Genomic DNA, 57,671 nt, shown 5'->3' with positions numbered 1-57,671 from the left:
CTTTTACACATACATATGGATCATTATTAATATGTGAAGCTTCATTTCGTCCTCTATAAATTACCTGATCTGCAGTTAAAGTTGTATAGTTACTTTCTCCTGGAAGCATTAACTTTACATCGTTAAAATTCCAATTTGGTTGGTTTTCAGAGTTAATATTACTTGTTGGCTCTTTATCTGCAGCTACCCAATACAAATAAGCTCTAACAATTGAAAGACAAGACACATTAGACTGTGGATTGCTTAAATTAGCACTACTGGAGTTAAAGGTATCATCAATGTTATCATTGTTTTGATCAAAAAGACCATCTATATCTACATATACATTATTAGTAAAATTATGGTTACCATCACTACCGTTATAATTGGTAGTTGCAGTCCTGGATAGCATGTTATTTGCAATCATAGTAACATCACCATTTATAGTTCCGTTATATCTAGGAGCAAAAGTTTCCAAAACCTGTGCAGAAGCAAAGATTCCAGAAAGTAACATAAACAAGCAAATTATGTTTTTTATTTTATTATGATTAATAGACTTATTCATAAGAATCAAATTTGTTTATCAATTAGCTTCACACTAATTAAATTTTTCTGGATCTGGAATTAATGATTTTATTATAACAGAATTACTTAATGACTCTCCTGTTAGTGATTTGGCTTTTATTTCTGAACAATTCCAAGTATTGCGTTTAATATCTTTAGGTCTAGAAATTTTTACATAAAATTCTATAGATTCACCAGACTTGATACTAAATTGATTATTAACTTGACTTTTATTTTTGCTAAGTACAGATTGAATTAAATCAACTTGCTTATTATTTTCAATATATTGACATGCAGTATTGTCTATATTAATATTGAATTTTGCTGTAGAATTACCGTTATTAATTATTTCCATTAGATAAAAATGTTCAGTTTCATTTACTGTTTTATCAGTATCTATTTTTAAGTTTAATTTAAGGTATTCTTGACCAAAGAATAATTGCATGCTTAGGCATACAAATAAAATTGCAAATACAGTTTTTTTCATTTTTAGATAAATTATTAGTACAAATAATTCTACTCAAAAATTGATTTAGAAAATTTCTAAATCAATTAATTTAATGTTTGTAATAAAAATAGAGGGAAGTAAAAATTACAATAAATGATTAATAGTATGGATTAATATATTTTTGATTTGGGGTCATTTACATTAATTTTACACAAACAAAAGAACTCATAACTAAAATTTTAAACAAACATTAAAGTTTAAGCGGCAATATACTCGTTAAAACGGAGATATGAAACATTTTATCGGAAAAAATTGCATTTAATCGATTTTTTATGAAGACCATAATACTCGTAAGACACGGAAAATCATCATGGGAATATGATGTTATTGATAGGGAAAGACCATTAAAATCTAGAGGTGAAAATGATGCCGAATTGGTTGCAAATCAGTTTGTTAAAATCAATGATTTTATACCGAAAAATATATTTTCTAGTCCAGCAAATAGAGCCTTAAGTACTTGCAAAATTTTTGTAAGATTATTCGGTATATCGCAAAATTCAATAAATGTCGATGAATGTTTATATGATTTTGTAGGTGAAAATGTGATTGATTTTATTAAAAAATTACCAAATGATTATGATGATGTTATGATTTTTGGACATAATCATGCTTTCACATCTATTTCTAATATATTTGGAAGTACTTATATAGATAACCTTCCAACTAGTGGATTGGTGAAAATTAATTTTGAAATTGATAACTGGAGAGATTTAGAAAAAGGTACTACTGAATTCATAATTACCCCAAAGGAATTAAAATAATGACAAAAGACAAAAATATATATATAAACAGGGAGTTAAGTTGGTTGCAATTTAATGCTCGAGTTCTACAAGAAGCTGCTGATAAAGATGTACCTCTTATTGAGCGCTTACGCTTTTTAGGAATTTTTTCGAACAATTTAGATGAATTCTTTAAAGTAAGATATGCCACAGTAAAACGAATTTACGAAGCTGGAAAAGGCGGCAAAAGTGAATTAGGTGGTATAAAGGCTGGTGATCTTTTAGAGGAAATAACAAAAATAGTAATAGATCAACAAACAGAAAGTTTAAAAATTCTTGAAGAAATAGATAAAGAACTTGAAAATGAGAACATTTATATAATTGATGAAACAGAAATAGACGAAGATCAGCATGAATTCATCAAGAATTACTTTTATCAAGAAATAAGTCCAGCTTTAGTTGTTATAATGTTAAATGAAGATGTTGCATTACCAGAATTAATGGATATCTCAGCTTATTTAACAGTAAAAATGACCAGTGCTGAAGAGAAATCACAGGTAGCTCTAATTGAAATATCATCAACCATGGATCGCTTTGTGGTTTTACCAAGCAAAGACGACAAAAGTTCTATTATTATGATTGATGATATCCTAAGATATTGCTTAGATGATATCTTTAACATTTTTAATTATGATAGCATTAGTGCTCATATGATTAAAATTACTAGAGACGGTGAATTAGATTTTGATAGTGACTTAAGTAAAAGTTTTATAGATAAATTATCCGAAAGTGTTAAGGATAGACAAAGTGGAGATCCTGTACGATTTGTATATGATAAAAATATTGATCAAGACACCTTAGCTTTTCTTTTAGAACGCATGTCTATACATAAAAAAGAGAGTATAATTCCTGGTGGTCGTTATCATAACCGTAGAGATTACATGAACTTTCCAAGTTTAGGTAGAACAGATTTACTTTACGACAAAATTCAACCATTATCAGTAAAAGGGCTAAGTTTAGAAAATAGTATTTTTAAAACAATTGCTAAGAAGGATTATTTGGTATATACACCATATCACACATTTTCATACATAGTTAAATTTCTTAGAGAAGCAGCCTTAGATCCAAAAGTAAGAACGATTAAGATTACTATTTATAGGTTAGCTCAAATATCTCATGTTGCTAGTTCGCTAATTAATGCAGCCAAGAATGGTAAAAAAGTTATTGTTTCCATAGAGCTAAGAGCTCGTTTTGATGAAGAAGCTAATATTAATTACGCAGAGCAGATGCAAGATGAAGGTATTACTATGTTATTTGGCGTAACAGGTTTAAAAGTGCATAGTAAAATGTGCGTTATTGAACGTGAAGAAAACCAAAAACTAGTAAGATATGGCTTTATAAGTACAGGGAATTTTAATGAATCTACCGCAAAAATTTATACAGATTTTACGTTACTGACGGCCAATTCTAAAATTCTCAAAGACATTAATAAAGTGTTTAACTTCTTTGAGGTTAATTATAAAATCTATAGATACAAACATATTATTACATCACCGCATTATACAAAATCGAAACTGTTTGCATTAATAGATAATGAAATTGAAAGTGCGCAAAAAGGAAAACCAGCCTATATAAAATTGAAATTGAATAGCATTAGTAGCTATAAAATGATAGATAAATTATATGAAGCGAGTAGAGCAGGTGTAAAAATTCAAATGATTGTAAGAGGCCTTTGTTGTTTAGTGCCAGGAGTAAAGGGTATGAGCGAAAATATTGAAGTTATAAGTATTATAGATAAATTTCTAGAACATACACGTTTGTATATCTTTGCCAATAATAATGACCCAAAAATTTATATTTCATCAGCAGATTGGATGACTAGAAATATTGATAATAGAGTAGAAGTGAGTTGTCCTATTTACGATGAAGATATTAAATTAGAATTACAACATTTATATAATATATGTTGGAATGATAATGTAAAAGCACGCATTATTAATGAAACTCAGAATAATGTCTATAGAAGAAATGACAAACCTAAAGTAAGAGCTCAGTTTGATACTTATAATTATTACTTAAACAATTTAGAAGAATAACATGCTGAAGATACAGAAATATGCAGCTATAGATATTGGATCTAATGCTGTGAGGTTATTAATTTCAAACATTATAGAACAAGATGATGAGCCAGTAGTGTTTAAAAAAAACTCCTTGGTTCGTGTACCAATTAGATTAGGTGCAGATGTATTTATTAATGGTGAAATATCAGAATATAACCAAGAGCGAATGATAGATACTATGAAGGCATTTAGCCTACTCATAAAATCACATAATGTTGTTCGTTATAAAGCTTGTGCAACTTCAGCAATGCGCGAAGCAAATAATAGTGCACCTCTTTCTAAAAAAATTCTTGAAACTTGTGGAATCAATATAGATATTATTGATGGAGAAGAAGAGGCAACAATAATTGCTGCAACAGATTTAAATAATTTTATAGATCCAAATAAAACATATCTTTATGTTGATGTTGGTGGAGGAAGTACCGAATTTTCGATAATACATAATGGAGAAAAAATTCAATCTAAGTCCTTTAAAATAGGAACTGTAAGGTTGTTAAATGATATTGTTAAAAATGCAACTTGGTTAGAATTGGAGCATTGGATAAAAGAAAATACTAAAAAGTATTATAAAGTCGACCTTATTGGTTCTGGTGGTAACATTAATAAAATATTTAAGATTTCTGGAAAAGATATCGGTAAGCCTTTGACATATTTTTATTTAACAAGTTACTATAAAATGCTTCAAAATTATTCTTATGAAGAGCGTATAACTAAATTAAATCTTAATCAAGATAGAGCGGATGTTATTATTCCTGCGACACGTATATATCTTTCTGCTATGAAATGGAGTGGTGCAAAAGATATTTATGTTCCAAAAATAGGACTCTCAGATGGTATTATAAAAAGTATGTATTATGAAACTATACCAAGTGTTGTTTTATAATTGTAATATTAAAAACACCCATTTATCTAATTTTTCTCTATAAAAATCTATATATTCATTTGAATTTTAGAATTTCAATTATCTTCGCTAACTCAAATTGAAAATTATGAAAAGATATTTATTTGTTTTGTTTTTAGTTGCTTTTACAACGGTTTCTCTTTCACAAGAGGTTAGGTATGGAGTAAGAGGAGCACTTAATGTGTCTAACCTAGATTTTGACCCGAGTCCAACAATAGACAATCAGCATCGAAATGGTTTTGCTTTTGGTGGTTTTGTAGAATATGGTTTTTCTGAAGAGGTTTCTTTGTTAACCGAACTACAATGGTCTGCAGAAGGTGGAAAAGAAGAGGCAATTAGAGCAGATTATTTAAAACTGCCTGTTCAGTTAAGATTCTCAGTTTCTGAACGTTTTACTTTAGGCGCAGGACCTCAATTAGCTTTAAAAACATGGAAAGATAGTGACGGCTTTGCCACGTTTGTATTTTCTGGTGTTGCTGGTGCAGAATATATGATTACTGACGAATTGTTTGTAGATGCCAGAGTTCATTATGGTTTTAGTAACATCTTAGATGAGGATATAACTGATATTAAGGTGAAAAATCATGTTATCCAATTCGGATTTGGAATAAAAATCTAAGCTAAAAAATTATAAAACTAAAGCCTCAACTAATGTTGAGGCTTTTTTTATCCGTGTATGGTCTCTTTATTGCCAAGATCTTTCATTATCTCAGCTTCATAATCTAGTAGTTGTTGCCATTTCTCATCTACTTCTTTTCGTTCACCATATTGCCTTGCAAAGTTTAAGAACATAGTGTAATGTCCTGCTTCGCTAATCATTAATTTACGGTAAAATTTAGCTAATTTTTTGTCTTCCAATTCCTCAGAAAGTAGTCTAAAACGTTCACAGCTTCTGGCTTCAATAAGCGCTGCGTATAAAAGGCGATGCACCAATTGTGTAGTTCTGCTTCCACCTTTTGGAAAAAACTTTATAAGTGCAATAACATAGTCGTCTTTACGATCTCTACCTAACGTCCATCCATGTTCTAAAATCTTATCGTGTACCATTTTAAAATGGCTCATTTCCTCATTAGCGAGTTCTATCATTTCTTGTACAAGTTCAGTGTACTCAGGAAAACTCACAATTAGAGAAATAGCAGTACTTGCAGCTTTTTGCTCACAATAAGCGTGGTCTGTTAGTATATCTTCAATATTCTTTTCAACAATATTTACCCATCTTGGGTCCGTAGGTAGTTTTAGTCCTAGCATCATATTTTAATTATATTGAGGTAAAAATTGCTTTCCCGCTTTTATCAATCTTTAGTTTTTGCCAATCTATATAATCTTGGTTAGGAATTGCATAAGCGATATCAATAAACACAGCATCTTCAGTGCTTAATTCCTCATCTATTTGTATAGATTTTAAAACGGCATGCTTATAAAAATTATAAATTGGTGAACCTGAATTTAGGTTTGGTAAGTAACCTAGTTCTGTATTCATCTTAGATTTACTAAACTCTTGCTTATAAATTACTTTTCCTTCTTTCTCTACAAGCACATTAATTTTAAACTGTCTGTAATAAGTTTGATAGTTAATAGTGTCTTTAATTTTTGTGAATAAAACACTATTAGTCATGTCTGTATAGGCTTTAATTTTTATATGGAAGCCATTACTAAAAAGTGTATCAACCTCTTGTTCTACATATGTTTCTGGTTCGTATACATCAACTTGCAATGTTACTTTTTTATTAAACTCTTCAATACTTTCAGATAAAGCCTGGTTTTGAGTTTTTCTACCCTCACAACTTGTAAAAGCAATAACAAGAATTAATAAAAGTCCTAATATATTCCTCATAATATTAAATATCTAATCCAAATGTTTTTCGGAGAAGCTCAATATTTGGGTTTTTCTCCTTTAATTTTTCATACTTCTCTTGTGGAGTAAAAGCGTATTTCTTTGCAATTTCTTCGTTAACTGTAATGTTTAATTTTAAATCGTAGTTAAGTAGTGTTTTCTTTAAAAAGGCCATTAGAGGAAACTCTGCGCGTTCTAACTCAATTTTATTGGTGTTATTAGAATAGGTTAAATGGATGGTTGTACCTTCTAATTTTGGCTGGTCCATTTGTAAAATTGAAGCCATAATTTTCTCACCTTTTTTATCCATTTTAGCTGTATATGCTTTCCAAGCTTTGGTTAAAGCTTCTTGTGTTACAGGCTCTTTCGGTAAGTCGTCCTCATCAATAATAACATCCATTTGTCTGATAAGGTGCTCTTTTTTCTCTCTTATACTTTTTAAGGATAAACCAGAAGTAACTTTACTCGGTTTATTAATTGATATTTTAGGAATTACGGGCTCAGCAACAACTGTATTTTTTTCGGCAGTAAGGACTTCTTTTTGCTTAGTTATCTTGGTAACAGTAGCTTTTTCAGCAGTATTTGTAATGTCTACTGGTTTATTTACAGGAATTGGAGTAATGCCTTTTGCCTTAAAATAAGATGGTGGAATTATGAAGTGCTTACTATTTTTTTTTTCTCCATCAAAAGTGATAGAGGCAAGTTGCATAAGTGTAAGTTCTACAAGTAATCGTTGGTTTTTACTTGTTTTGTATTTTAAATCACAATCGTTAGCCATTTGTATGCCTTGCATTAAAAATGAATGCGATGTTTTAAGGCATTGCTCTATATATTTTTGTTTCGTGTCTTCACCAACTTCTAACAACTCAATAGTTGCCTGGTTTTTACAAACCATTAAATCTCTAAAATGTGATGCTAAACCTGCAATGTAATGATGACCATCAAAACCTTTGGATAATATAGAGTTGAATTGCACCAACAAATCCGGAATCTTGTTTTCTAAAATTAGATCGGTACTCGTAAAATAAGTTTCGTAATCTAATACATTTAAATTTTCAGTAACCGCTTGTCTGGTTAAATTTTTACCAGAAAAACTTACTACACGATCAAATATAGATAGTGCATCTCTCATAGCTCCATCTGCTTTTTGAGCTATAATATGAAGGGCATCATCTTCTGCGGTAATATCTTGTTCTTTTGCTATATATTTTAAATATTCTTTAGCATCAGTAACGGTTATACGTTTAAAATCAAAAATCTGACAACGCGATAAAATCGTTGGAATGATTTTATGCTTCTCAGTAGTTGCTAAAATAAATATACAGTGTTTAGGTGGCTCTTCTAGCGTTTTAAGAAATGCATTAAATGCTGCCTGAGATAACATATGGACCTCATCAATAATATATACTTTGTACTTACCAACTTGAGGTGGAATCCTAACCTGATCGGTTAAACTCCTAATATCATCTACGGAGTTATTAGATGCCGCATCGAGTTCAAAAATATTAAAGGCAAAATCTTCGTCTTCACTTGTGTTGCTATCACTATTTATCATTTTAGCTAAAATACGCGCACAAGTAGTTTTACCTACACCACGAGGACCTGTAAACAATAAGGCTTGAGCTAAGTGATTATTTTCAATGGCATTTAATAAAGTGTTAGTAATAGCCTGCTGCCCTACAACATCTTTAAAGGTTTGTGGTCTGTATTTACGAGCCGATACTACGAAGTGTTCCATTGAAAATTTACTGAATTACAAATTTAAAAAAAGAAGCCCAATTTAGAGTTTAAATTGAGCTTAGTTTATTTGAGTTATTAACAGAATTAATTATAACAACAATATTGTTTTAGTTCATTATTTCTACTAATTTTTTTAAATCCTTTAATTTCAGCTTTGTTTTGACTTTACGATAGTTGATACTTCTATGGGACATATCTACTTCTCCAAACCAAATCATGTCTTTACCTGAACTCGATTCTACAACTCTACCATTTTCAAGAAATGCTACATCTTTTACTTTGTCAACTATAACTATTTCAATTTCAGATTTGGTTACCAACTTATACTTATATTTATATAAATTGCCAAGGTTATTTTTAAACTTATCGTCAACAGCTTCTTCGTCAATATATAAGGTCATTTTTTTTAATTCATCCGCCATTTCACTTTGGTCTAAACCATTTTTTGTTGCTTCCTTAGAATCGTTCCAAGCTGTTTTGGGATCTAAGTCCTTCATTCCGTTTAGATGAATTTTTATCATCTGTATTTGCCTTATAAGTTCAGCAAGTGATACTTCTTTATCAAATTCAAAACCATGTTGATGTACTGGCATTTTGCTATTACAATTTCCCATATTGAAAACTTCTTTTAATTCATTTCCCAAACCAGTTGGTGATTTGTAAGTGCGATTGCCATGTGTAAAATAGGAGTAGGAGTTATCTTTTCTGAGTTTTTTAAATTCTTTTGGAGTAACATACATAATTTTATCATTTAGATCCCATTCACTTTCAAATGCTCTTTTAATGAACTCATTATACTTAGTATTCTCTTCTTTTTTTTCATCTTTTAATACAACTAAAAGTGTTCTTTTTTGAAATTCGCTAGCAGCTTCCTTCATTTTTGTCAATTGTTTTTCAAATCGTTGAGCCTGCATTGAGGAAATCGAGGTTAGGAACGCAAATAATAAAATAACTGTTTTTTTCATGGATTAAATTTTTAATTATGTATCAATAATAATAATAATAATAATAAGCTTATTCTTATAAGCCTTTTGTTTTATTACACATAAATCGGGCAATCTACATGTTATTTCGTTTTATAAACGAAGTGTATATTGTCTTTTGTAATTAGAGATTTACAATTTGTTTAATGTAAATTTGCATTAAGTAAATCGCCTTATCGATTCTAAATTTATTTAGGGTAGGAAAGTCCGAACACCATAGTGCAATCATAGTGGCTAACAGCCATCCATCGAAAGGTGAGGAAAAGTGCAACAGAAAGTATGTACAGGTAATGCTGTAGTGAAACCAGGTAAACTCTATGTGGTGCAATGTCATGTAAACTAACGTTTGAGCGTGCACGCGCGATTGTTAGAGGGTAGGCAGCTAAAGTTTGCTAGTAATAGTAAACGTAGATAAATGATAAGGGCTTTTCATTTTTAGAATTCATTTTCTAAAAAAGAAAAGTACAGAATTCGGCTTATAGATTTGCTTAAGTATAAAAGCCCTTTGCAGATTATCTGCAAAGGGCTTATTTTTTTGTTTTAGTTGGATTATTCTTTGGGTGGTGTTAGTGTGAATCCTTGACTTTGTGCAATGTTCAATATATCATAGAAATAATGCATATAGACAATTTTACCTTGTTCTATTCTAGAAACTGTATGGTACGGAACTACAATTTCCTGGCCCGATTTCTTGTTGGTAATTGTGTTTGTTCCCCAAGACAATAACCATTCTCCTTCGTTCCAATTGTTTTCTACTTTTACAGGCAAATATAAATCGCGAGTAATTGAATGTTTATATTGATTGGTGCTACTGGTGAAGTATTCTTTGTGTTCCTTTACATTTAATGAGTCTAATCCCCCTCCCAATCCGTAGATCATAGCATTTTCATGAAGCTGTGCATTCATTTTATTAATATCTCCCTTTTGCAAAGCTTCAGTATAGTTACGTAAAAGTTTCTCTGCGACTTCAGAATTTTTAAATTCGAGAGTAACTTCGGGTTCTTGAGCATTAGTAATGAAACTAATTCCTAGCACTAGCATTGCTAAGACGATAATCTTTTTTGAAATTTTCATAATTGTTTGGTTTTAATTAATAGCGTTTAACCATAACAATTGAAGAAGAAACACGTAGAAATACTAATAGAAAAATCTATTAAGGCTATTAAATGTAGTGAATATAATCGATTAGGAATTAAGCTACAAAACTGATAATCAATTTGTTTCAAAAAAGCTAAACATATTTCCACCATAACTTTTAGAATGCGAAAAATGCTCTAAATGACTTAAATCGGTATGTTTAGAATGTTCTACAATTAGCAAACCTTCTTCATTTAATAAATCATTTTTAAAAACCAATTCTGGTATTTTAGAAAATGCTTCAACATTAAAATCATAAGGAGGATCAGCAAAAATAACAGTGTGCTTTTGCTTAGATTTTTCAAGAAATTTAAATACATCACTTTTAATGGTACTAATAGACATATCAAAAGCTTCGGCAGTTTCGTTTATAAATTTTATGCAACCGTAATTATCATCAACTGCAGTGATTTGTTCAGTGCCTCTCGATGCAAATTCGTAACTGATGTTTCCTGTACCCGAAAATAAATCTAGAACCGAAATATCATCAAAATAGTACTGATTATTTAAGATGTTAAATAACGCCTCTTTTGCCATATCTGTTGTGGGTCTTACAGGTAGTTTTTTTGGCGCCGTAATGCGTCTGCCTTTATATAATCCAGAAATAATGCGCATTAAAAGGAGTTTAGGATAAGGTAATGTTGGTGTAAGTTGTCGGTTGTAATGGTATTAGAAATTTTAAATTTAAAATCTGTGCTAATCAAATCGATGTGCCGAACATATGTGTAAAGTATAGTGTATAATTCATCCTCTTTATCAATAGCTCCACTGAGTTTTACATGGGTTGTTTCTACATCTAATTTTAACTGTTCAAACACAAATAATAAATAGTAAATAAAATCCTCTTTGCTATGATACTCAAAAACATTAAATAGCTGTAATTGGCCTTTGTCTACAACCAATACTTCAATAGTATTTTTGTTACTATTTATATATACTATTGGATCTTCTGAGGTATTTTCTTTTTCTAAAATAGTGTCAATTAAAACACTAGATGCATGTTTGTATACAAACTCACCAAAAGTATCGAAAATGTAGTTATTAATATTTACATAAGGTACGTAAACATTTATGCTATCATTTGCTGTAATTTCATCTTCGGTAATAAAATCTGTTCTAAGAATTTTTGAATTAAATTTTAGATAGTCTGCTTTATTCTTTTCATCATATAATGATTTAGGGACTAATGTCGATAATTCGTTTTGATGAATTACTAATACAGCATCAAAATCTTCAGAAAACACAGTATTACTGCTAAGTTCTGCCTTTAGATGGTTAAGTACATTTGCAGGATTTAGTTTATTCGCAAACGCAATTGTTTTTAAAAATTCAATTGTGTTTGTTTCCTTATTTAGAATACAAAAAGAAAGCCCATTCAAATTGATTTGAATGGACAGTTCTTTAATATTGTTTGCGTTCAAACTATTCTTTTTTAGCGTAGCTCTTTGGCCAGTTTCCTTTAGTAAATACTTCTTCCATAGAACCTACCATTAATTTAGGTCCATTAACGCCATCTACAGACATTACTTGTTTTTCTTTTTGGATTAAGTATTTATCTAGTCCGTCTAAAACAATTGCTTTATCAACACTAGCTTCAAAAACAGGAATATTATCATCATCAAGCTTACCAGCTTTAAGATCGAATTTAGCACCTTCTTTACCAACACCAACATTCATCATTGTCTTGTAGCGCGTATCACCTTCGAAAATAGAATCCTTTACAGAATAAAAACTTAAGGTATCAATTAAGGTAAGTGTTTTAAAAGTTTCTACACCTCCAAAGGCCTTAGTTCTTTCTTCATCTAATACTAAAGTATCACGTCTTTGTGTAATAGGTACTTGACCATTCTCTGCGAAATTGATTAGTTTATCAAAGCTATCTGTGTATTCTCCATGCACTTCTTTGTAAGCTAATTCAGCATCTCTAATATCTATAAGGCGATCTACTACAACCTTAAAACGTTCTTCTTTAACCTGGTTAAATTTAATCTCGTCGTAAACAGAATTAAACGTCATATAACCAAGTACTATAATTATTGCCCAAAGTACAAGATGAATAATTGGTTTCATTTTTTTTGGAACATACTTATCGATTAACCAAACAATACCAACGGTTAATAGTATAATAACTACAATTGCAATAATTACTTTCATATATCTGTTTATTAATTAGCTCTATCGCAAATCTACAATTTTTTTTTGTTGGTAAAAATAATCTAAATAAAAATCATTAAAAATATAGAAGTAAATAATATAAGTCGCCGCAAAATATAGAATATTGCTATCTTGCTTGATATTTACTTTTTGTATGATCTCTAATGCTTCTGCATTTTATTCGCTATTAAAATCTAAGTTTCCATTTACACCAACATCTAAGCAAGATATGGTGTTAATGCAGTTATCACAATTTATTTTTGATGCGAATAAAAATTCAATTTACTTATTAAAAGGTTATGCCGGAACCGGAAAAACAAGCATTATTGGTACAATAGTTTCTAATTTATGGCAGGTTAAAAAAAGTGCTGTTTTATTAGCTCCAACTGGTAGAGCTGCTAAGGTAATTTCTAACTATTCTAAGAAGGAAGCGTTTACTATTCATAAAAAGATATACTTTCCAAAAAAAGACAAAGGTGGAGGTGTAAAGTTTGTAATGCAGCCCAATAAACATCGTAACACTATTTTTATAGTAGATGAAGCATCTATGATACCAGATACACCTTCAGATTCTAAATCTTATGATAGTGGATCGCTCTTAGACGATTTAATGCAATATGTTTATTCTGGTCATCAATGCAAATTACTACTCATTGGAGATGTGGCTCAATTACCACCTGTGAAATCAGATTTAAGTCCAGCATTAAATCCTGATAAATTAAGCTTAAATTATAATAAAGATGTTATTGGTATTGAGTTAGATGAAGTGGTAAGGCAAGAACAAGATTCTGGTATTTTAGAAAATGCCACAGAACTTAGATCTGTTTTAGAAACCAATTTTTACGATAGCTTTAAATTTAATGTAAAGCCTTATAAAGATATTGTAAGACTTATAGATGGCTACGAAATTATGGATGCTATTAATGATGCTTACAGCGCAAATGGTTATGAAGAAACTGCGATTATAGTAAGAAGTAATAAACGTGCAAATGCCTACAACCAACAAATTCGTCAGCGCATTTTATTTAATGAAACAGAACTATCTGCTGGTGATTATTTAATGGTTGTAAAGAATAATTATTTTTGGATTAAACCCACAACCGAAGCTGGTTTTATAGCTAATGGTGACATTATTGAAGTGCTCGAAATTTTCAGTATTAAAGAATTATATGGCTTTAGATTTGCTGAAGTTAAAATGAAAATGGTCGATTATCCTCGTATGCGACCTTTTGAAACCGTATTGCTTTTAGATACTATTGATGTAGAAAGTGCCTCGTTGAGTTACGACGAATCTAACCGACTATACCAAGAAGTGTCTAAAGATTATGAAAACGAAACCTCTAATTACAAGCGTTTTTTAGGAGTAAAAAACAATAAGTATTTTAATGCCTTACAGGTTAAGTTTTCTTATGCAATAACTTGTCATAAATCTCAAGGTGGACAGTGGAATACGATTTTTATTGAGCAACCTTATTTACCAGAAGGCATGAATAGAGATTACCTACGTTGGTTGTATACGGCTGTAACACGTGCCAAAGAAAAATTGTATTTAATAGGTTTTAAAGATGATATGTTTACCGAAAATGAATAACAATTCTCTATACATATGATTATAAAATCTGTATTTTTGAGTTATCATAAAATTTATAAATGAAAATAATTTCCATGATTCCTGCACGATATAGTGCATCTAGATTTCCGGGTAAATTGATGCAGAATTTAGCAGGAAAATCCGTGATTTTAAGAACCTATGAGGCAACTGTAGCTACCAAACTTTTTAGCGAAGTATATGTAGTAACGGATAGCGAAGTTATTTTTAATGAAATTGTAAATAATGGTGGAAAGGCAATAATGAGCATTAAAGAACACGAATCTGGTAGTGATAGAATAGCTGAAGCTGTTGCTAATGTAGATTGCGATATCGTTGTTAATGTGCAAGGTGATGAACCTTTTACTGAGCACGAAAGTTTATACAAAGTGCTGGAGGTTTTTAAAGATGATGTTAAAAAGGAAATTGACCTCGCATCGTTAATGGTAGAAATTACTGACGATGACGAAATTAATAATCCAAATACGGTTAAAGTCATCGTTGATCAGGATAATTTTGCATTGTACTTTTCTCGCAGTCCAATTCCATTTCCAAGAGATGAAAATGCCGGAGCACGCTATTTTAAACATAAAGGGATTTATGCATTTAGAAAAGATGCTATTTTAGACTTTGCAAAGTTACCAATGCAATTTCTTGAAGCATCAGAAAAGATTGAATGTATCCGTTATTTAGAGTATGGTAAGCGTATTAAAATGGTCGAAACCCAAATACAAGGTGTAGAAATCGATACACCAGAAGATTTAGAAAAGGCGAAGCGTTTGTGGAAATAGATTACAAAAACATAAAAGTTATTGGTTTCGATGCTGATGATACGCTTTGGGTTAATGAAACTTATTTTAGAGACGCTGAAGAAGAAGTAGGTAGATTGTTGTCTCATTACGAAACACCAAACAAAATAGACCAAGAACTCTTTAAAATGGAAATTAAAAACCTGCCAATTTATGGGTATGGTGTTAAAGGGTTTGTGTTGTCTATGGTAGAGCTAGCTATTGAGCTTTCTAACGGAAAAGTGTCTAACGAGATTATAAAAAAAATGTTAGAGATAGGAAAGGACATGATAAATAAACCCATTGAGTTATTAGATGGAGTAGAAGACGTCCTAAAAACCTTATCAAAAGATTATAGATTAATTGTAGCAACTAAAGGTGATTTATTAGACCAACAAAGAAAATTAGAAAAATCGGGATTGATAGACTATTTTCATCATATTGAAGTTTTAAGTGAAAAGCATGAAGCCGATTATTCTAAATTATTAAAGCATTTAGATATAATACCTTCAGAATTTTTAATGATAGGTAATTCATTAAAATCTGACATTTTGCCTTTAATAAATATTGGGGCAGAAGCTATACATGTGCCATTTCATACAACTTGGCTACATGAAAGAGTAACTAAAAAAGAAACAAATGGAGCAGAATTTAAAACTGTAGAAAGTTTAATTGAAATTTTAGATTTTTTCAAGCCAATTAAATAAACTAAGTTTTTATTTTTGTTAAAGATATTGAGTAAATGATATATAAGAATTATCCGATGGTTTCCCGAGTAGTTTTTGGGCGAGGAAGTTTTAATCAATTAGATGAAATTCTTTCGCCAAAACGCAAAGGGCGTAATGCACCATTTATATTTTATGTCGATGATGTGTTTAAAGGAAATCATTGGTTAACCTCTAGGATAACCTTGTCTTATAAGGATAAAATTATTTATGTACCTACAAAAGAAGAGCCAAAAACTTCGCAAATAGACCAATTGGTCGAAGATATAATTTTAGAGTATAGCGAATTGCCATCTGGTATTATTGGAATTGGTGGAGGTATTGTAATGGATATTGCTAAAGCTGTGTCTTTAATGCTTACTAATAAAGGAAACTCTAAAGATTATCAAGGTTGGGATTTAATAAAACAACCCGCTATTTATCATGTTGGTGTACCTACAATTTCGGGTACAGGTGCAGAAGTATCTCGTACTACAATCTTAACTGGCCCAGAACGAAAATTAGGCATTAATAGTGATTATACGCCTTTCGATCAAGTCATTCTCGATCCGGAGTTAACCAAAGATGTACCTAAAGATCAATGGTTTTATACTGGCATGGATTGTTTTGTTCACTGTATAGAATCACTTAATGGCACTTATTTAAATGCCTTTAGTGAGAGTTATGGTGAAAAAGCATATGAGCTTTGTAAAAAAATATTTTTAGAAGATTCATTGAGTAAAGAAGAAGCTCAAGATAAGTTGATGATGGCATCGTGGCATGGAGGTATGAGTATTGCTTATTCTCAGGTTGGTGTCGCACATGCTTTAAGTTATGGCTTAGGTTATTTATTAGGTATAAAACATGGTGTTGGTAATTGTATTGTTTTTGATCATCTAGAAGACTACTACCCAGAAGGTGTTGCACAATTCAAAAAGATGAAAGCGAAACATAATATAGAATTACCTCAAGGTATCTGTGCAGATTTAGAAGATTATCAGTTCGATACCATGATAGATGTAGCCTTGAGTTTAGAACCACTTTGGGAAAATGCTTTAGGTAAAAACTGGAAAACTATAGCTACACGAGAAAAATTGCTTTCGCTTTACAAAAAAATGTAAGATGCGCTGGTTAGCAAAATTTATTTACTTTAAATTAATGGGATGGAAGGTAGTAGGTAATACTAACTTTTCTAAAGACACCGTAAAAAAAGCCGTTATTATTGCTGTTCCGCATACAAGTTGGCACGATTTCTATTTAGGGATATTACTAAGAAAAGTAACTAATGTAAAGACTAATTTTGTAGGAAAGAAGGAGCTATTTGTTTGGCCATTTGGATATTATTTTAGATGGGTAGGAGGTAAACCTTTAGATAGAACTTCTGGGCAAAATAAGGTGGAGGCCATTGCTAAATTATTTGATGAAGCAGACGAATTTCGTTTAACCTTAGCACCAGAGGGAACCAGGAAAAAAGTAGATAATTGGAAAACAGGTTTTTACTTTATTGCAAAAGCTGCTAAAGTGCCTATAATTATGTTTACACTCGATTTTAAAAATAAACAAAATAAAATCTCTGAGCCTTTTTATCCTACAGACGATATGGAAGCCGATTTTAAGTTTATGAAAGCGTTTTATAAAGGAGTAGAAGGAAAGGTTAAGGATTACAGTTAGATTCAATCTTTAAGTCTATACATCAATTTTAATACACTTCAATCTTTATCTATTGTACAATCGGCTTGCTTTTACGCCAAATTTTTTTACTAATCGTGTATTATCAATAACCAGTATTCATTTCATCGATTTTTTTAGAGTTATAATAAATTTGGCATAAGATTTGAAGTATTTATTTTGCAATGAAACATAAAGTAAACTCTTAAGTCCCTAAAAAGAAACATTGCTACAAAAAAAGCTATCGATCCAAATCCGTTAGCTTTTTTTCTTCTATATATTTATTCAATAGGTAATTGGTTTGCGTTTTTAGTTTATTACTAAAATAACGAGTTCTACCAATGACTAAGCCTTTAAAACCCATTGCCTGTTTAGCCCAATTATATAGATTAAAAGTGTCTTTATGACTAATGATTAAGCCATCTTTAAATTCAAATTGTGCGTCAATCTTATTATGTACTTTTCGGCCTGTTTTACTAAACGTGTAAAACGCTTCCCAATGTGCTGAACCTTCAGTTTCATTTGCAGTTATGTCTGAAGAAATCACTTTAAAATCTTTTCCTTTTTGAGATGCACATAGCATTTGCCACATTGCTTTTGCTTTATCTCCTTTAAGAACACCAAAAGCAGGATCTTCAAAAACGATATCTTTATGATAGTAGGACACCATAGTTTCGGCATCAAGATCACTAAAAGCTTGGTAAAATTTTTCTATTAAAGTTTCCATTTTTTAAGTTTTTTAAAACCGACTCTATAAAATCTTCGTAAGTATAAATGTATTATCGTAGGTGATTCTACATTTAGTAATTATAAGTTTTTTAGATTGATTGGTTAATTGCTATGAAAGAGAAAAGGGCTTCCTGTAAAAAGGAGGCCTTTTTTGCTTTAATAGAGTATTACTATAATAAAAATATGAAATATAAATGATTCTAGCGTGTGTAACGCTTAATCTTATCTACAAACTTCTGTACATTAGAATATACAAAGGCATTAGTTTTAGCGTAATGAAACGAAATAAAGCAAACCACAGTCAGGAAAATTAGTGCACCAATAATAGCTTGCCAAGGCACTAAATTTTTGCCAATAAGTTGGTGAAGCCCAATACCTGTAAAACTTCCATAAATTATAATAAAATGAATTACATATATAGACAAAGTTTTCTGACCTATTCTTAAAATCAATGGTTGTTTAATATAGTTTTCTGCCAAATAAAATAAAGCGAATAAAATGAGTACATTCCCAAGTCTTGTAAATAAGTAATTGTAGTAGGCTACGTCTTTAAATAGCGAAATATCAAACCAATAGTAGAGTTTCATAAATAGCCAAGAAGATTTAAAAATAAGCGCAATTCCGAAAATTAAAAATCCAGAAACTATTGCCATTTTAAATTTTGGACGTTCTAAATAGCGATAAAACAAGGTGGAAATAAATGCGCCAAATGCTACATAGCCAAACCAAGGAATGATTGTAAAAACAGATCCATTGGTTTTAGATACATAATTTGAAAGTAATTTAGGAATTTCAGGTAATTCTAAATATCGATATAAAGGTTCGCTTGTAAAAACCGTAAGACCTAAAACCAACATTAAAATCGAAAAAATTAAAGTCTTTTGAAATGTGATCTTATAAATAATTACAATTATAATCAGTGATAAACCAATGCATTGTAACACATCTACAATAAGAAAATAGGAGCTAAATTTTCCAAAAAGCCATTCAAAAATGGGTACACGTAACATATAGCCAATACCAATAAGCATTAAACCACGTTTTAACCCTTTTTGCATTCGCGATTTTACAGTGCCACTACGTTTGGCTTTAATAAGTAAATAAGAAAATATTAAACCAGAAATAGTAAAAAATGTCGGTGCAGTAATGCCTCTAAAATATTCCCATATTTTAAATGCTGTATTGTTAGAGTCTCTATAAGACACCTCTAATAAAGTGTCTATAAAATGCCCTTGCAACATCATTAAGATGGCAAATGCTCTTACAGCATCAATAAAGTATAGGCGATTTGTGCTCAAATAGTAATTGGTTGTACAGCAAAGGTAAGATTATTATAATTTTGAAAGTAATGCCAGGCAATTTTATATTAAGAACACCAAACGTATTTTTTATTTCTACTTTATGAGTTCAATTAGTGCATTTAGTTGGTAATCTTCTTTTAAAAATATTTGGTTTAAATTCCTTTTAATAATTAGGTCTGGTTCAGTACCAATACCATCTAATATTTTACCATTTTTTTGAAAAGAAACCATGGTGCTAATTTTTCCGCGTAATTCTGAGTTTGGTAATTCAAAGCGTTGACTGTTGCCACTAGAGCCATCAGTAGTTACACCAACTATTTTTATATTGGGTAATCCTTTAAATACAGATACTAAAACTGAGGCTGCGCTAAAACTTCTTTCGTTAGCAAGTATGTAAATAGGCTTATTGTAATGAAACTTGCCTTTGGTGAGTTTTTGCCCATTGAGAATATAGTAATGATATGCGCTAAATTTTTCTGCACTTAAATTATACATTGGTTTAAATGTAGCCATAAATTTATCTACCGCATTTTGCTCTCTTGTATCTAATTCGTCTCTCGAAAATAAATAGCGACTATGTAATTGCTCTTTTAATTCGTCACTCAATGGTAATTTGCCACGTTGTTTAGTGGCATTAACAACATACACAGAATCTGGATGCATAAAATATCCAGCCAATTCTTGAATTAAATCTCGAGTACCTCCACCATTATCTCTTACATCTATAATTAGAGCATCCGTTTGTTTGGCTTTGGTCATAAAACTATTGAGAAATTTAAAGAAAACAGGAGTACTTTCTTTTTCTAACATGTCTCCAATTTGGATATACCCAATATTGTTTCTTAAACTAAAAAATCTTTCAATAAATGCACTGTCATTATACTGTTCTTCTTTTACTCTAAACGTTTTACTGTAAAATCTTTCGTCCCATAATCGCGCTCTGTTTTTTACATCAACAAGTTTTATGTGTAATTCTTTTTTATGTCCCTCTTCATTTGCCAATGTTATAGGTAATGGATTTGGTAATTCTATATTAAGGGTTCTAAAAATAGTTTCAATATCTCTTAGCTCTCTAATGGCGTTTGTGGCATAGGCATCTTTAGGAGCAAGAACATCTCCTACTATTACCTCTGGAAGTATCTTATCAATAGGTATGTTATTTATAGCATGTAAATAAGGGAATTCTGAATTCCAAAATTTATATGTTTTAGATTCTCTAACATAATCAACGACTATAACTTTATCATTATATGGTGCAAAAGCTATTGGTAGATATAGCGAATCTCTAATGTCGTAATCTTTTATATAAGAATGTCTGTCACCAATTTTCCCTATTGTTTTGGCTAAAAATAACCCAAACTCATATTGAGTTATCTTTTTACTATCTAAAGTCTTTAAGTACGCGTTAAAATCTTTTTTATAATCATAGCCATTTAATTCTTGGTAAGAAGATGTGTTTTTAAGAATAGCGTCTAGCAATTCTAAATCATCTTTAATGTCACTTTTTTCTAGGTACTTAATGTCATTCTGAGCTTGTATAAAAGAAAAATTTAATAGAACTAATACTGTTAAAATGAACGAGTGTTTTTTCATTGAGATGGTTTTAGGTAAGCTAATGTGCCTAATAGACGATATAAAAGGTGAAGTGTTGCAAAGTTTGGTTTTTAATTGTACTTAATATCGTTGATGTGTATGGTTAGTTGCGTGGTTAAGCAACTAATTTAGCAAATAAATCACAGATAGAATAGTCCGCAGGAATGTTCCTAAGTCGTCAGTGACCAGGCAATTAATTATACACCGTGTTACCTGCTGGCTTTATTCTTAATTCAATTGTCTTCTTTTAAAACACTTTTTATTTCATTTATATCTCCATCTATCGATTCATGAATTTTCAATCCTAAAATCTTACACATCAATGGGTAGATGTGAATGTTTTTTATCGAACGTATTTCATAACCATCTTTAAAGGCTGGACCATTCGCGTAAAATATTCCATGCATTTCTTTGTATTTGCTATCATAGCCATGAACGCCAAATATTTTAACACCCTCTTCAGTAAGAGCGTCTTTTCGTCTTTGATTCCAAAAATGATAACCGTAATCTGGTATTAATTGTATTGCACCCCAATTTTTATTAGTTGGGATGTATTCAAAACCTGGTGTATTTTCAGTTTTATAAGCTTTGAAATTGTTTTCCTTTTGTTTTAAATATTGTAGTACAGAATCTATTTCAACATCTTTTTTTGGATGAATATTTACTATTGTACCGTTTTCAATTGTCATGAATAACTCATCGTTTTCAATAGAATCTATTGGTATTATTTTGTTAGTAGACTGATTTCCCATACCATGGTCAGAAACGATAATAATATTTACCGGAAGATTAGTTTCTGATACTCCTTCAAACAAATCGCCTAAATTTTTATCTAGTTCAAACAATGCCGTTTTCAATTTTTCGTCATCATTAGTACCATAGTCGTGTCCAACTTCATCCATATCACCAAAATATAAAGTGATTAAATGTGGCCTGCTTTTCTTCTCTAAATTCAACCAATTTATTGTTTGATGAACACGTTCCTGATTTTTAACGCTATTATCAAATTTATAATAGTATGTTGGTCTGATTCCTTGAATATTAGCCTCAGTTCCTACAAAGAAATAACTGGCAGTGACAATATTTGCCTTACTTGCCTCTACCCAAATTGGTGAACCTCCATAAAAACTCCCGTCTTCTGCCATTTTAGGATTCTTCTTATTAAATAGAGTGTCTTTTTTATAGTCATAAAATATATTTCCTATTATTCCATGTTTGTCTGGATAAAGTCCTGTTGCAATCGTGTAATGGTTCGGAAAAGTTTTAGTAGGGAATGAAGGTATTAGTGATTCTGACTTAACACCATTTTTAATGAATAAACTCAAATTAGGTGGATTATATTTCTCTACATAATCCCATCTAAAACCATCAAGTGAGATTAATATTAAATAAGGTTTTTTTTCGTTAACGTTTGATTTTGTATTTGTAATGGTACGAGGTGAACTTATTATTTTTCTATTGCAGGAAAACAATAATATCATTCCAATAATAAAAATAGATATTATTATGATCTGTCGTTTCATTTGAGTTCGTTTGTCAGCTTGCGGGCAACTTTAATGATGTGAGTCTGTTTTCAATACTTCGACTACGCTCAGTAACAGACTTATATCAGTCGTTAAACGAAGTTATAATTTTTCACATTAAAAATCAATGGGTTAGAGTATTAAATAGTTCAAACTTTATTAACAGAAAGTAATGGTTACTCTTAATAATACGTTAATTAACATTAGTGATTGTTTCTTTAACAACTCCCTAACAGACTTGCTTTTATAATGCGTGTAATTTGGGGTATTGTTAATTATAGCATTAAAAATGTTCATCAGCAAAACACGAATAATTGTGTTTTAAAAGGTCTAGTTGTTGTTGGTTCTAGGCCTTTTTTTTTATTGCTTTAGAAGCAAGAACCTTATCAAAATCATTAAAACTATATTATTTGTCATTCTAAACTTGTTTCAGAATCTAGGTAATGATGTTATCAACTAATATAATTCCATATGTTACGATACTTATGCATCTGTCTGTAAGTGTTTAAAATAGTCTTATGCTCAGGTAATCCAAGACTTGGGTCGATTTTTAAAACACTTTTTGCATAATAACGCGCTTGTTGTAATATGTCCTTGTCTTTTACGATATCTGCAATGCGCAAATTTAAAACACCACTTTGTTGTGTGCCCATAATATCTCCTGGACCACGAAGTTTTAAATCTACTTCTGCAATTTCAAAACCATCGCTACTACGTACCATGGTTTCTAATCGGGTTTTGCTATCTTGGCTCAGTTTATGGCTGGTCATTAAAATACAATAGCTCTGCTCTGCGCCACGACCCACACGACCACGCAATTGATGGAGTTGTGATAAACCAAAGCGTTCTGCGCTTTCTATAATCATTACCGACGCATTTGGTACGTTTACACCAACTTCAATTACCGTAGTAGCTACCATAATATGAGTTTCTCCATTAGCAAAGCGTTGCATTTCGTAATCTTTATCTGCTGGCTTCATTTTTCCATGAACTATCGAAATCTGATACTCTGGCATTGGAAATTCTCTAGAAATGCTTTCGTAGCCATCCATTAAATCTTTGTAATCCATTTTTTCACTTTCTTGAATCAATGGATACACAATATAAATTTGTCTGCCTTTGGCAATTTCATCTTTCATAAATTTGAAAACTTTCAATCGATTGTTATCATATCTATGAACTGTTTTTATCGGCTTTCTTCCTGCTGGTAATTCATCAATAACTGAAATATCTAAGTCGCCATAAACCGACATGGCCAAGGTTCTTGGAATTGGAGTAGCAGTCATAACAAGCACATGTGGAGGAGAGGTATTCTTGTGCCATAATTTTGACCGTTGTGCAACTCCGAATCTGTGTTGCTCATCGATAATGGCTAGTCCCAAATTTTTAAATTTCACCTTATCTTCAAGTAGCGCATGTGTGCCAACTAAGATCTGTAAACTTCCATTTTCGAGGTTTTTATGAATTTCTTTTCGTTCTGAAGTTTTACTTGAACCAGTTAATAGTGAAATACTGATATTTAAAGGTTTACATAGTTCTAGTAATCCGTTATAGTGTTGTGCTGACAAAATAGCAGTAGGCGCCATTAAACAGCACTGAAATCCGTTGTCAAGTCCCATGAGCATTGACATAAAGGCTACTATGGTTTTTCCAGAACCTACATCGCCTTGCAAAAGCCTATTCATTTGTGCATTGCTGCCTAAATCTTGTCTTATTTCTTTTAAAACGCGTTTCTGTGCGGCTGTTAATTCAAAGGGTAAATGCTCGTTGTAAAAGGTGTTAAAATAATTACCAACTTTATCAAACGGAAAGCCTTTTATTTTTGATTTATGAATCAGGTTTTTAAGAATTAATTGCAATTGGATGTAAAATAATTCTTCAAATTTTAATCGGAATTGAGCTCTAGAAAGTAGCTCTGGACTTTTGGGAAAATGGATGTTAAAAAGGGCATCAGATTTTGAAATTAATTTCAATTCGCCTTTAATTGAATCTGATAATGTTTCAACAAACTGTCCTTTAGTTTCTATAAACAACTGTTGCATTATTTTGGTAATTACCCGATTTGTAATGCCTTTATTAGATAGTTTTTCTGTAGATGGATAAATGGCTTGCATGGCGGAGCGTAAATTGCTGTCGTGATTAGATTGTAATTCAATCTCTGGATGCGCCATATTGTATTTTCCACTAAACCAATTGGTTTTTCCAAAAATGACATAAGGTTTACCAATTTTTAAGCTATCGCGTATCCATTTCTGACCTCTAAACCAAACGAGTTCCATGGTACCAGTTTCATCTTTAAAATCAGCGACGAGCCTTTTGCCGCGTTTTTGAGCTACTTCTCTAAATCCAGTGATAACACCTACGACCTGTACCTCTGCATTATTGCGTTGTAACTCATTAATTTTGTAGTATTTGGTGCGATCTATATAGCGATTTGGAAACAAGTTTATGAGATCTTGGTAGGTATGAATACCCAATTCTGAGCGCAATAAATCTGCTCTATTTGGGCCGACGCCTTTGAGGTAGTCAATGGGAGTTTGTAGCTTCACACTCATAGTTGCGAATTTACCCAATTCCTTTTAAAAAATGAATCTCTTTGTTATTTGGAATTTAGTTTTTGTAATTTGAGTTTTGAATTGCTTACTTTGGTCTTATTCTTGTGCAAATTCTATTTATGAAGAACGTTTTATTCATTTTTTGTTTTATTCTAACCAACTTTTCCTTTGCCCAGCAAACTGACAATGTAGATTTTAAAAGAGTGGATGCACTGATAGTATTTAATCAATTGTCGGTGGATAGTACAATTTATAACTCTTACGCTGTTGATTTTAAAATTTTAAAGGATGTAGATTCCGTTTATTTAGATGCTGTTAATATGAGGTTTAAACATGTGGCCTTAAATAATTCTAAAGCAAAATTTAGTAATGATGGCAAAAAGATTATCGTTTATAATAACTTTAAGAAAGGTGATAATTATAAATTGAGTTTTGTTTTTTTTAATGCTCCCAAAAAAGCCATGTATTTTGTGGGTTGGGATAATGAAGGGAGAAATCAGATTTGGACGCAAGGACAAGGAAAGTATACAAGTAACTGGTTGCCTAGCTTAGATGATACTAATGATAAAATTGAGTTCGATTTAAAATTTCTTGCTCCTAGGGATTATACGGTTGTTTCTAATGGTAATTTAAAATCTAAATCAGATAATGCTGGATATTTTCTTTGGGAATTTGATATGCAAAAACCAATGTCTAGCTATTTAGTAGCGGTTGTTGTCGGTAAATATAGTAAAGCGATGGAAACGTCTAATAGTGGCATTCCATTAGAGCATTACTATTATCCAAAAGATTCTTTAAAAGTTGAATCAACGTATCGCTATAGTAAACGTATGTTTGATTATTTAGAAGAGGAAATTGGTTTCGCTTATCCGTGGCAAAACTACAAACAAGTGCCTGTTCACGATTTTTTATATGCAGGCATGGAGAATACAAGTGCCACAATTTTTTCTGATGCTTTTGTAGTCGATGCTATTGGTTTTAATGACAAAAACTATGTTAATGTAAATGCGCACGAGTTAGCGCATCAATGGTTTGGTGATTTAGTGACTGCTAAATCTGGTGAGCACCATTGGTTGCAAGAAGGTTTTGCAACTTACTACGCATTATTGGCGGAACGCGAAGTTTTTGAAGACAATTATTTTTACTTTAAGTTATTTGAATCTGCTCAAGATTTACAAAAACAAGATTTGGCTGGTAATGGCACTTCATTGTTAAATGCAAAGTCGAGCAGTTTAACGTTTTATCAACGTGGAGCTTGGGTTTTACATGCTTTGAGAGATATGGTTGGAGATGCAATTTTTAAGCAAGCTGTAAAAAATTATCTCGAAAAACATCAGTTTGGAAATGTGGAAACTTCAGATTTTATAAGTGAAGTTGAATTGCTTGCAGAGCAGGATATGTCTGAGTTTACGAGTAAGTGGATAGAGTCGAAGGAATTTCCTTTTGATGAGGCAATGGATTTGTTGAAGCGACAATCAAAATTTATTCAAGAATATATTATGGTAGATTGTGAAGCTAAAACTTCTAAATGTGCAGAATATTTAAAATACTATGTTTCTGATGAGGCTAAAGTGAAGATTATATCGCAAGTACCAGAGCTAGTCACTAAAGATGTATTTAAGAATAGTTTAAAGGTAAGGCAAGCGATTTCTCAGTATGTTACAAAAATTCCGGAAGCATTAAAGGAAGATTACGAATCTTTATTAGATGACAAGTCGTACATTACTATAGAAAGTGCATTGTATAATCTATGGGTTAATTTCCCATTAGAGCGCTCTAAATTTCTAGCCAAAACTCAAAATGTTATTGGGTTTAATGATAAGAATGTGAGATTGTTGTGGTTGGTATTAAACTTAAACACGCCAGATTTTCAAAAAGATAAAAAGCAGCAAGTTTATAATGAACTGGTTAGTTATACAAATGAGCGCTACAATGCGGATTTGCGTATTAGTGCTTTTCAGTATTTAGATTTAATAAAAGCTTGTAATACGGAATGTCAATCTAATTTAGAAAATGCAAAAACGCATCATAACTGGAGATTGGTTAAGTTTGCAAAACAATTATCCGAACAATTAAAGCAAAAACAAGATTAATGCGAGCATTAGTAATATCTGGAGGTGGAAGTAAAGGTGCGTTTGCTGGTGGAGTAGCCCAATATCTTATGGAGCACAAAAAACGCGAGTACGATATGTTTTTAGGAACATCTACAGGAAGTTTACTTGTTCCACATTTAGCTGTAAACGAAATAGGAAAGCTTTACGATATATTTACTAACGTTCAGCAGCAAGATATTTTTAGTGTTAGCCCGTTTGTACAGCGCAAAAAGGGTGATAGAGAGTATGTCTCTATTGATTTTGTAAATTCCTTATGGCAGTTTATAAAACGTAAAAGAACCTTTGGCGAAAGTAAGGCGTTAAGACGAAATATTAGAAAAAACTTCACTTACGAGGAGTATGAAAAAATAAAAACAAACAAACACGATGTGGTGGTTACTGTATCTAATCTATCGATGAATAGAGTAGAGTACAAGTCTATTAATGAGTGTTCCTATGAAGAGTTTTGTAATTGGATTTGGATTTCTTGTAATTACATTCCGTTTATGTCGCTTGCAAAAGTAAACGGTTACGAATATGCAGATGGAGGATTAGGTTGTGTAATTCCTATCCGTGAAGCTATTAAAAGAGGAGCAACAGAGGTCGATGCAGTTGTGTTAGAAGCTGAAACATTGGGTAAGCAAAAGGTACTTGGTAAAAATCCATTTTCTTTAATGATTAGTCTTTTTAGTCATTTGTTAGATCAGGTAGAGCGTAATGATATTGTTATAGGTAAGTTGGCTGCTAAAAACAATAACGTAAAGCTGAATTTGTATTACACACCAACAAGTCTTACGGAGAACTCTTTAATTTTTAGTAAACGTTTAATGGAAAAATGGTGGAAACAAGGATATGATTATGCGGAAATGCGTCATGAAGATGACTAATACTATGTTTTATTGAGTATTGGTTGATTTACAAATTACATTCTGAATCATCAGCTTTCCATATAATTTCACCATTATTAAGAATACTCCAAGGTATATCTTGCTCTCGCGTTCCTATGATACCAATATTCTGTCCATCACAAGTTTTAACGAAAAATACAGAGTTAACTAAAGGGTTGCAATTAGCAAATATAAATACTGTCTGATTATTGTATTCGGCTTGTTTTATATAATTGTATTGATCTCCTTCGTCTGTCAAAATATCAATTTCAGATTCTAGCCAATCTAAATCTTCTGTAGGTTTTTCAACATTACAAATTAGTGATGAAAAATCATTTTCTTTATTGTTAGAGCAAGATGAAATTATAATAAAAATAAGAGAGAGAGAAACAAGGCGTTTCATAAAGTGTTTATTATTAAGATGCATAAAAGAGAAAAGGTTGCACAAAAAAGTACGATTTTATGATAAATTAAATTTTCATCTCTCGCTTGGCGTTTGTCTTTTGTATTTTTCAGTGGTTGTTTATACTTACGTATTTGCTCTCAGTTTATACGGTTAAAATATACTGGAGATGCAAAAGTGTGTTGAGAGTAAATTACCACTATCCTAATAATTTAATAATTCTCTTTTGTCTACCACATTTTGCTAACCTCTTGTTTAACATATGCTAAAGCAGTGTTGCTTGGTGGTTGTTTTTCCATTAGCTCAGTTAAAATAACTTCACGAAGTTTATTGGCTGAATCTGTTTTTTCAGACATATTTGCTTTTCTAATTAACTGGATTGTAGCATTTTTTGCACCATTGATAATATTCCAACATTCGTCTGAAATATAAATTTGTTGCGATAAATTATGGTCAAATTCTTGCTCAATATTAGCTATAAGTAGCGCTTCGTAATCATCTTTATTTGAAGACGTTGGGTTTACTCTTACCAATAATTTAGATGGTGAGATTCTCTCTAAAAATAAAGTGATACGCTCATATGCTTGCAGTCGAATTGGAAATGCCTCTTTTTGCAAATCTTTAGTAATTAGAAAGTTGCGTCTGTTGTTTTCGTTATCTGTGTGTTCTCTAAAAAACATATAGGCAATTGCACCTGTTACTAAAGCAGGTATTGTGTACATTAAAAGGTTTAAAAGTTGTTGTTCCATAAAATTAATTCTTCTTTACTCCGCCAAGATACTCACATTCTTTTAAATGTTGCATCGAAATAAACGGAACTTTAGTTTTGTTATATTGGTAAGTGTTACTTAATTCTTTTGAGAGATTATGATCATCTACATTCACTTCGATATCGTCCATTGTAAATTGACATGGATGTTCGTAACCGGCAGAATGGGTAATTTCTATAAACTCTTTTCTAAAGGTTTTAAAATATTGAGCCAAACGTTCAGATTTTAAAGGAACGTCTATACCACGTTGTAACCATTTACTTTGAGTTGCAACACCAGAAGGACAACGATTCGTATGGCAAATTTGAGCTTGTATACAACCAATACTCATCATGGCTTCTCGTGCCACATTTATACAGTCTGCGCCCATGGCAAAGGCCATTGCTGCTTTAGCAGGAAAGCCTAATTTTCCGCTTCCAATAAAAACAATGCGTTCTGTGAGTCCTTTGTCTTTAAATAATTTATAAAGATCGCCAAAACCATAAACCCATGGCAATGAAACATGATCTGCAAAACTTGGAGGTGCTGCTCCAGTTCCGCCTTCGCCACCATCTACTGTGATAAAATCTGGTCCTTTACCAGTTTTAACCATTAAATCTGCCAATTCTTTCCATTGATCTAATTTACCAATAGCAGCTTTTATACCAACTGGTAATCCTGTTTCTTCAGCGATAGCTTCAATAAAATCGAGCATTTCTGGTACTGTTGAAAAAGCCTTATGATTTGGTGGTGACAATACTGTTTTACCGACTTCTACACCTCTTATTTCTGCAATTTCTTTTGTAATCTTAGATCCAGGGAGTACACCACCTTTTCCAGGTTTTGCTCCTTGAGATAGTTTTACTTCAATAGCTCTTATAAAAGGATTGTCTTCAACAAGCTTTTTCATTTTATCCATTGAAAACCCTCCATCTTCAGCCCGAACACCGAAATAACCGGTTCCAAAATGAAAAACAACATCACCACCATGGCTATGATATGGAGATAAACCTCCTTCACCTGTATTGTGGTATGCATCGGCTAATTTTACTCCTTTATTTAATGATTCTACAGCTTTTGCGGAAAGCGAACCAAAACTCATTGCAGAAATATTAATAATAGAAGCTGGGCGATACGGTTTACGTCTTTTATTGAATTCTCCCATGACCTTAGCGCATGGTAAAAATGATTTGTCTAATGCGTTAGGATGATTGCCCTCTGTTTTAAACGGAAACATTGCATTATTAATAAATATATGCTGATGTGCGTAGATATCTCTATCTGTACCAAAACCTTCATAATTGTTTTCGTTCTTGGAGGATGCATAGACCCAACTGCGTTCTATTCTATTAAATGGTAATTCCTCTCTATTATTGGCAACGAAATATTGACGAATTTCTGGGCCAATACTTTCAAATAAATAACGAATATGGCCTACTAAAGGAAAGTTGTGTTGAATTGTATGCTGTCTTTGTAAAACATCTCTAATAGCAACGATAATTAATGCAATAATTACCCATAGCCACCAAGATATAGAGCCTAAGAATTCTAAAATGGAATCCATAAATTAATTGTTTAAATAGTCTAAAGTGAGTTGTGTAAAAGCTTTTACGCCAAGAAGCATACCGCTTTCGTCAATCATAAAATCTGGTGTGTGGTGCGGAAAGGCACCTTTTGGTTCATCGGTTGAAGTCATTCCTCCTAAGAAGAAGTAAATACCCGGAACTACTTCTTGAAAATAAGAAAAATCTTCACCTCCAGTAGTCGCTTTCATAAGTTGTACATTTTCAGTTCCAGCGGCTTTTTGAAGAGAAGGTAACATTTTATCTGTTAAATCAGGATCGTTAAAGGTAATAGACGTTTGGTTTCTAAATGAAATGGTTGCTTCGCCTCCATAAGCTTTAGCAATAGTTTCAGTCATTTCTTTCATTCGTCTTTCAATCATCGATCGCATATCTGGATCTAAGGTTCGAACTGTTCCTATTAATTGTGCAGTTTCTGGTATAATATTAAAACGTGTGCCAGCAGTAATTTTTCCAACTGTAATCACCGCAGCCTCATCAGTTAGCTTAGCTTCTCTACTAATTATGGTCTGTAGGCCATCTATAATTTTTGCCGAAATTAATATAGGGTCAACGCCTCCCCAAGGTTGAGAACCATGTGTCTGCTTTCCTTTAACATCAATTACAAAACGTTCAACAGAAGCCATAATACCACCTTTCTTATATTTTATTACACCAACAGGTGTACCAGCATTGATGTGTAAACCAAATATTGCATCTACTTTTGGGTTATCTAAAACACCTTCTTTAATCATTAATTTTGCGCCGCCTTCTTCACCAGGTGGTGGACCTTCTTCAGCAGGTTGAAAAATAAACTTAATGGTACCTTTAATTTTGTCTTTGTGTTTAGATAAAACTTCAGCTGTAGCCATTAAAATAGCAATATGTGTGTCGTGACCACAAGCATGCATTACTCCCGTTTCTGTATTTAAAAATGTAGTTTTTACTTCAGATTTAAACGGTAAGTCATTTCGTTCTGTTACAGGTAAGGCATCAATATCTGCTCTTAGCGCAACAACTTTACCGGGTAAATCTCCTTTTAATAATCCAACAACACCAGTAATAGCAATCCCTGTTTCTACTTCTAATCCAAGAGATTTTAAATGATCAGCGATTTTTTCAGCTGTTTTAAATTCTTGATTAGATAGTTCTGGGTTTTGATGAAAATGGCGCCTCCATTTAATGAGTTTTTCTTCAATGTTTGTAATGTCTTGCTCTATAGTGCTTTGAGCAAAAGTAAATGTTGAAACTAAAAGGAATAGAGCAAAAGCTGACTTCATAATTTTAAAATTTGCACTAAGATATTGAAATTTGATAAAACAAAACTCTTAATATATTGTTTATAATTATTGTAGTTTATATATGGTAAAACCTAGCACAATTCTTAATTTCACAGCTCGAAAAAAAATTGCATTTGGAAAAGTATCTCAGTCAACTTAATGACGCACAATTAGCGCCTACTATACAGAAGGATGGTCCAATGATTATCATTGCTGGAGCTGGTTCTGGAAAAACACGTGTTTTAACATATCGTATTGCGTATTTGATGGATCAAGGTGTTGACTCCTTTAATATATTAGCATTGACATTTACCAATAAAGCTGCCAAGGAGATGAAAGGCCGTATTGCAGATATTGTTGGTGATAGTGAAGCTAAAAATCTATGGATGGGGACTTTTCACTCTGTTTTTGCCAAGATTTTACGATTTGAAGGTCATCATTTAGGGTTTCCGAGCAATTTTACGATTTACGATACACAAGATTCTCAAAAGTTAATGGGTTCCATTATTAAAGAAATGGGACTTGACAAGGATATTTATAAAACGAAACAGATTTATAGTCGAATTTCATCTTATAAAAACAGTTTAATTACGGTTAAAGCCTATTTTAAAAATCCAGAATTAATGGAGGCGGACGCTATGGCAAGACGTCCTAAAATGGGTGAGATTTATAAAGAATATGTAGATCGCTGTTTTAAGGCTGGAGCCATGGATTTTGATGATTTATTATTGAGAACTAATGAATTGTTAACGCGTTTTCCTAATGTGTTGGCACAATATCAAAATAGATTTAGATATATACTGGTAGACGAGTATCAAGATACCAACCACTCTCAATACCTTATTGTAAGAGCATTAGCAGATCGTTTTCAAAATATTTGTGTGGTTGGTGATGATGCGCAAAGTATTTATGCCTTTCGTGGTGCAAATATTAATAACATTCTAAATTTTCAGAAAGATTACGATGGTGTTAAAATGTATCGTCTTGAGCAGAATTACCGCTCAACCAAAATGATAGTAGGTGCAGCAAACTCGGTTATTGAACATAATAAAACCAAGCTCGATAAAATTGTTTGGACAGCTAATGACGTTGGAGAAAAAGTAAAAGTACATCGTTCATTAACTGATGGTGACGAAGGACGTTATGTAGCTAGTACAATTTGGGAAACTAAAATGAATAAGCAACTGCACAACAGTGATTTTGCAGTATTGTATCGCACCAATGCACAATCTCGTGCCATTGAAGATGCGTTGCGTAAAAGAGATATTCCGTATCGTATATATGGAGGTTTGTCATTCTATCAGCGAAAAGAAATTAAAGATGTAACTGCCTACTTACGTTTAATATTGAATCCGTCAGATGAAGAAGCGCTTAAGCGTGTAATTAATTATCCAGCAAGAGGTATTGGGCAAACTACAATAGACAGATTAGTTGTAGCGGCTAATGGATATGGTAAAACCATATTCGAAGTTATACAGAATATAGACAATTTAGACCTTAAGATAAATAACGGAACTAAAAATAAGTTAAAGGATTTTGTTACTTTAATTGAAAGTTACCAAGTTATGAATCAAACAGCTAATGCCTTTGATTTAGCTGAACATGTTACCAAAACGAGTGGATTAATTAGGGAGTTGAACAAAGACGGAACACCAGAAGGTGTTACCAGAATGGACAACGTTCAGGAATTATTAAATGGTATTAAGGATTTTGTTGAAGGGCAAATAGAATTAGCAGATGCAGGAGATTCTTTAGCTGAGTTTTTAGAAGATGTGGCTTTGGCAACAGATTTAGATGCAGATAAAGGGGATCCAGATCATGTTGCTTTAATGACAATTCACTTAGCTAAAGGTCTAGAATTTGGACATGTGTTTATCGTTGGTATGGAAGAAGACTTGTTTCCAAGTGCCATGAGTATGAACACAAGAAGCGAACTCGAAGAAGAACGTCGATTATTTTATGTAGCTTTGACAAGAGCAGAAAAACAAGCCTATTTAACATATACATTGTCTCGTTATCGTTGGGGAAAATTAATAGATGCTGAGCCAAGTAGATTTATAGAAGAGATTGATGATGAGTATGTTGATATTGTAACTCCTTTGAAAGAACAACGTTTTAATCCAATGTTAGACGAATCTATATTTGGAGATATTGAGCCAAATCGTGTACGATTTGCAAAACCTAAAGTAGCAAAAATGCCAAAAAAAACAACCAAATCTAAACCTGAGAATTTTAAGATAAGTGCACCTAAAAAAATGAAGCCTGTTGCAAAAGCTGAAAGTGCTTCAGAATCATATGATGAAAAATTGGTGGTTGGAGCTAAAGTAAACCATCAAAGATTTGGTAGAGGTGAGGTTATAAAAATAGAAGGAAAAGGTGCTGATGCTAAGGCAGAAATTAAATTTCAAAAAGGTGAAACGAAGAAGTTACTATTGCGATTTGCTAAACTTCAAGTTTTGAGGTAGACTATTTTACCATACACACGGAGTTAATATGTCCTTCTCCGTCGTACTCCTTAACTGTATTTGCAGGATCAGTAATCCATGTACCATCAACTATAAATTTGTAGTGGTATTTACCGCCAGACAACCTTTGGTTATATACCCAACAACCGTCTATTTTGGTCATTTTACTTTCGCTTTCTGTCCAATTATTAAATTCAGCACTTAGGATAACTGTTTTTGCATCCTCAAAATCACAGAGTTGAAATTTTACGTTTTTTTGAACATCTATAATAGAATTGTAGCCGTCGTATTCATTCTCAACTTTTGAAGGATTTTGAGGGTCTTCAATCCAATTACCATCAACGATAAATTTATATTGGTAAATATCTGGACGTAATTGTAAAATAATTTCCCAGCCATCATCATTTGGTTTCATAATAAACCCAGTTTCGTCCCATCTATTAAATGTGCCACTGAGAATAACTTTTTCAGCATCTTTATAGCCTTTGAGCTTAAAACTAACATTGCCATAATCAGTAGCAAAAGCACTATAAAATTTTAGGTTATACACCATTAAAGGGAATCCATATATATCTTTTGCACCTACACTATTTTCGACATCGCTCGAGGGTTCGGCCCAATGTTTACCATTTACAATAAATTTAAATTCCCATCCAAAATTTGATGTAAAAAGTGACAAGTCTTTTTTTAATTGGTAAATTGAATCATTTACTTTTTGCATTGGCCACTGATCTTTTGCCCAATTATTAAATTCACCAGACACATAAACATTGTCTATGGTATCACCATTGTTTTTAATATTAGGATAATCGTTAACATTAAAAATAAAAATGACTTCCTCTCCTTTGATATCAAAACCTTTAATAGTTTTGCTTTGCGCACAAATATTAGTGGCATATAGAAATGAGAGGCATAGTAAAAGAATATGATATTGTTTTATCTTCAAGGTGCTATTATAGGAAACTTTATAAAGTAGAGCTTCTGTTTTTTGTAATTAATAATTGTTCGTTGTTGTGCAAAAAATTCAAAACCTAAAATACCATCGAGATTAGTGCTAAACGCAATGTTCATTTTTCTTAAATTAGTAAGCACAGTTTTCATTGGACCAAAGTAAATTGAATCATTTAATTTAACTTTAAACAATTTTCCTGCCATAACTTGCATTGTTGTACCACTAGCATCTGTGAGCTTTAATTTTTTGTTAGGATAAAAATAGTCTAAAATTTCTGAATCAATATTTTTATTAAGCTGATTGTACTCTGCACCTGTATCTAATCCAAATTTCACTTTATGATTATCAATTGAAGCATCGAGTATTATAGTGTGTTTTTTTAATGTAAAATTTATGCTATCGTGCATCGTTTCTGCATATACTTTATCAGATAAACGATCACCATTTTTATCTATTTTAGTTAATGTTATTTGGTTTAGGTGCATATCTATAAACACTTCAAAATCTTTAAGAATACTATAGCCAATAATACCTAAAACCTTAATTTTTTTGATTTTTTCAATATGAGATAGGTCAATAACATCTGCATTGATTTTTTTAAGATTAATATCTTTAATACTTAATAAGTCGAGATATTTTTCTTTTACATTTTCTATGTCTTTATGAACTCCACTTTTATTGCGTCCTTCTTGTTTATACTTTCTAGTGGGCTTAAAATGCGCACTATTTAAAATTAACGTTTCCGAACCTGTATCAATAATAAAGTTGCCTTGCTTATCTAGAATTTCTACTTCTACAACTATAAGCTGATCTATAACTTTAAACGGAATACGCGTTGTAAAGGCATTAATAAATTCGGCTTTTGAGAAGATAATTGGTGGACTTTCTTCTGTTGGATTAACCTCAGTTGCAAAAAGTTGCATAGAAATTAATAGTACGATGATAGTTTTGATTGATTGATGCATACTATATAGACTCCAAAAGGATATAGTATGTTACAGTAAATTCATTTTTTAACAGTTTAAATATGAACTGTATAGCTGTATAATTTACATGTGAGTTTCTATAAAAGTTTTTAGCTTTATTGACGTGTCTAGTAAATTGAACCCTACCCAACCATGTCCTTCAGTCGGATAAAGCGTGAACTCATGGGTAACATTAAGTTCTAATAACTTATCTCGCATAGCTGTTCCCTGTGTTGTTGGGATTAATGGGTCTTCACCTCCATAAAATAAAATTGTGGGTGGTGCCGATGCGGTAGCTCTATGATAAGGACTTATTTCTTCTAAAAAGGCGGTCTCAGTATCTATGCCAAATGTATCTATGATTTCTTGTAACAATGGGTTGGTATTATTTAAGTAAGCAGGATCTGTAAAGTTAGTTGGTCCTACAATACTGCAAACCATTTCGGTTTGATTATCATTATCAAAAGCATAGCTCCATAATAAGGACAAATGCCCTCCGGCACTTACACCAATAAATCCTATGTCATTTGAAATTACATAGTTATTACTATTATCGTTTAAGAAATTAACGACACTAGTAATATCATTGATCTGCATTGGGTAAGGTGGGTTGTTTTCGTCCGCCAATCTGTAATTCATATTTACAATAGCATACTCATGCAGTTCATTTTTAATATAATCTTTAAAAGCATTCATATCAGTTTTATCACCAGATGTCCAACCACCTCCATGAACGAGAATTAATGTTTTGGTATTAAATGTTCTTTCTTCTGGTAAGTATAAATCGAAAACTTGATCGCTGTCATTACCATAAGAAATATTAAAAGCTTCATAAGAGGCTAATGGGTCGCCATTTGAGTCATCCGTACTATTAGAAGAACAAGAAATGAACACAAGTAGTATAAATAAATTAATGAAATTATTTTTTAGGGCTTTCATGTTGAAAAATTATTTACTTTGTAAACGTATTTGAAAGGTACATATTATGACTGAATTTATTAAATTATATCCAGAAAACCCTCATCCTAGAGAGATTCAGAAAATAGTGAATGTCTTAAAAAGAGGTGGTTTAATTATCTACCCTACAGATACGGTTTATGGTTTGGGATGTGATATTACAAATATTAAAGCCTTAGAACGTATTGCGAGAATAAAAGGAGTCAAGCTCGAAAAATCTAATTTTTCATTTGTTTGTGAAGACTTAAGTAATCTAAGTGACTATGTAAAGCAGATTGATACGTCTACATTTAAGATTCTTAAGCGTGCGCTTCCTGGTGCATATACTTTTATTCTTCCAGGTTCGAAGAATTTACCTAATCCGTTTAAAAAACGAAAAACAGTGGGTATTAGAGTGCCAGATAACTCTATTACTTTAGCACTGGTAAACGCACTTGGAAATCCAATTGTATCTACATCGATAAGAGATGATGATGACGTTTTAGAATACACCACAGACCCGGAATTAATTCTTGAAAAATGGGATAATTTAGTGGATGTTGTCATTGATGGAGGTTATGGTGGAAATGAAGCATCTACAATTATAGATTTGTCGGTGGAGCCACCCGAAATAATTAGAGAAGGCAAGGGGAGTTTAGAAATATTTTAATTGCGACTAGGCTTTACCCTAACTGGTTTTTTTAAACTATAAAATAAAACCATTGTAATTAATCCTGTAACAAAAAAACCAATAAAAAGTGGAAGCACAGATGTTTTTACAAAGCTTCCAATATAATTTGCAATTGGTACAGCCATTACTGTAGAAATAAATCCATTTAATGCAGCTCCTATACCTGCAATATGTCCCATAGGTTCCATAGCTAAAGCTCTATAATTACCAAATAAAAAAGCAACACTTGCAAATTGAAGTGTAAAGAATAAAAGTAATATTTCAATACTAGGATTTTTACCAGACCAAAATAAAACGACATACACAAAAGAGATAGTTACAAATGCAATTAAAGCTAAGTTAACTAAGTTGCGCATGCCAAATCGCATTACTAGAGCACTATTTAAGTATGTGGCTAAACCAATAGTAATAGCTAAACTAGCAAATATATAAGGGAAATATTCACCTAAATCGTATTGCACCTGAAAGATTTGTTGCGAAGTGCTTAAATACACCATAAACGACCCAGTAATAAAACCAGATAGTAAAGTGTATATAACGGCTGACTTTATTTTAAAAAACTCAATAGTCCCTGTTTTAAAAATAGATAAACGATATTTTTTTTTATAAATACTATGCAGTGTTTCGGGTTGTCGCCTCCAAAACCATAGCATCACAATAAGGCCAAATACTAGATTTACAGTAAATATAGATTGCCATCCAAAATTCAATAATAAAAACTGTCCAAGCATTGGTGCAATTACTGGCACTAAAATAAAGGTCATTACAACGATAGAAAGAATTTTTGCCATATGGTCACCACTATAAGAGTCTCTAACTATAGCAATACTCATTGTCCTTGGTGAGGATAGTCCAATACCTTGTAATACACGTCCGACGAGCATCATTTCAAAACTTTTGGTAGTGACACAAATTATTGACGCAATAACAAATACTCCAAAACCCAAATAGACCATAGGTTTACGTCCAAAACTATCGGATAAAGGTCCAAAAATGAGCTGACCAACACCTAGTCCTAAAAATATGGTAGTTATTAATTTTTGATTTTCGGTAGCACTTATACTACTCAAATGGTCACCAATTACTGGTAATGCAGGGAGTACGGCATCAATAGACAAGGCTACTATAGACATTAATGCTGCCATTAAGACAACGAATTCTAATTGCGATCGTTTTTGCATGGAGCAAAGTAAATCAAATATTGTCTATTTTTGGTTAGAAGTTATATTAATAATACACATAAATATTTATTAAACACATAGTATGTTCAATCAAACACTTATTAAGCTATTTCGTCGAGATCTAATTAAATTAAAAGATGAAATTCAATTATATAAAAACGAATCTAATCTATGGAAAATAGAAGGTGCTGTAACTAATTGTGCAGGTAATTTATGTTTGCATTTAGTTGGAAATATTAATCATTTCATTGGTGCAACTTTAGGGAATTCTGGTTATATACGTCAACGTGATTTAGAATTTTCTTTAAAGAATGTACCGAAGTCTGAATTAATCAAACAAGTGGACGATACCATTGTGGTTGTAGATCAAACACTGATTAAATTATCAGAAGAAGATCTTCAAAAAGAATACAGCAGAAATCCATTTGAAGATTATATGACTACCGAGTACTTTTTAACACATTTAGCCATGCATTTGGCCTATCATTTAGGTCAAATTAATTACCATAGACGTTTATTAGATGCTTAATAATTATGATGTTAAACCCATCATAAATAATAAGCAGAAATAGTTGAGTTTTTTAATTTTAAAAGATAAATATCTTTATATGAAATCAAGACATTATGCACTACTTGCTTTACTTGTAGTTACTACATTTTCGTTCTCTCAAGACTTATCATTTGAAGAATACAATCCAAAATCAACATTAGTAGTTCCAGGAAAAATTATTAAACGTGCTAAGTTTCCATTTATAGACGTTCACGGCCACCAATACAGAATGGCTACTCAAGATTTAGAGCCTGTAATTACAGCTATGGATACTTTAAATCTACAAGTTATGGTTAATCTCAGTGGAAGAACAGGAAAAGATTTAAAAAAAGCCGTAGACAATGCTAACACCAATTACCCTGGGAGGTTTGTACTGTTCTGTAATATAAATTTTGAAGGTGCTGGAGCAAAAGGATGGATAGAAAACACAGTAAAACAATTAGAAGCCGATGTTGAAGCTGGTGCAGTTGGACTCAAAGTCTATAAAAGTTTAGGGTTGCGTAATAAAGATTCTGATGGAAAACGATTGGCAATTGACGATTCTCGATTAGATCCAATTTGGGTAAGGTGTGGAGAATTAGGAATACCAGTATTGATTCATGCTGCAGACCCAAAGTTATTTTGGGAAGATTTTGATGGTGACAACGAACGATGGTTAGAGTTAAAAACACATCCACGACGTAAAAGAAGTAATACAGATCCTGCACCATGGGAACAAATTATACAAGAGCAGCATAATATGTTTAAAAAACATAAGAATACCACATTTATAAATGCACATATGGGCTGGTTTGCAAATGATTTAGGAAAACTTGGAGAATTGCTAGATGAAATGCCAAATATGAATGTAGGTATTGGAGCCATTATAGCAGAACTTGGAAGACAGCCTAGATTTGCAAAAGCGTTTTTTGAAAAATACCAAGACCGAATTTTATTTGGGAAAGACAGTTGGAAACCAGAAGAATTTCCAACGTATTTTAGAGTATTAGAATCTGATGACGAATACTTTCCTTACCATAAAAAGTACCATGCTTTTTGGCCAATGTATGGTTTAGATTTATCAGATGAGGTACTTAAAAAGGTTTATTATAAGAATGCATTGCGAATTGTACCAGGAATAGATAAGAGTAAATTCCCAGAATAATATGAATATGACATTTGATAATTATAAAATAGATGTATTGCAACCTCATGAAGGTGAAGCTCTATTTAATTTAATTGATAATAATAGAGCCAGACTTGAAGACTTCTTTGCTGGTACAGTTTCTAAAACCAAAACTTTAGAAGATACATTGAAGTATTGTGATGAAATACAAAACCGAATTAAAGCCATAAGCTACTTGCCTTATATGATTACAGATATTAATACTAATGAATTTATTGGTTTGGTAGATGTAAAGAATATTGATATGAATGTGCCTAAAGCTGAATTAGGTTCGTTTATAGATAGTCGTTATGAAGGAAAAGGCATTGTAACACAAGCTACCAATATAGTAATCGATCATATTATTGAAAAGTATAAATTTATTAAGCTATTATGTAGAGCCAGTGCAAGAAATAAAGGTAGTATTGCAGTAATACTTAAAAATGGCTTTGAACTCGAAGGAACAATACGTAGAGATTATAAAACGACTAAAGGAGAAGTGGTGGATTTAAATTATTATGGACGAATATTTTAGAAAAGACCTTTCAAATTTTCAAAACCTGAAAGGTCTAAATAATTTACAAAGGAATATTCCCATGTTTACGATTAGGTTTTACCACTTCTTTATTTTCTAGCATAGCAAACGCTTTAATTAATTTACGTCTTGTATTATGAGGTAAAATCACTTCGTCCACAAAGCCACGTTCCGCAGCACTATAAGGATTTGCAAACAATTCGGCATATTCGGCTTCTTTTTCTTTCCACTTCGCTTCTTTATCTTCTGCAGCAGAGATGTCGCGTTTAAAAATGATTTCGGCAGCACCTTTAGCTCCCATTACAGCAATTTCGGCATTTGGCCATGCAAAATTCATGTCGGCACCTATATGTTTAGAGTTCATAACATCATAAGCTCCACCATAAGCTTTTCTTGTAATTACCGTAATTCTTGGGACAGTAGCTTCAGAAAAAGCATAAAGTAATTTTGCACCATTGGTAATGATGGCATTCCATTCTTGGTCAGTACCTGGTAAAAAACCTGGTACATCTTCTAATACCAATAGAGGAATATTAAAACAGTCGCAAAAACGTACAAAACGAGCCGCTTTTGTTGAGCTATCAACGTCTAGTACACCAGCTAAAAACATAGGTTGATTGGCAACAATACCAATAGATTTTCCACCTAAACGTGCAAAACCAACAATGATATTTTCAGCAAAGTCTTTATGTATTTCATAAAATGAATCTTCATCTATAATACCATTAATAACCTGATGCATATCATAAGGTTTATTTGCATTTTCTGGTACAATTGTATCTAAAACATCACGTACCTCTTCTTTAATTTTAAATTCTAAATCTTGAGGTTTTTCTTTATTGCTTTGAGGCAAATAACTCAGTAGCCTTTTTACATCTTCTAAACACTCTACATCATTAGCTGAAGTTTTGTGAGCTACGCCAGATTTTGATGAATGTACAGATGCACCACCAAGCTCTTCACTGGTCACTTCTTCATTAGTTACTGTTTTTACCACATTTGGCCCTGTAACAAACATATAACTTGTGTCTTGTACCATAAGTGTAAAGTCAGTCATTGCAGGAGAATATACAGCTCCACCAGCACAAGGTCCCATAATTGCAGATATCTGCGGAATCACTCCAGAAGCTTGTACATTTCTATAAAATATATCTGCATAGCCACCAAGTGAACGCACACCTTCTTGTATACGTGCTCCACCAGAATCGTTTAATCCAATAACTGGTGCACCAACATTGACAGCCATATCCATAATTTTACAGATTTTCTCTGCATGGGTTTCGGATAAGGAACCACCAAAAACAGTGAAATCTTGTGCGAATACATAGATTAATCTTCCGTTTACTGTGCCATATCCTGTAACCACACCATCTCCATAAAATTGTTGGTCTGCCATACCAAAATCTTTGGTTCTATGCGTCACCAGAGCACCAATTTCTTCAAAAGAACCTTCATCAAGTAAATACATTACACGCTCTCTGGCGGTAAGTTTTTTCTTTTGATGCTGTTTGTCTATTCGTTTTTGGCCGCCTCCTAATTTGGCTAAGGCTAGTTTATCGTTTAGTGTTTTTATTTTGTCTTCCATGCTATTCTTATTTCTCGCGAAAGCGCAAAGGCGCAAAGCTGGGTGTTTTTATTTTATATTTTGCATACTGCATACTGCATACTGCTTACTAATTCGGTACTCGCAATAACTTCTGATCTTCTAAATAACGCCTTAAGGCTATTTTTGCAGCAATCTCAGCTTCAAGTTTATGTTGTTCTTCTAATAGAGCAGGTGAGTAGTACTTTTTTACAAAATGCGTATCGAAATTTCCACTTCTAAAAGCGTCGTGTTCACAAACAAAGCGTCCAAAAGCTAAAGTGGTTTGCACACCTTTTACATGATAGTTATCAATAGCTTTAATCATCAGCTCAATTGCTTCTTCTCGTGTATCTCCGTAAGTTATCAGTTTAGAAAGCATAGGATCGTAGTAAATAGGAATATCCATACCTTCTTCAAAACCATTATCTACTCTTATATTTTCTCCTTCTGGTAATTTATATACTTCTAAATTTCCAACACTTGGTAAAAAATCATTCATTGGGTCTTCTGCATAGACACGTAACTCTAACGCATGACCATTAATTTTTAAATCTTTTTGTTTAATATCTAGTTGTTCACCACGAGCTACTTTTATCTGAAGTTCAACCAAATCCACACCAGCAATCCACTCAGAAACAGGATGCTCTACTTGTAATCTGGTATTCATTTCTAGGAAATAGAAATTTAAATTTTCATCTAAAAGAAACTCAACAGTACCAGCACCAATATAATCACAAGAACGCGCTACATTAATTGCAGCTTGTCCCATTTTTTCTCTTAACTCAGGAGTTAAAACAGCAGAAGGTGCTTCTTCAACTACTTTTTGGTGACGACGTTGTACAGAACATTCGCGCTCAAAGAAATGCAAATAATTACCATGCATATCTGCCATCACTTGGATTTCGATATGTCGAGGTGATGCTACGTATTTTTCAATAAAGACCGAGCCATCTCCAAAAGCGTTAGTTGCTTCACTAATTGCTCTGTCCATTTGCGACTCAAACTCAGCTTCATTTTCAACAATTCGCATTCCTTTTCCACCACCTCCTGCAGACGCTTTAATTAAAATAGGAAACCCAATGCTTTTAGCAATCTTTTTAGCTTCAGGTATATCTGTAATAGCTTCGTCAGTACCAGGAACCATTGGTATATCGTAGCCTTTTACGGTTTCTTTTGCTGCCAGTTTGCTTCCCATTACTTTAATGGCTTTAGATCTTGGGCCAACAAAAATTATGTCGTTAGCCTCACAAAGCTCAGCAAAATCTGCATTTTCACTCAAAAAACCATATCCAGGATGTATAGCATCCACGTTCAATGACTTGGCTACTTCTATAATTTTATCACCTCTTAAATACGATTCGTTTGATGGAGCAGGACCAATACAAACGGCTTCGTCTGCATACTTAACATGAAGTGCATTTCTGTCAACTTCAGAAAAAACAGCAACTGTTTTTATGCCCATTTTCTTGGCTGTGCGCATTACTCTAATGGCTATTTCTCCTCTGTTTGCTACTAGTATTTTTTTCATGAAAAATCTTTAATTTTTCGTTCCCATGACTTGGGAATCTTATTTTTTATTTTATCTATCGTCACTTCGCGTGAAATTCCTTTTTTTGGGAATTTTGTATCGAGAAGTAATCGATGCATAAATGGTTCTCGATACATTTTGTTAGAGCTACGCTCTGTATCTTCAATCAAAATATATTTTGATTTCGATAATCACAAAATACTCGAACTGACGTTATTTTTTTATTCAAATTCTATTAAAAGTGAATTTTTATCTACCGTTTCTCCTTGGTTGACCTTAACTGATTTTATAACACCTTCTCTTGGTGAGGTTAAAACGTTTTCCATCTTCATGGCTTCAAGTATTAAAAGATTATCACCTTCTTTAACTTCATCACCTACTTTAATGTTTATTTCTAAAATTAAACCTGGCATTGGTGCCTTAATATTGTTGACCTTTTTAGAGGCTCCAATTTCAAAACCTAAGGCTTCAATTTGCTGATCTAAAGCATCATTAATGTTTACATTGTAAGTGTTATTATTAACTTTAATGGTGTAGGATTTTGTGTTGAAATCTGAGCTTAAAATAGTAGCTTTTACAGATTTATTATTTTGAAGTACATGAAAATTGTTTGTCGTAGATTCTATAGCATCTAAAGCTTCAGTATCTTTTGTTGTAACTTCAAATTGATGTGAAGTATTCACTTTTATTTTATACATAAAGGATGTGTTATTGTGGAATTGCGAATTTAAAGCTAAATCCTGAAACATAATACAAAAATAACAAGCTTATTTTAAGAATCCTCTAAAGATTTAAAATTAGAATTTTCTTGGTGTTTTTTAATTGCTTTTCTAGATAAGTAGATGGCAATAGCAAGAGAGATAAATGCTCCGATTGAAATGCCAGGAATAAACCGAATGAATAAAAAGAAATCATAAGCACCATGAAAGAGTACTGCCAAAAATAGACCAGCCATATTCAACTTAAATCTATTGTTCGAAAATTTTGCTTTTCCCATGTAATATCCCATTAAAACACCAAAAGTGGCATGAGCAGGAACCGCAGTAAACGCTCTCAGAATGGCTGTTTGGTAACCACCTTCTAACACATACATAATATTTTCTGTACAGGCAAATCCCATAGATACCATCACAGCATAGATGATACCATCATAAGGTTCGTTAAAAGCTTTTTTTGTTTGATTAAAATATTTTACAATTATATATTTACTAAATTCTTCAGCCAAAGCCACAACAACAAAGGCTTGGATAAATTGTTGCCAAATACTAAACTCATCTGTTATAGGTATAAAGTGTCCTGTAAATAAATATAAAACTGTTACAATAAGAATACTTACTATGGCTCCTAAAAGAAAACTAGCTAATAATAAACCAATCGGTTCTTTTTCGTATTTATCTTGAAAATAGATATATACAATAATCACCATTACTGGTGCAACGGCCATGAGTAATAAATTCATAAATGTAGTTTTTCTTTTATAGTCTTAATTACAAAGCTATAATACGATTTATTTGACGGAATGAAATGCAGGTTAGTTTCACTATGATTTAGTAATGTCTCAAATTCGGTAAAAGACACCAGTTTTAACGCTTCAACCTCTTCTTCTTGTGGATGTAGTTGGTTGAAATCTACATTTAATTCTGCAATATAAACTTGATGAAATTCATTATCTTGAATTGCACCATAATTTGTTTCATGAAGAAAAACACCAATTTTTTGAAGACGTTGTGCATCTAATTGTAAACCAACTTCTTCTTTAGTTTCTCTTATGGCAGCGTCAATAAAAGATTCGCCTGCATCTATATGGCCAGCAACAGAAACATCCCAAAGCAATGGGTGAATCGTTTTTTTATGCGAGCGTTGTTGTAATAAAATTTCGCCTTTGCTAGTGTACAACCAGAGATGAATTGTATTGTGGTACCATCCATTTTTATGGGCTTCAGATTTTAAAGCTGTTTTACCTGTTGGTAGTCCTTTTTTATCTACTATATCTATATATTCATCCATTTAAATACAAGATTTTATGGTGTCCACCAATTTTTCGAAATGTGCTTTTGTATTAAACAAATGACAAGAAATACGAATGTATTCTCCTCGAAAGGATACGTGAATATTTGCTGCTTTTAGCGCTTCTTTTAAATGCTCTAGATTTATAGTTTTTGGAGTTTTAATTCCGAACATATGCTTAGCTCTATCTTGTGGAGCATCACTGTAAAAGTTAATCTGTGCTAAATCCTCTAAAGCAGTTTTAGAAATACTATGGCAATAGTCTTGTAAATCTTGAGGATTAATCTTTAAAATTTCTTTTAATGCAGCAATTTGCATTTTTACATAAATAAAACTACCGCTTTGTCCTACCGAATATCTATTGGCTAGAGGTTTATATTCAGATTGGTATTGGGTTAATTTCGAGAAATCCTCACTGCCCAATCGCGTAGACCAATTTTGTTCAATGGGTTTTCCATTATCAAAATATGCGCTATAATAAGCATACGCACAACCATAAGGGCCAAATAACCATTTATAGCCTGCGCAAACAAGTGCGTCTGGTTGAAGGTCTTCAACAGAGAAAGACATTGCACCAACAGATTGGCTACCATCGATGACTAAAAGTGCATCATGATTTCTTGTTTTTTCTCTAATGGCTTTTAGATCGAAAATAAAGCCATTTGCCCAATGTATCTGCGCCATTGCAACAAGGGCTGTTTTTTCTGATATTTGATCTAGTATAGCAGAATTCCAAAGTGATTTATCTTCAGGTTGTGTTATAGTTCTAATAGTCGCTTCATATGTATCAGCTAGTGTTTTCCAGATATAAAAATTACTTGGAAACTGTTCTGCTACTACTAAAATTTCATCACCTTTTTTTAGTTCAATATTGTTTGCAACTGTTGCAAGTCCGTAAGAAACAGAAGGTATAGTTACAACACGATTATAGTCTTTAACCTTAATGATTTCTGCGAATAGTTTTCGGAGTTCTATTACAGGATCAAATAAATCTGAAGCTTTATAATAATCTGGTCTGTTTTTAGCTTTAACAGCATTGATACCTGCAGTTTCTACAGATTTAAAGGCTGGCGAAAAACTGGCAGTATTTAAGTATACTACATCTTCAGGAAAACTAAATTGGTCTTTTAGTGTTGTTAATGACATATTTAAAAAAGAAGAGCTGATAAGTTCAATACTCATCAGCTCTAGAATATTATTTAAAATAAGAAAACGTTTCTCCGTCTTCAATCTTTAATAGCGTTTCGTAAATGAGTCTTATTACATTCTCCACATCGCTTTTATGCACCATTTCTACAGTAGTATGCATGTAACGTAATGGTAAAGAAATTAATGCAGAAGCAACACCACCATTGCTATAAGCAAAGGCATCAGTATCTGTACCTGTGGCACGAGATAATGCAGCACGCTGAAAAGGAATTTTCTTTTCTTCGGCTGTATCTGTAATTAAATCTCTTAGTTTTTGTTGCACAGCTGGAGCATAAGCAACAACAGGTCCATCGCCAATTTTTGCTAACCCTTGTTTCTTAGGATCTATCATTGGTGTTGTAGTATCGTGTGTAACGTCTGTAACAATTGCCACATTTGGTTTAATGGTTTCAGTAATCATTTCTGCACCACGCAAACCAATTTCTTCTTGTACAGAATTGGTAACATAGAGTCCAAATGGTAATTTCTTTTTGTTTTCGTGAAGTAAACGTGCCACTTCAGCAATCATAAAGCCTCCCATTCTATTATCTAAAGCACGACAAACAAATTTATCTTTATTTAAAATATGAAATTCATCTGGATATGTAATAACACAGCCTACATGAACACCCATTTTTTCAACTTCCTTTTTATCTTTTGCACCTATATCAATACAAATATTATCTGGCTTTGGTGGTTCTTCTTTAGAACGATTTCTAGTATGTATAGCTGGCCAGCCAAATACGCCCTTTACAATGCCTTTTTTAGTATGAATATTTACAATCTTACTAGGAGCAATTTGATGGTCGCTACCACCATTTCTAATCACATAAATTAAACCATTATCAGAGATATAGTTAACATACCACGAGATTTCATCTGCATGCCCTTCAATAACCACTTTAAATTTTGCTTTTGGGTTAATCACCGCAACCGCAGTACCATAAGTATCTGTTATAAATTCATCTACATAGGGTTTAAGGTAATCCATCCAGATTTTTTGCCCTTCCCATTCATAACCAGTAGGAGAGGCATTATTGAGATATTTTTCTAAAAAGTCCATCGACTTTTTATTTAATAATTGCTTTTTAGCCATTTGTGTAAATTTTTGTTTAAAAATAATAATATTAATACTAATTTAAGGTTAAAGGATATATTAATTACTAATTTTGAAAACGCTTTAAATTATTTTTGGAATGATTTTGGGTTACTATAAATTATGAAGTATATCACATACATAGCAATGTTCTTTTCTATGGCAATTTTTGCTCAAGAAGATCCTGTAAAGCAAGATTCTACAGCAGTGCATTACATGATAATAGAAGGTGATTCTATACCAATAACTTCTGTTGAGTTAGACGAAGTTATGGTATTGCCTAATTTATATTTTGCAGATAGAAATGCTCGCGTACGTTATATTATTTTAAGACGAAAAACCTTAAAAGTTTACCCTTATGCAAAGCTAGCCGCCGAACGTTTGGAGGCCTTGCAAAAACGATTAGAAACCTTAGAACGTAAAAGTGATAAAAAGAAGTATTCTAAAGTGATTCAAAAATACATTGAGGACGAATTTTCTGCTGAGTTAAAAAAACTCACTAAAACGGAAGGACAGATTTTAGTAAAACTTATACATAGGCAAACCGGAAAAACTACTTTTGAACTCATTAAAGAGCTGCGGAGTGGTTGGCGTGCTTTTTGGTTTAATAATACGGCCAGTTTATTCGATATTTCTTTAAAAAAAGAATTTGTTCCTTTAGAGGTAGAGGAAGACTATTTAATTGAAGATATTTTACAACGTGCGTTCCAAAATGAACGATTAGAACGTCAAAAATCTGCTTTTAAGATCGATTTTTACGCTTGTGTTAATAAATGGGGGAAATCTAAACCCAAAACAACTTCTAAGTCTAAAAGTTAAATGCGCATACAAACTAAATTAGAAGAACAACTTAATGCTTGGACTCATGGTATTGGTGCTGCACTCGGAATAGCAGCACTAGTCTTGTTAATTGTTTACGCCGATAATACCAAGCCATGGAGCTTATTTAGTGTTATTGTGTATGGTATTTCTATTATCATTTTATTTTTAGCATCAACGTTTTATCATGCAGTAAAAGGGGAAAAACATAAACATTATTTTAGAATAGTAGATCATATAAGTATATATCTACTTATCGCAGGCACATATACACCAGTTTTGCTAATTACACTTACGGATAGTTTGGGTTGGCCACTATTTTGGACAGTATGGGGAATTGCAGCTTTTGGTGTTATTCTAAAACTCTTTTTTACAGGCCGATTTGAGTTGTTTTCAACACTTTTATACTTAGTAATGGGATGGCTTATTGTGTTTGATTTTACTAACTTATCTGATGCCATAGGACCAAGCGGAGTGATGTGGTTATTTGCAGGCGGATTGTCTTATACTATTGGTATTGTATTTTATGCTATAAATAAAGTGCCATATTTCCACGTAGTTTGGCATTTATTTGTTTTGGGTGGTGCAATTTGTCACTTTTTCATGATTTTTAATCACGTAATTTAAGATGCTTAAACCAATTTTTTAATAATTGCTATTTGCCCTAAATGATAATGAGTATGTTCTACAATACCAAAAAGATTTCTAAAGTAGGTACCATACTTTTCTTCTGCTAAGAAGGTTACGAGAATACTATCTTCTAGTTTTTCAATAAGACTAATAAATTCTTTAGCTTCAATCCATAAATTAGTTTGAAACTCTTGCCATTCGGTTTCAGTTTCTATAGTTGGATGGTCAAAACTATATTTGTCTCTAATGGTTAAATCACCACCTTTTAGAACATCCATCGTGCCTTTTAAGTAATAATGAATATGAAATGTTAGAGATAAGATAGTATTAAGGTTATTAACTTTTTTTGAAGCCACATCTAAAGTGACATCTTTTAAGGTGTCTTTAAAATTTGAAGCCGTCCAGTTACCACCAAAATAAACTTGGTGTAAGTTTTTTGCGATGTGTTTTGTGGTTTGCATTGGTTAGTTATTTTATGCTTCTCAAATTACTTGTTTTTTACAACAGTACTTTATAGTGCTTTTGTTATTTATTAATTTCTAAATCAATTTCAACTAAAATTTGTTCTATTTGCTCTTTTATTCCGCCAAAAACTCTTGGCCCATTGGCTGCTGAAATTGTTAGATAGTAATCTAAAAGGTTATTTTCAAATTCAATAGAACTAAAAATTTGTCTATTATTCCTTGAATCAGAGATTGATTTGTTTTCAAAATTACGACCTCTATCTATCAATAACTTTCGGATACTTCCATTATTATTTAATTGGTTTTTTAGTTTATTCTTTAAATCTTTAATGGCAGTTCTCATTAATTTTAAAAAATCCAATTTGCTTTCAAATGAGGCAAGACGTTGTCTTAGTTTTTTATTTTTAATGACGTTAAGATTCCCTGAACTGATAACATCAGTTAATACTCCTTTTGATGGTTGAAAGGTTGCGTCGCCAGAAAAAACTGAATACAATATATCTGATATAGCTTTATCGCTTGTTGTGTCTAGTACATTAGCATCAAATAAAGTCAGCATATCTTCTACCGCATTTACACGTTCTTTATTTTTTTGAAGACTAAGGTTAATTTTTTCTAGGTTGGTTTCATATTCAGTTTGCAATGACAATAAATATTCTTGTTCAATTTTTATTTCTTGTCTGTTATTATTGAAATTATTAATCTGTAACGCAATTAAAATCCCGATAACCACAAGTACAATTTCGCCAATGGCATATTTAAAATATTTTCCAGTTTTACCTTCGGAAAGTAGATTTTTACGGATGTGTCTAAAGAACTTAATCATTGGTTAGCGGTTTGTTTTGCTTTAATTATTTTTTTCCTTTACTTCCATTTCTATTAATGATATCAAATCTTTAATTTCTCTACCAAGATTTTCTTTAGAGATAAGAATATCTTTAGTCATAAATAATTTAATACCAAGAAGGTTTCTAATGCGTCGATTGCTCAATATTTTACTATAATCATTCGACTTTTCGTTAGAAATATCTATAGTTGGAAAAGAAGATTTTAAAAACGGAATAAAGTTGATGTCATTTTCAGCAATGTTATCAACTCGAATTTGCTGAAAATTTAATCTATCGTCTAACATTATTTTAAGTTCAATTAAGTTAATTTCTAAACTTGTGAATTTTTCTTTTAAACCTTGGTTTTTTATAAGTTCTAATTTATTGGTGTTTTTTAAATCTTCATAAGCATTTACAACAAGCAGATGACTATCTAGATTCCATAAAGCATTTTTGAATGTTATAATTCCAATACTGTCTTTGTTGATTAGTAAATTATTGGATTCATAATTGATTACAGTTATTATGTCTTTAATCAATCTTTTTTCATAGGAAATTAAAGAGTCAGACTGGTTTTTTGCTAGAATTAAGTTTTTATTTAAATTCTCGAGTATAGTTATTTCTTCTTTATCTAGTTTAAGATTTTCATTCCAATTATTTATACTTAGTGCAATTAAAATCCCAATAACGACAAGAATAATTTCGCCAATGGCATAAAGAAGATATTTACTGAATTTGTTTTCAGAGAGTAGTTTTTGTCTAATATGTCTAAAGAACTTAATCATTGGTTTGTTGTACTTTCGTTATTATTCTAAAGTTTTTAATTCAGAGTCGATTGAACTTATCAAATCATTAATCTTTGGATTAATTTCGTTTTGAACTACTTCTATATCCCAATAAAATTGGTTTTTAAGACTTCCAAGGAAATACATAAACACCTTATCCTTTTTAAGTTCATTATAGTTGTTCGGTATCATTTCAAGTTTCAAATCGTCAAAGTTTTCCGTAACTCGATATTTTTGGTAGTTGCCATTCCATAAAGCGTTAAATCGTGAATTAAAAATAGATGAACTTGCATCTTCTATTCTTTGAACGTATGTATTAATTTGTGCGTCTAATACGTTGTTAGACCAAGAATAATAACCGATTAGTTTGTCTCTCAGGTTGTCATTTGATATTAAGTTTACATCTTTTGATTTTAAGGCTTCAAAGACTTCTGTATTTATTTTAGGTTTCCAACTTTGTGTAATTCTTCCAAAGTGGTATTTCAAGGAATCTTGATATGGTAAATCTTGTTCCATATGATTTAATAAAATGGAAATAGATTCTTTGGTTAAGTCATATTTATTAAACCTGAAATTATTAAACTCTATATCCGCAATTAGACTTTGTTTAAAGTTTTTTAGAAACTTTATTTCTTCCGTTTTTAATTTATCCTTTTCATTCCAATTGTTAATTGAAAGCGCAATCAAAATACCAATAACAACAAGCACAATTTCGCCAATGGCATATTTAAAGTATTTTCCAGTTTTACCTTCGGAAAGTAGATTTTTACGGATGTGTCTAAAGAACTTAATCATTGGTTAGCGGTTTCTTTAAAGGTAGGATAATTTATTAACTAAAGTTCTGGATAATAAATCACAAGTCTTGTTGTGTTTTCGTTATTTTTCAACGCTTACATTTTTTCCGCTCAATTCGTTTTTTAAGTCTAATTGAAGTTCTTTGTTTGCCTCTAAAACACCTTTAAGTGCAGATAATGCCCAAGATGTTTTTATACCTAAATCGAACAGTAATTGTTCTAACTCTTCAGAACCATATCTGTCCTTTAGTTTTGAATGAGAAAAAATATTTTTTTCTCTAAGGTCATAATAATCTAGTTGTTTGTTTTTAAATAATTCTTTGGCGTCATTGATACCGTATTTTGATAAAAAAAGTTTTAATCTAGATTCCTTATAATCAGATAATACTTTCATTGCATCATTTACATTATCCTCTTGTTTGAAATAATCATCAATATTTACTCTAATATTATTTTTACTTATTTCCTTAATATATTTAGAATAACTGGCTTCAATTGTTAGATTAAAAATTCTCGCAGCTCGTAATGTGCTAAAGTCAATTATTGTATCATTACTCAAAAGACCTTGAGAATCTTGATAAATGTGATAATGCATTGATTGATCATCTTGGTAGTATTTAATATGTTCATTTATTCTATTTTCATCTATAATTAAATCCTTTAAAATACTACTAAGTAATTCTCGTTCATTTGTTCTAACCTTTCTTTGCTCATTCCAATTATTAATCGATAAGGCAATTAAAATTCCAATAACAACGAGTACAATTTCTCCAATGGCATACTTTAAATATTTTCCAGTTTTGTTTTCTGAAATGAGTTGCTGTCGGATGTGTCTAAAGAACTTAATCATTGGTTAGCAGTTTCTTTAAAGGTAGGATAATTATTTCATTCCGCTACAGTGTGAATAATAAAGGACAGCGGTCTCGGCTATGAGTAGTTGCGTGGTTTAGCACTTAACTTAGCAAGTAAACACCGAGTTGTAAATTCCTACGGAATTTCCAAAGCAGGCGAGAACAAGCAATTACTTATAGCCATTGTTGTGTGCAGTTTTTATTTCTATTTTAATTCCTTAATCATTGGTCCATCAGATTTCACTTTCTCAATTGCTTCTGTCCAATATTCCCAAAATGCCGAATCAGCAGGTTCATCAGTACCTTTCCAATATTCTCCACCACTCAAAATATCTGTCAAATCATTTGAACCACTATTTTCCCAATATGCTTTTATGCAATATAACATTGCTTCGTAACCTACTTTTTTGGTTATTAATTCATTCTTTTCTATTTCCATATTAGTTGTTTAATAATCCAATTGTGTCGGCTTTGTAAAGGTCAAAGTCTACTTCAGTTCCAGTTTTGGCTAAAAACTCAATCGTTCTTTTATTCAGTCCGAAATATGGCGTAGAAGATTCTGGATTTATATCAATGTCGATTACAAATTGTATTCTGGTTGTTAAATTATATTTCTCTTTCAGTCGGTTTATGATTTCTATTTTGGGCTCAATTATATCAATCAGTTTTTCAAGATAATTTTCCAAATCAATTTCGTTTCCTGCATCAATTTGATATTTCCAAGCGGTTGATTTTGGAACAGGCTCTTTTTTCATCATAACAGAAGTTGGCTCAATATTTAATTCCTCCGTTATTTTTTTGGTGTCGAAATATTCGGCATCAAAAGAGAAATACAAATAGTTATTGCATTCATTTCCACTATATGTTAATTTCTCGTACATCTGTTTATTTTAATTGCACACAACGGTTTTGTATAAGATTAGTTGCGTTGTTTAAGCACCTAATTTAGCAAATACAAACCGTATAGAAAATCCGCGAGGATTTTCGTAAGTACGCTATAACTAGCAATGAATTATACACATTGTTATCTCTAGTTATTTTTCAATCAATTCGCTAATATTATAAACTAAACTTTCGTTTTTAATTTGGTTGTTGCCTTTTAAATCGTTTATTGAAACAATTATTTCTATTTCTTTATCCAAATTTAATTTGATAGTTTTCAGATTGCCATTATAATCCAATACCAAAGGTTTTTTGGTATCTTCAATTGTAAAATTGCAACTCTCTCCAAAAGAAAGAATATTGCATAGTTCTTTATCTTCTTGATATACTTTTAAGTCAAAAAATGTATCGAATTCTTTTTTTACTCTAACAAGAGTTTGTTGTTCATTTATTTTTGTGTCCGTAGTGTTTATATCTATTTTTTCGATAGGATTCTCATCCTGAAATGTTAAGACTATATTCTGTCCGTCATATCTATAAAAACCATAACTCTGGTGAAGTAAGTACGAAATTCGAAGTCCGCATATTTTTTTTCCGTCATTTGTTGTTCTTATTACATTTGTGCTATCTGGATAACTTATTTTTTCGCTTACTTCAAATAAAACTCTATTGTTCGGTAGTAATTTAATCGTTTTTCCATCTTGAGTTTCAAAAGTTTTTATTTCATCGGAATTTTGACTGAAATTGTATTGACTAAAAATCAGAGCAAATAATAAAATTAATTTTCCGATGTTTTTTTTCATAATTAGAGATAACGTTGTTGTGTATGGTTAGTTGCGTGTTTAAGCAACTAATTTAGCAAACAAATCACAGATAGAAAATTCCAGCGGAATTTTCGTAAGTCGGCAGTGACCCAAGCAATTAATTATACACGGTGTTGCCAGTAGTTTTTTCTTTCAGTTCATTGTCAATCCAATGTTCATACCAATCGAGAAACGTTATTCTATCTCGATTTTCGATGTAAGGATTAGGATAAATTCCTTGTTCGTTACATCTGTCATCAACCCATAAATTTCCGTATTCTTTTCCGTTAACAACTAAATTCATTGAAACTCCGCAACCAAAATTCGAAACTCTCAAAAGTCCGTTTGCCCATTTATTTTGATAATATTCTTCGTCTTTTTGCTTAAAATATTCGTCTTCGTTTTCGTCAGTTACTTTTCCGAAATCCAGATTCCAATGTTCGGAATGAGGAAAAGGTTTAGATAAGTCATTTAGGTCACTTTTATCTTTATAATCTAGGTCAGCAAAAAGTCCATTTTCAATCGGCTCCAATCCGTAATACGGTCCAGCTCCACCATTTCCGATTTCCATTAAAAATTCTTTATACTCCACTGGTAATTTTATGCTGTTATTTTCCTCAAAAGCAATTAATTCTTTTTCCGATTTTGTTGGATTAAACAAGTATTTATGCTTTTCAGAACCGAACACTTCAAAATCCTTATCCAACTGTTTTAATTGGTCAAATTTTGCTTTTATGCGTTCGATTTGTTCTTTCATTTCGAGGGTTTCTTAAATTACTGGCAACGTTAGTATATATAAACATAGCCAAAAAAGTACAGATATACCAACATATTAATAAGTTATTATACACTTTCTATAAGATTGGTACATAACTATTCTTAAAGGCGTTAATATGCACTTTTTCAAAAAAACAATTAAACTTTATTTAAGCTTTAGAAGCTGTCAATTCAGCAATCTTACATATAACTTCTACAGCTTTTTGCATACTTTCTACAGGCACATACTCATAGCGTCCATGAAAATTGTGTCCTCCTGCAAAAATATTTGGACAAGGTAAACCCATATACGAGAGTTGAGAACCATCTGTACCGCCTCTGATAGGTTTAATAAGTGGTTTTATGTCTAATGCTTTCATAGCTTCTTCAGCAATATCTACAATGTGCATTACAGGTTCTAACTTTTCTTTCATGTTAAAGTATTGGTCTTTAATCTCTATTTCAAAAACTTCAGCTTCAAACTTAGTATTGAGGTCTAGAACTATTTTTTTCATTAACGCTTTTCGAGCTTCAAACTTGTCTTTATCGTGGTCTCTAATAATGTATTGTAGTGTTGTTTCTTCTACTTTACCAGAGATATTATGCAAATGAAAAAAACCTTGATAGCCTTCTGTATGTTCTGGTGTTTCTAATCGTGGTAATGCATTTATAAACTCAGAGGCATAGTACATAGAATTTACCATTTTCCCTTTAGCATAACCAGGATGTACAATTTTGCCTTTGGCTTTAATTACAGCTCCTGCAGCATTAAAGTTTTCGTACTCTAGTTCGCCAATTTGGCTTCCATCCATGGTATAAGCCCAGTCTGCACCAAATTTTTCTACATCAAATTTATGTGCACCTCTTCCAATTTCTTCGTCTGGAGTAAAACCAACCTTTATAGTGCCATGTTTTATTTCGGGATGATTGATAAGATATTCCATTGCCGAAACTATTTCTGTTATTCCGGCTTTGTCATCAGCTCCTAAAAGTGTTGTACCATCTGTAGTAATTAGAGTTTGACCTTTGTATTGTAGTAAATCTTCAAAGTAATCTGGTGATAATACTATATTTTGCTCTGCATTAAGCATAATGTCTTTACCATCATAATCTTCTACAATTTGAGGTTTTATATTGGCTCCAGTAAAATCTGGTGAGGTATCAAAATGAGAGAT

General features: G+C 31.9%; 58 protein-coding genes and 1 other RNA gene (2 of these 59 cut by a window edge). 19 read left to right on the top strand and 40 right to left on the bottom strand.

Translation table 11 applies throughout. From position 1 onward, the window contains the following. Window positions 1-544, bottom strand: part of the annotated coding region (locus H8K90_RS16300; RefSeq protein WP_222611377.1) for an HYR-like domain-containing protein (this coding region is incomplete at its 3' end). The annotated region extends 3,879 nt beyond the left edge of the window; 544 of its 4,423 annotated nt are in view. 33 nt (window positions 545-577) lie between these two features. Then, window positions 578-1,030: a hypothetical protein gene (locus H8K90_RS16295; protein WP_186847057.1), complete on the bottom strand. Its 453-nt coding sequence runs from the start codon at window positions 1,028-1,030 to the stop codon at window positions 578-580. A gap of 293 nt (window positions 1,031-1,323) precedes the next feature. On the opposite strand from H8K90_RS16295, the gene H8K90_RS16290 reads away from it, so the two are divergent. The 4 genes from H8K90_RS16290 to H8K90_RS16275 all read left to right on the top strand — a co-directional run bounded on the left by H8K90_RS16290 (window position 1,324) and on the right by H8K90_RS16275 (window position 5,410). After that, window positions 1,324-1,812 carry a SixA phosphatase family protein gene (locus tag H8K90_RS16290; RefSeq protein ID WP_186847056.1) on the top strand — a complete coding sequence of 163 codons (489 nt, stop codon included), beginning with the start codon at window positions 1,324-1,326 and terminating at the stop codon, window positions 1,810-1,812. After that, a complete protein-coding gene (ppk1, locus tag H8K90_RS16285) occupies window positions 1,812-3,866 on the top strand; it encodes a polyphosphate kinase 1 (RefSeq protein WP_186847055.1) in 2,055 nt (684 codons plus the stop codon). Before H8K90_RS16290 ends, ppk1 begins: the two co-directional genes overlap by 1 nt. 1 nt (window position 3,867) lies before the next feature. After that, window positions 3,868-4,773, top strand: coding sequence for a Ppx/GppA phosphatase family protein (locus tag H8K90_RS16280; protein ID WP_186847054.1), 906 nt, complete (start codon window positions 3,868-3,870; stop codon window positions 4,771-4,773). A gap of 106 nt (window positions 4,774-4,879) precedes the next feature. Continuing rightward, a complete protein-coding gene (locus tag H8K90_RS16275) occupies window positions 4,880-5,410 on the top strand; it encodes a porin family protein (protein WP_186847053.1) in 531 nt (176 codons plus the stop codon). A gap of 47 nt (window positions 5,411-5,457) precedes the next feature. Here H8K90_RS16275 and miaE read toward each other — a convergent pair whose 3' ends face one another. The 4 genes from miaE to H8K90_RS16255 all read right to left on the bottom strand — a co-directional run bounded on the left by miaE (window position 5,458) and on the right by H8K90_RS16255 (window position 9,330). Next, complete coding sequence (miaE, locus tag H8K90_RS16270) at window positions 5,458-6,039, bottom strand: tRNA-(ms[2]io[6]A)-hydroxylase (RefSeq protein ID WP_186847061.1); 582 nt, start codon at window positions 6,037-6,039, stop codon at window positions 5,458-5,460. 10 nt (window positions 6,040-6,049) lie between these two features. Next, window positions 6,050-6,625: a hypothetical protein gene (locus H8K90_RS16265; protein WP_186847052.1), complete on the bottom strand. Its 576-nt coding sequence runs from the start codon at window positions 6,623-6,625 to the stop codon at window positions 6,050-6,052. A gap of 4 nt (window positions 6,626-6,629) precedes the next feature. After that, the gene (dnaX, locus tag H8K90_RS16260) at window positions 6,630-8,363 is read right to left on the bottom strand and encodes a DNA polymerase III subunit gamma/tau (RefSeq protein WP_186847051.1); all 1,734 of its coding nucleotides are present in this window, start codon (window positions 8,361-8,363) and stop codon (window positions 6,630-6,632) included. Window positions 8,364-8,472: 109 nt separating this feature from the next. Further along, window positions 8,473-9,330 carry a hypothetical protein gene (locus tag H8K90_RS16255; protein ID WP_186847050.1) on the bottom strand — a complete coding sequence of 286 codons (858 nt, stop codon included), beginning with the start codon at window positions 9,328-9,330 and terminating at the stop codon, window positions 8,473-8,475. A 178-nt stretch (window positions 9,331-9,508) separates the two neighbouring features. On the opposite strand from H8K90_RS16255, the gene rnpB reads away from it, so the two are divergent. Beyond that, an RNA gene (gene rnpB / locus H8K90_RS16250) (RNase P RNA component class A) lies at window positions 9,509-9,843 on the top strand. A 54-nt stretch (window positions 9,844-9,897) separates the two neighbouring features. Here the strand turns inward: rnpB and H8K90_RS16245 are convergent. The 4 genes from H8K90_RS16245 to H8K90_RS16230 all read right to left on the bottom strand — a co-directional run bounded on the left by H8K90_RS16245 (window position 9,898) and on the right by H8K90_RS16230 (window position 12,639). After that, window positions 9,898-10,389 (bottom strand): nuclear transport factor 2 family protein, encoded by a 492-nt coding sequence (locus H8K90_RS16245; RefSeq protein WP_222611376.1) that lies wholly within the window; start codon window positions 10,387-10,389, stop codon window positions 9,898-9,900. A 171-nt stretch (window positions 10,390-10,560) separates the two neighbouring features. After that, a complete protein-coding gene (rsmD, locus tag H8K90_RS16240; protein WP_186847048.1) occupies window positions 10,561-11,100 on the bottom strand; it encodes a 16S rRNA (guanine(966)-N(2))-methyltransferase RsmD in 540 nt (179 codons plus the stop codon). Continuing rightward, the gene (locus tag H8K90_RS16235) at window positions 11,100-11,906 is read right to left on the bottom strand and encodes a DUF3822 family protein (RefSeq protein WP_186847047.1); all 807 of its coding nucleotides are present in this window, start codon (window positions 11,904-11,906) and stop codon (window positions 11,100-11,102) included. The genes rsmD and H8K90_RS16235 overlap by 1 nt, the downstream gene beginning before the upstream one ends. A gap of 1 nt (window position 11,907) precedes the next feature. Then, window positions 11,908-12,639, bottom strand: coding sequence for a hypothetical protein (locus H8K90_RS16230; protein ID WP_186847046.1), 732 nt, complete (start codon window positions 12,637-12,639; stop codon window positions 11,908-11,910). A gap of 154 nt (window positions 12,640-12,793) precedes the next feature. Between H8K90_RS16230 and H8K90_RS16225 the strand changes: the two genes are divergently transcribed. The 5 genes from H8K90_RS16225 to H8K90_RS16205 are packed head-to-tail and all read left to right on the top strand — an operon-like array spanning window position 12,794 to window position 17,390. Continuing rightward, window positions 12,794-14,230 (top strand): ATP-dependent DNA helicase, encoded by a 1,437-nt coding sequence (locus H8K90_RS16225; RefSeq protein ID WP_186847045.1) that lies wholly within the window; start codon window positions 12,794-12,796, stop codon window positions 14,228-14,230. Between the two features lie 59 nt (window positions 14,231-14,289). Beyond that, window positions 14,290-15,018, top strand: a complete 729-nt coding sequence (kdsB, locus tag H8K90_RS16220; protein WP_246457852.1) for a 3-deoxy-manno-octulosonate cytidylyltransferase — start codon at window positions 14,290-14,292, stop codon at window positions 15,016-15,018. After that, window positions 15,009-15,722 (top strand): HAD family hydrolase, encoded by a 714-nt coding sequence (locus H8K90_RS16215; RefSeq protein ID WP_186847044.1) that lies wholly within the window; start codon window positions 15,009-15,011, stop codon window positions 15,720-15,722. The genes kdsB and H8K90_RS16215 overlap by 10 nt, the downstream gene beginning before the upstream one ends. A 35-nt stretch (window positions 15,723-15,757) precedes the next feature. Next, window positions 15,758-16,840, top strand: a complete 1,083-nt coding sequence (locus H8K90_RS16210) for an iron-containing alcohol dehydrogenase family protein (protein WP_186847043.1) — start codon at window positions 15,758-15,760, stop codon at window positions 16,838-16,840. Window position 16,841: 1 nt separating this feature from the next. Next, complete coding sequence (locus tag H8K90_RS16205) at window positions 16,842-17,390, top strand: 1-acyl-sn-glycerol-3-phosphate acyltransferase (protein ID WP_186847042.1); 549 nt, start codon at window positions 16,842-16,844, stop codon at window positions 17,388-17,390. Between the two features lie 238 nt (window positions 17,391-17,628). Here the strand turns inward: H8K90_RS16205 and H8K90_RS16200 are convergent, their stop codons facing one another. The 5 genes from H8K90_RS16200 to recG form a co-directional block, all read right to left on the bottom strand. Beyond that, window positions 17,629-18,114: a nuclear transport factor 2 family protein gene (locus tag H8K90_RS16200; RefSeq protein ID WP_186847041.1), complete on the bottom strand. Its 486-nt coding sequence runs from the start codon at window positions 18,112-18,114 to the stop codon at window positions 17,629-17,631. A gap of 202 nt (window positions 18,115-18,316) precedes the next feature. Then, the gene (locus H8K90_RS16195; RefSeq protein ID WP_186847040.1) at window positions 18,317-19,414 is read right to left on the bottom strand and encodes a heparan-alpha-glucosaminide N-acetyltransferase domain-containing protein; all 1,098 of its coding nucleotides are present in this window, start codon (window positions 19,412-19,414) and stop codon (window positions 18,317-18,319) included. 96 nt (window positions 19,415-19,510) lie between these two features. Next, on the bottom strand, window positions 19,511-21,010 hold the full coding sequence (locus tag H8K90_RS16190) for a S41 family peptidase (protein ID WP_186847039.1): 1,500 nt from the start codon (window positions 21,008-21,010) through the stop codon (window positions 19,511-19,513). A gap of 233 nt (window positions 21,011-21,243) precedes the next feature. Then, a complete protein-coding gene (locus H8K90_RS16185) occupies window positions 21,244-22,533 on the bottom strand; it encodes an alkaline phosphatase family protein (RefSeq protein ID WP_186847038.1) in 1,290 nt (429 codons plus the stop codon). Between the two features lie 452 nt (window positions 22,534-22,985). Then, window positions 22,986-25,088: an ATP-dependent DNA helicase RecG gene (gene recG / locus H8K90_RS16180; protein WP_186847037.1), complete on the bottom strand. Its 2,103-nt coding sequence runs from the start codon at window positions 25,086-25,088 to the stop codon at window positions 22,986-22,988. Window positions 25,089-25,207: 119 nt separating this feature from the next. Between recG and H8K90_RS16175 the strand changes: the two genes are divergently transcribed. Together H8K90_RS16175 and H8K90_RS16170 are read left to right on the top strand one after the other, a co-directional pair. Further along, entirely contained in the window at window positions 25,208-27,181 is a 1,974-nt protein-coding gene (locus H8K90_RS16175) for a M1 family metallopeptidase (RefSeq protein ID WP_186847036.1), read from the top strand. Continuing rightward, window positions 27,181-28,068 (top strand): patatin-like phospholipase family protein, encoded by an 888-nt coding sequence (locus H8K90_RS16170; RefSeq protein WP_186847035.1) that lies wholly within the window; start codon window positions 27,181-27,183, stop codon window positions 28,066-28,068. Before H8K90_RS16175 ends, H8K90_RS16170 begins: the two co-directional genes overlap by 1 nt. A gap of 28 nt (window positions 28,069-28,096) precedes the next feature. Here H8K90_RS16170 and H8K90_RS16165 read toward each other — a convergent pair whose 3' ends face one another. The 4 genes from H8K90_RS16165 to H8K90_RS16150 form a co-directional block, all read right to left on the bottom strand. Continuing rightward, window positions 28,097-28,471, bottom strand: a complete 375-nt coding sequence (locus tag H8K90_RS16165; protein ID WP_186847034.1) for a hypothetical protein — start codon at window positions 28,469-28,471, stop codon at window positions 28,097-28,099. A gap of 230 nt (window positions 28,472-28,701) precedes the next feature. Continuing rightward, complete coding sequence (locus tag H8K90_RS16160; RefSeq protein WP_186847033.1) at window positions 28,702-29,220, bottom strand: DUF7935 family protein; 519 nt, start codon at window positions 29,218-29,220, stop codon at window positions 28,702-28,704. 4 nt (window positions 29,221-29,224) lie between these two features. After that, a complete protein-coding gene (locus H8K90_RS16155; RefSeq protein WP_186847032.1) occupies window positions 29,225-30,784 on the bottom strand; it encodes an FMN-binding glutamate synthase family protein in 1,560 nt (519 codons plus the stop codon). Between the two features lie 3 nt (window positions 30,785-30,787). After that, a complete protein-coding gene (locus H8K90_RS16150; protein WP_186847031.1) occupies window positions 30,788-32,062 on the bottom strand; it encodes a M20 family metallopeptidase in 1,275 nt (424 codons plus the stop codon). Window positions 32,063-32,196: 134 nt separating this feature from the next. On the opposite strand from H8K90_RS16150, the gene H8K90_RS16145 reads away from it, so the two are divergent. After that, window positions 32,197-34,527 carry an ATP-dependent helicase gene (locus H8K90_RS16145; RefSeq protein WP_186847030.1) on the top strand — a complete coding sequence of 777 codons (2,331 nt, stop codon included), beginning with the start codon at window positions 32,197-32,199 and terminating at the stop codon, window positions 34,525-34,527. Between the two features lies 1 nt (window position 34,528). On the opposite strand, the gene H8K90_RS16140 is transcribed toward H8K90_RS16145, so the two are convergent. From H8K90_RS16140 to H8K90_RS16130, 3 genes are all read right to left on the bottom strand, one after another. After that, window positions 34,529-35,473 (bottom strand): hypothetical protein, encoded by a 945-nt coding sequence (locus H8K90_RS16140; protein ID WP_186847029.1) that lies wholly within the window; start codon window positions 35,471-35,473, stop codon window positions 34,529-34,531. Beyond that, entirely contained in the window at window positions 35,470-36,444 is a 975-nt protein-coding gene (locus H8K90_RS16135; protein WP_222611375.1) for a pepsin/retropepsin-like aspartic protease family protein, read from the bottom strand. Before H8K90_RS16135 ends, H8K90_RS16140 begins: the two co-directional genes overlap by 4 nt. Window positions 36,445-36,528: 84 nt before the next feature. Then, window positions 36,529-37,383 (bottom strand): alpha/beta hydrolase, encoded by an 855-nt coding sequence (locus H8K90_RS16130; RefSeq protein ID WP_186847027.1) that lies wholly within the window; start codon window positions 37,381-37,383, stop codon window positions 36,529-36,531. A 46-nt stretch (window positions 37,384-37,429) separates the two neighbouring features. Between H8K90_RS16130 and H8K90_RS16125 the strand changes: the two genes are divergently transcribed. Further along, window positions 37,430-38,050 carry an L-threonylcarbamoyladenylate synthase gene (locus H8K90_RS16125; protein ID WP_186847026.1) on the top strand — a complete coding sequence of 207 codons (621 nt, stop codon included), beginning with the start codon at window positions 37,430-37,432 and terminating at the stop codon, window positions 38,048-38,050. Here H8K90_RS16125 and H8K90_RS16120 read toward each other — a convergent pair. Further along, window positions 38,047-39,252, bottom strand: coding sequence for a multidrug effflux MFS transporter (locus H8K90_RS16120; protein WP_186847025.1), 1,206 nt, complete (start codon window positions 39,250-39,252; stop codon window positions 38,047-38,049). The two genes, H8K90_RS16125 and H8K90_RS16120, sit on opposite strands and share 4 nt — an antisense overlap. 82 nt (window positions 39,253-39,334) lie before the next feature. On the opposite strand from H8K90_RS16120, the gene H8K90_RS16115 reads away from it, so the two are divergent. The 3 genes from H8K90_RS16115 (at window position 39,335) to H8K90_RS16105 (ending at window position 41,481) form a co-directional block, all read left to right on the top strand. Then, window positions 39,335-39,781 carry a DinB family protein gene (locus H8K90_RS16115; RefSeq protein ID WP_186847024.1) on the top strand — a complete coding sequence of 149 codons (447 nt, stop codon included), beginning with the start codon at window positions 39,335-39,337 and terminating at the stop codon, window positions 39,779-39,781. Between the two features lie 79 nt (window positions 39,782-39,860). Further along, a complete protein-coding gene (locus tag H8K90_RS16110; protein WP_186847023.1) occupies window positions 39,861-40,946 on the top strand; it encodes an amidohydrolase family protein in 1,086 nt (361 codons plus the stop codon). A 1-nt stretch (window position 40,947) separates the two neighbouring features. Continuing rightward, window positions 40,948-41,481, top strand: coding sequence for a GNAT family N-acetyltransferase (locus H8K90_RS16105; protein ID WP_246457847.1), 534 nt, complete (start codon window positions 40,948-40,950; stop codon window positions 41,479-41,481). A 43-nt stretch (window positions 41,482-41,524) separates the two neighbouring features. Here the strand turns inward: H8K90_RS16105 and H8K90_RS16100 are convergent, their stop codons facing one another. The 7 genes from H8K90_RS16100 to H8K90_RS16070 form a co-directional block, all read right to left on the bottom strand. Next, complete coding sequence (locus H8K90_RS16100; RefSeq protein ID WP_186847021.1) at window positions 41,525-43,066, bottom strand: acyl-CoA carboxylase subunit beta; 1,542 nt, start codon at window positions 43,064-43,066, stop codon at window positions 41,525-41,527. An 88-nt stretch (window positions 43,067-43,154) separates the two neighbouring features. After that, a complete protein-coding gene (gene accC / locus H8K90_RS16095) occupies window positions 43,155-44,594 on the bottom strand; it encodes an acetyl-CoA carboxylase biotin carboxylase subunit (RefSeq protein WP_186847020.1) in 1,440 nt (479 codons plus the stop codon). A 221-nt stretch (window positions 44,595-44,815) separates the two neighbouring features. Continuing rightward, complete coding sequence (locus H8K90_RS16090; protein ID WP_186847019.1) at window positions 44,816-45,292, bottom strand: acetyl-CoA carboxylase biotin carboxyl carrier protein subunit; 477 nt, start codon at window positions 45,290-45,292, stop codon at window positions 44,816-44,818. A gap of 74 nt (window positions 45,293-45,366) precedes the next feature. Next, the gene (locus tag H8K90_RS16085; protein ID WP_186847018.1) at window positions 45,367-46,053 is read right to left on the bottom strand and encodes a PrsW family intramembrane metalloprotease; all 687 of its coding nucleotides are present in this window, start codon (window positions 46,051-46,053) and stop codon (window positions 45,367-45,369) included. Continuing rightward, window positions 46,050-46,601 (bottom strand): NUDIX hydrolase, encoded by a 552-nt coding sequence (locus H8K90_RS16080; protein WP_186847017.1) that lies wholly within the window; start codon window positions 46,599-46,601, stop codon window positions 46,050-46,052. Before H8K90_RS16080 ends, H8K90_RS16085 begins: the two co-directional genes overlap by 4 nt. Further along, entirely contained in the window at window positions 46,602-47,747 is a 1,146-nt protein-coding gene (locus H8K90_RS16075) for an aminotransferase class V-fold PLP-dependent enzyme (RefSeq protein WP_186847016.1), read from the bottom strand. Between the two features lie 49 nt (window positions 47,748-47,796). Continuing rightward, the gene (locus H8K90_RS16070; RefSeq protein WP_186847015.1) at window positions 47,797-48,885 is read right to left on the bottom strand and encodes a M42 family metallopeptidase; all 1,089 of its coding nucleotides are present in this window, start codon (window positions 48,883-48,885) and stop codon (window positions 47,797-47,799) included. A gap of 123 nt (window positions 48,886-49,008) precedes the next feature. Between H8K90_RS16070 and H8K90_RS16065 the strand changes: the two genes are divergently transcribed. Continuing rightward, window positions 49,009-49,704, top strand: a complete 696-nt coding sequence (locus tag H8K90_RS16065) for a DUF4294 domain-containing protein (protein WP_186847014.1) — start codon at window positions 49,009-49,011, stop codon at window positions 49,702-49,704. Beyond that, complete coding sequence (gene trhA / locus H8K90_RS16060) at window positions 49,705-50,331, top strand: PAQR family membrane homeostasis protein TrhA (RefSeq protein ID WP_186847013.1); 627 nt, start codon at window positions 49,705-49,707, stop codon at window positions 50,329-50,331. A 5-nt stretch (window positions 50,332-50,336) separates the two neighbouring features. Here trhA and H8K90_RS16055 read toward each other — a convergent pair whose 3' ends face one another. The 10 genes from H8K90_RS16055 to pepT form a co-directional block, all read right to left on the bottom strand. Then, window positions 50,337-50,795, bottom strand: coding sequence for a DUF1572 domain-containing protein (locus H8K90_RS16055; RefSeq protein WP_186847012.1), 459 nt, complete (start codon window positions 50,793-50,795; stop codon window positions 50,337-50,339). Window positions 50,796-50,859: 64 nt separating this feature from the next. Continuing rightward, window positions 50,860-51,624: a DUF6090 family protein gene (locus tag H8K90_RS16050; RefSeq protein WP_186847011.1), complete on the bottom strand. Its 765-nt coding sequence runs from the start codon at window positions 51,622-51,624 to the stop codon at window positions 50,860-50,862. 21 nt (window positions 51,625-51,645) lie between these two features. Further along, window positions 51,646-52,410, bottom strand: coding sequence for a DUF6090 family protein (locus H8K90_RS16045; RefSeq protein ID WP_186847010.1), 765 nt, complete (start codon window positions 52,408-52,410; stop codon window positions 51,646-51,648). 21 nt (window positions 52,411-52,431) lie between these two features. Beyond that, entirely contained in the window at window positions 52,432-53,205 is a 774-nt protein-coding gene (locus H8K90_RS16040) for a DUF6090 family protein (RefSeq protein WP_186847009.1), read from the bottom strand. An 81-nt stretch (window positions 53,206-53,286) separates the two neighbouring features. Further along, window positions 53,287-54,054, bottom strand: a complete 768-nt coding sequence (locus H8K90_RS16035) for a DUF6090 family protein (RefSeq protein WP_186847008.1) — start codon at window positions 54,052-54,054, stop codon at window positions 53,287-53,289. A gap of 206 nt (window positions 54,055-54,260) precedes the next feature. Then, window positions 54,261-54,494, bottom strand: coding sequence for a hypothetical protein (locus H8K90_RS16030; RefSeq protein WP_186847007.1), 234 nt, complete (start codon window positions 54,492-54,494; stop codon window positions 54,261-54,263). A 1-nt stretch (window position 54,495) separates the two neighbouring features. Then, entirely contained in the window at window positions 54,496-54,936 is a 441-nt protein-coding gene (locus tag H8K90_RS16025) for a DUF4279 domain-containing protein (RefSeq protein ID WP_186847006.1), read from the bottom strand. Window positions 54,937-55,089: 153 nt separating this feature from the next. Then, window positions 55,090-55,740, bottom strand: a complete 651-nt coding sequence (locus H8K90_RS16020) for a hypothetical protein (RefSeq protein ID WP_186847005.1) — start codon at window positions 55,738-55,740, stop codon at window positions 55,090-55,092. 118 nt (window positions 55,741-55,858) lie between these two features. Beyond that, window positions 55,859-56,497, bottom strand: coding sequence for an SMI1/KNR4 family protein (locus tag H8K90_RS16015; protein WP_186847004.1), 639 nt, complete (start codon window positions 56,495-56,497; stop codon window positions 55,859-55,861). A gap of 169 nt (window positions 56,498-56,666) precedes the next feature. After that, a protein-coding gene (gene pepT, locus H8K90_RS16010; RefSeq protein ID WP_186847003.1) for a peptidase T crosses the window boundary here: on the bottom strand, window positions 56,667-57,671 show its 3' portion. The gene runs 234 nt beyond the window's last position; only the last 1,005 of its 1,239 coding nucleotides appear in the window; its start codon lies beyond the right edge, outside the window — the gene reads right to left on this strand; it ends in the stop codon at window positions 56,667-56,669.

This window comes from Winogradskyella echinorum (assembly GCF_014297365.1).
Lineage (GTDB): Bacteria > Bacteroidota > Bacteroidia > Flavobacteriales > Flavobacteriaceae > Winogradskyella > Winogradskyella echinorum.
Note: the sequence above shows the minus strand (reverse complement) of the source record. Positions and strands in the feature narration are given on the sequence as shown.

Excerpts from the sequence above, each read along its gene's own strand:
- H8K90_RS16295 (WP_186847057.1), bottom strand. The coding sequence starts at position 1,030 with ATGAAAAAAACTGTATTTGCAATTTTATTTGTATGCCTAAGCATGCAA.
- H8K90_RS16290 (WP_186847056.1), top strand. The coding sequence starts at position 1,324 with ATGAAGACCATAATACTCGTAAGACACGGAAAATCATCATGGGAATAT.
- ppk1 (WP_186847055.1), top strand. The coding sequence starts at position 1,812 with ATGACAAAAGACAAAAATATATATATAAACAGGGAGTTAAGTTGGTTG.
- H8K90_RS16280 (WP_186847054.1), top strand. The coding sequence starts at position 3,868 with ATGCTGAAGATACAGAAATATGCAGCTATAGATATTGGATCTAATGCT.
- H8K90_RS16275 (WP_186847053.1), top strand. The coding sequence starts at position 4,880 with ATGAAAAGATATTTATTTGTTTTGTTTTTAGTTGCTTTTACAACGGTT.
- miaE (WP_186847061.1), bottom strand. The coding sequence starts at position 6,039 with ATGCTAGGACTAAAACTACCTACGGACCCAAGATGGGTAAATATTGTT.
- H8K90_RS16265 (WP_186847052.1), bottom strand. The coding sequence starts at position 6,625 with ATGAGGAATATATTAGGACTTTTATTAATTCTTGTTATTGCTTTTACA.
- dnaX (WP_186847051.1), bottom strand. The coding sequence starts at position 8,363 with ATGGAACACTTCGTAGTATCGGCTCGTAAATACAGACCACAAACCTTT.
- H8K90_RS16255 (WP_186847050.1), bottom strand. The coding sequence starts at position 9,330 with ATGAAAAAAACAGTTATTTTATTATTTGCGTTCCTAACCTCGATTTCC.
- H8K90_RS16245 (WP_222611376.1), bottom strand. The coding sequence starts at position 10,389 with ATGCTAGTGCTAGGAATTAGTTTCATTACTAATGCTCAAGAACCCGAA.
- rsmD (WP_186847048.1), bottom strand. The coding sequence starts at position 11,100 with ATGCGCATTATTTCTGGATTATATAAAGGCAGACGCATTACGGCGCCA.
- H8K90_RS16230 (WP_186847046.1), bottom strand. The coding sequence starts at position 12,639 with ATGAAAGTAATTATTGCAATTGTAGTTATTATACTATTAACCGTTGGT.
- H8K90_RS16225 (WP_186847045.1), top strand. The coding sequence starts at position 12,794 with ATGATCTCTAATGCTTCTGCATTTTATTCGCTATTAAAATCTAAGTTT.
- kdsB (WP_246457852.1), top strand. The coding sequence starts at position 14,290 with ATGAAAATAATTTCCATGATTCCTGCACGATATAGTGCATCTAGATTT.
- H8K90_RS16210 (WP_186847043.1), top strand. The coding sequence starts at position 15,758 with ATGATATATAAGAATTATCCGATGGTTTCCCGAGTAGTTTTTGGGCGA.
- H8K90_RS16205 (WP_186847042.1), top strand. The coding sequence starts at position 16,842 with ATGCGCTGGTTAGCAAAATTTATTTACTTTAAATTAATGGGATGGAAG.
- H8K90_RS16200 (WP_186847041.1), bottom strand. The coding sequence starts at position 18,114 with ATGGAAACTTTAATAGAAAAATTTTACCAAGCTTTTAGTGATCTTGAT.
- H8K90_RS16190 (WP_186847039.1), bottom strand. The coding sequence starts at position 21,010 with ATGAAAAAACACTCGTTCATTTTAACAGTATTAGTTCTATTAAATTTT.
- H8K90_RS16185 (WP_186847038.1), bottom strand. The coding sequence starts at position 22,533 with ATGAAACGACAGATCATAATAATATCTATTTTTATTATTGGAATGATA.
- recG (WP_186847037.1), bottom strand. The coding sequence starts at position 25,088 with ATGAGTGTGAAGCTACAAACTCCCATTGACTACCTCAAAGGCGTCGGC.
- H8K90_RS16175 (WP_186847036.1), top strand. The coding sequence starts at position 25,208 with ATGAAGAACGTTTTATTCATTTTTTGTTTTATTCTAACCAACTTTTCC.
- H8K90_RS16170 (WP_186847035.1), top strand. The coding sequence starts at position 27,181 with ATGCGAGCATTAGTAATATCTGGAGGTGGAAGTAAAGGTGCGTTTGCT.
- H8K90_RS16165 (WP_186847034.1), bottom strand. The coding sequence starts at position 28,471 with ATGAAACGCCTTGTTTCTCTCTCTCTTATTTTTATTATAATTTCATCT.
- H8K90_RS16160 (WP_186847033.1), bottom strand. The coding sequence starts at position 29,220 with ATGGAACAACAACTTTTAAACCTTTTAATGTACACAATACCTGCTTTA.
- H8K90_RS16155 (WP_186847032.1), bottom strand. The coding sequence starts at position 30,784 with ATGGATTCCATTTTAGAATTCTTAGGCTCTATATCTTGGTGGCTATGG.
- H8K90_RS16150 (WP_186847031.1), bottom strand. The coding sequence starts at position 32,062 with ATGAAGTCAGCTTTTGCTCTATTCCTTTTAGTTTCAACATTTACTTTT.
- H8K90_RS16135 (WP_222611375.1), bottom strand. The coding sequence starts at position 36,444 with ATGCATCAATCAATCAAAACTATCATCGTACTATTAATTTCTATGCAA.
- H8K90_RS16130 (WP_186847027.1), bottom strand. The coding sequence starts at position 37,383 with ATGAAAGCCCTAAAAAATAATTTCATTAATTTATTTATACTACTTGTG.
- H8K90_RS16125 (WP_186847026.1), top strand. The coding sequence starts at position 37,430 with ATGACTGAATTTATTAAATTATATCCAGAAAACCCTCATCCTAGAGAG.
- H8K90_RS16120 (WP_186847025.1), bottom strand. The coding sequence starts at position 39,252 with ATGCAAAAACGATCGCAATTAGAATTCGTTGTCTTAATGGCAGCATTA.
- H8K90_RS16115 (WP_186847024.1), top strand. The coding sequence starts at position 39,335 with ATGTTCAATCAAACACTTATTAAGCTATTTCGTCGAGATCTAATTAAA.
- H8K90_RS16110 (WP_186847023.1), top strand. The coding sequence starts at position 39,861 with ATGAAATCAAGACATTATGCACTACTTGCTTTACTTGTAGTTACTACA.
- H8K90_RS16105 (WP_246457847.1), top strand. The coding sequence starts at position 40,948 with ATGAATATGACATTTGATAATTATAAAATAGATGTATTGCAACCTCAT.
- H8K90_RS16100 (WP_186847021.1), bottom strand. The coding sequence starts at position 43,066 with ATGGAAGACAAAATAAAAACACTAAACGATAAACTAGCCTTAGCCAAA.
- accC (WP_186847020.1), bottom strand. The coding sequence starts at position 44,594 with ATGAAAAAAATACTAGTAGCAAACAGAGGAGAAATAGCCATTAGAGTA.
- H8K90_RS16090 (WP_186847019.1), bottom strand. The coding sequence starts at position 45,292 with ATGTATAAAATAAAAGTGAATACTTCACATCAATTTGAAGTTACAACA.
- H8K90_RS16085 (WP_186847018.1), bottom strand. The coding sequence starts at position 46,053 with ATGAATTTATTACTCATGGCCGTTGCACCAGTAATGGTGATTATTGTA.
- H8K90_RS16080 (WP_186847017.1), bottom strand. The coding sequence starts at position 46,601 with ATGGATGAATATATAGATATAGTAGATAAAAAAGGACTACCAACAGGT.
- H8K90_RS16075 (WP_186847016.1), bottom strand. The coding sequence starts at position 47,747 with ATGTCATTAACAACACTAAAAGACCAATTTAGTTTTCCTGAAGATGTA.
- H8K90_RS16070 (WP_186847015.1), bottom strand. The coding sequence starts at position 48,885 with ATGGCTAAAAAGCAATTATTAAATAAAAAGTCGATGGACTTTTTAGAA.
- H8K90_RS16065 (WP_186847014.1), top strand. The coding sequence starts at position 49,009 with ATGAAGTATATCACATACATAGCAATGTTCTTTTCTATGGCAATTTTT.
- trhA (WP_186847013.1), top strand. The coding sequence starts at position 49,705 with ATGCGCATACAAACTAAATTAGAAGAACAACTTAATGCTTGGACTCAT.
- H8K90_RS16055 (WP_186847012.1), bottom strand. The coding sequence starts at position 50,795 with ATGCAAACCACAAAACACATCGCAAAAAACTTACACCAAGTTTATTTT.
- H8K90_RS16050 (WP_186847011.1), bottom strand. The coding sequence starts at position 51,624 with ATGATTAAGTTCTTTAGACACATCCGTAAAAATCTACTTTCCGAAGGT.
- H8K90_RS16045 (WP_186847010.1), bottom strand. The coding sequence starts at position 52,410 with ATGATTAAGTTCTTTAGACATATTAGACAAAAACTACTCTCTGAAAAC.
- H8K90_RS16040 (WP_186847009.1), bottom strand. The coding sequence starts at position 53,205 with ATGATTAAGTTCTTTAGACACATCCGTAAAAATCTACTTTCCGAAGGT.
- H8K90_RS16035 (WP_186847008.1), bottom strand. The coding sequence starts at position 54,054 with ATGATTAAGTTCTTTAGACACATCCGACAGCAACTCATTTCAGAAAAC.
- H8K90_RS16030 (WP_186847007.1), bottom strand. The coding sequence starts at position 54,494 with ATGGAAATAGAAAAGAATGAATTAATAACCAAAAAAGTAGGTTACGAA.
- H8K90_RS16025 (WP_186847006.1), bottom strand. The coding sequence starts at position 54,936 with ATGTACGAGAAATTAACATATAGTGGAAATGAATGCAATAACTATTTG.
- H8K90_RS16020 (WP_186847005.1), bottom strand. The coding sequence starts at position 55,740 with ATGAAAAAAAACATCGGAAAATTAATTTTATTATTTGCTCTGATTTTT.
- H8K90_RS16015 (WP_186847004.1), bottom strand. The coding sequence starts at position 56,497 with ATGAAAGAACAAATCGAACGCATAAAAGCAAAATTTGACCAATTAAAA.